At 69.4% G+C, this 57671-nt stretch carries 44 protein-coding genes and 4 tRNA genes (1 of these 48 cut by a window edge); 23 read left to right on the top strand and 25 right to left on the bottom strand.

Annotated features, from left to right (window positions below):
- Nucleotides 1-87: 87 nt before the first annotated feature.
- The 3 genes from DY262_RS01835 to DY262_RS01825 are packed head-to-tail and all read right to left on the bottom strand — an operon-like array spanning nucleotide 88 to nucleotide 2925.
- On the bottom strand, nucleotides 88-1389 hold the full coding sequence (locus DY262_RS01835; protein WP_116957271.1) for a TRAP transporter large permease: 1302 nt from the start codon (nucleotides 1387-1389) through the stop codon (nucleotides 88-90).
- Entirely contained in the window at nucleotides 1379-1885 is a 507-nt protein-coding gene (locus DY262_RS01830; protein ID WP_116957270.1) for a TRAP transporter small permease, read from the bottom strand. Before DY262_RS01830 ends, DY262_RS01835 begins: the two co-directional genes overlap by 11 nt.
- Complete coding sequence (locus DY262_RS01825) at nucleotides 1885-2925, bottom strand: TRAP transporter substrate-binding protein (protein WP_181936379.1); 1041 nt, start codon at nucleotides 2923-2925, stop codon at nucleotides 1885-1887. Before DY262_RS01825 ends, DY262_RS01830 begins: the two co-directional genes overlap by 1 nt.
- Before the next feature lie 230 nt (nucleotides 2926-3155).
- On the opposite strand from DY262_RS01825, the gene DY262_RS01820 reads away from it, so the two are divergent.
- Nucleotides 3156-4073, top strand: coding sequence for a LysR family transcriptional regulator (locus DY262_RS01820; protein WP_116957269.1), 918 nt, complete (start codon nucleotides 3156-3158; stop codon nucleotides 4071-4073).
- 47 nt (nucleotides 4074-4120) lie between these two features.
- Here DY262_RS01820 and DY262_RS01815 read toward each other — a convergent pair whose 3' ends face one another.
- Nucleotides 4121-4756 (bottom strand): TetR/AcrR family transcriptional regulator, encoded by a 636-nt coding sequence (locus tag DY262_RS01815; protein WP_116957268.1) that lies wholly within the window; start codon nucleotides 4754-4756, stop codon nucleotides 4121-4123.
- A 132-nt stretch (nucleotides 4757-4888) separates the two neighbouring features.
- Here DY262_RS01815 and DY262_RS01810 point away from each other — a divergent pair, with 132 nt between their 5' ends.
- The 10 genes from DY262_RS01810 to DY262_RS21525 all read left to right on the top strand — a co-directional run bounded on the left by DY262_RS01810 (nucleotide 4889) and on the right by DY262_RS21525 (nucleotide 16458).
- Nucleotides 4889-6709 (top strand): feruloyl-CoA synthase, encoded by a 1821-nt coding sequence (locus DY262_RS01810; RefSeq protein WP_116957267.1) that lies wholly within the window; start codon nucleotides 4889-4891, stop codon nucleotides 6707-6709.
- Nucleotides 6706-7953, top strand: coding sequence for a thiolase family protein (locus tag DY262_RS01805; protein ID WP_116957266.1), 1248 nt, complete (start codon nucleotides 6706-6708; stop codon nucleotides 7951-7953). The genes DY262_RS01810 and DY262_RS01805 overlap by 4 nt, the downstream gene beginning before the upstream one ends.
- Before the next feature lie 62 nt (nucleotides 7954-8015).
- Nucleotides 8016-9155, top strand: coding sequence for an ABC transporter substrate-binding protein (locus DY262_RS01800; protein ID WP_116957265.1), 1140 nt, complete (start codon nucleotides 8016-8018; stop codon nucleotides 9153-9155).
- 151 nt (nucleotides 9156-9306) lie between these two features.
- Complete coding sequence (locus DY262_RS01795; protein ID WP_116957264.1) at nucleotides 9307-10344, top strand: branched-chain amino acid ABC transporter permease; 1038 nt, start codon at nucleotides 9307-9309, stop codon at nucleotides 10342-10344.
- 1 nt (nucleotide 10345) lies between these two features.
- Nucleotides 10346-12127 carry a branched-chain amino acid ABC transporter ATP-binding protein/permease gene (locus DY262_RS01790; protein WP_116957263.1) on the top strand — a complete coding sequence of 594 codons (1782 nt, stop codon included), beginning with the start codon at nucleotides 10346-10348 and terminating at the stop codon, nucleotides 12125-12127.
- A gap of 1 nt (nucleotide 12128) precedes the next feature.
- Nucleotides 12129-12857, top strand: coding sequence for an ABC transporter ATP-binding protein (locus DY262_RS01785; RefSeq protein ID WP_116957262.1), 729 nt, complete (start codon nucleotides 12129-12131; stop codon nucleotides 12855-12857).
- Between the two features lie 59 nt (nucleotides 12858-12916).
- Nucleotides 12917-14593 (top strand): acyl-CoA dehydrogenase family protein, encoded by a 1677-nt coding sequence (locus tag DY262_RS01780; RefSeq protein ID WP_116957261.1) that lies wholly within the window; start codon nucleotides 12917-12919, stop codon nucleotides 14591-14593.
- A 494-nt stretch (nucleotides 14594-15087) separates the two neighbouring features.
- Entirely contained in the window at nucleotides 15088-15477 is a 390-nt protein-coding gene (locus DY262_RS21740; RefSeq protein WP_181936378.1) for a hypothetical protein, read from the top strand.
- The gene (locus DY262_RS01775; protein ID WP_181936377.1) at nucleotides 15467-16060 is read left to right on the top strand and encodes a helix-turn-helix domain-containing protein; all 594 of its coding nucleotides are present in this window, start codon (nucleotides 15467-15469) and stop codon (nucleotides 16058-16060) included. The genes DY262_RS21740 and DY262_RS01775 overlap by 11 nt, the downstream gene beginning before the upstream one ends.
- Nucleotides 16057-16458 carry a hypothetical protein gene (locus tag DY262_RS21525; RefSeq protein ID WP_147326155.1) on the top strand — a complete coding sequence of 134 codons (402 nt, stop codon included), beginning with the start codon at nucleotides 16057-16059 and terminating at the stop codon, nucleotides 16456-16458. The genes DY262_RS01775 and DY262_RS21525 overlap by 4 nt, the downstream gene beginning before the upstream one ends.
- A 232-nt stretch (nucleotides 16459-16690) precedes the next feature.
- Here DY262_RS21525 and DY262_RS01770 read toward each other — a convergent pair.
- The 11 genes from DY262_RS01770 to DY262_RS01720 form a co-directional block, all read right to left on the bottom strand.
- Nucleotides 16691-16764, bottom strand: a tRNA-Cys gene (locus DY262_RS01770).
- 49 nt (nucleotides 16765-16813) lie between these two features.
- Nucleotides 16814-16889 (bottom strand) — tRNA-Gly (locus DY262_RS01765).
- An 82-nt stretch (nucleotides 16890-16971) separates the two neighbouring features.
- Nucleotides 16972-19404: an endopeptidase La gene (gene lon / locus DY262_RS01760; RefSeq protein WP_116957259.1), complete on the bottom strand. Its 2433-nt coding sequence runs from the start codon at nucleotides 19402-19404 to the stop codon at nucleotides 16972-16974.
- Nucleotides 19405-19503: 99 nt separating this feature from the next.
- Nucleotides 19504-20769: an ATP-dependent Clp protease ATP-binding subunit ClpX gene (clpX, locus tag DY262_RS01755; RefSeq protein ID WP_116957258.1), complete on the bottom strand. Its 1266-nt coding sequence runs from the start codon at nucleotides 20767-20769 to the stop codon at nucleotides 19504-19506.
- 110 nt (nucleotides 20770-20879) lie between these two features.
- The gene (clpP, locus tag DY262_RS01750) at nucleotides 20880-21497 is read right to left on the bottom strand and encodes an ATP-dependent Clp endopeptidase proteolytic subunit ClpP (protein ID WP_070398339.1); all 618 of its coding nucleotides are present in this window, start codon (nucleotides 21495-21497) and stop codon (nucleotides 20880-20882) included.
- 187 nt (nucleotides 21498-21684) lie between these two features.
- On the bottom strand, nucleotides 21685-22995 hold the full coding sequence (tig, locus tag DY262_RS01745) for a trigger factor (protein ID WP_116957257.1): 1311 nt from the start codon (nucleotides 22993-22995) through the stop codon (nucleotides 21685-21687).
- Nucleotides 22996-23059: 64 nt separating this feature from the next.
- Nucleotides 23060-23146: transfer RNA gene (locus DY262_RS01740), tRNA-Leu, on the bottom strand.
- A gap of 106 nt (nucleotides 23147-23252) precedes the next feature.
- Nucleotides 23253-23915 (bottom strand): aspartate/glutamate racemase family protein, encoded by a 663-nt coding sequence (locus DY262_RS01735; RefSeq protein ID WP_116957256.1) that lies wholly within the window; start codon nucleotides 23913-23915, stop codon nucleotides 23253-23255.
- Nucleotides 23912-26506 (bottom strand): TRAP transporter permease, encoded by a 2595-nt coding sequence (locus DY262_RS01730; RefSeq protein ID WP_116957255.1) that lies wholly within the window; start codon nucleotides 26504-26506, stop codon nucleotides 23912-23914. The genes DY262_RS01735 and DY262_RS01730 overlap by 4 nt, the downstream gene beginning before the upstream one ends.
- Before the next feature lie 94 nt (nucleotides 26507-26600).
- On the bottom strand, nucleotides 26601-27578 hold the full coding sequence (locus tag DY262_RS01725; protein ID WP_070398335.1) for a TAXI family TRAP transporter solute-binding subunit: 978 nt from the start codon (nucleotides 27576-27578) through the stop codon (nucleotides 26601-26603).
- Nucleotides 27579-27732: 154 nt separating this feature from the next.
- A complete protein-coding gene (locus tag DY262_RS01720; RefSeq protein ID WP_116957254.1) occupies nucleotides 27733-29085 on the bottom strand; it encodes an aspartate aminotransferase family protein in 1353 nt (450 codons plus the stop codon).
- 190 nt (nucleotides 29086-29275) lie between these two features.
- Here DY262_RS01720 and DY262_RS01715 point away from each other — a divergent pair, with 190 nt between their 5' ends.
- Nucleotides 29276-30601 (top strand): D-amino acid dehydrogenase, encoded by a 1326-nt coding sequence (locus tag DY262_RS01715; RefSeq protein ID WP_181936376.1) that lies wholly within the window; start codon nucleotides 29276-29278, stop codon nucleotides 30599-30601.
- Here DY262_RS01715 and DY262_RS01710 read toward each other — a convergent pair.
- From DY262_RS01710 to def, 5 genes are all read right to left on the bottom strand, one after another.
- Entirely contained in the window at nucleotides 30561-31460 is a 900-nt protein-coding gene (locus DY262_RS01710; protein ID WP_070398332.1) for a LysR family transcriptional regulator, read from the bottom strand. The genes DY262_RS01715 and DY262_RS01710 overlap by 41 nt on opposite strands.
- Nucleotides 31461-31506: 46 nt before the next feature.
- Nucleotides 31507-34695: an efflux RND transporter permease subunit gene (locus tag DY262_RS01705; protein WP_116957253.1), complete on the bottom strand. Its 3189-nt coding sequence runs from the start codon at nucleotides 34693-34695 to the stop codon at nucleotides 31507-31509.
- Between the two features lies 1 nt (nucleotide 34696).
- Nucleotides 34697-35845: an efflux RND transporter periplasmic adaptor subunit gene (locus DY262_RS01700; protein WP_116957252.1), complete on the bottom strand. Its 1149-nt coding sequence runs from the start codon at nucleotides 35843-35845 to the stop codon at nucleotides 34697-34699.
- A complete protein-coding gene (locus tag DY262_RS01695) occupies nucleotides 35842-37302 on the bottom strand; it encodes an efflux transporter outer membrane subunit (RefSeq protein ID WP_116957251.1) in 1461 nt (486 codons plus the stop codon). The genes DY262_RS01700 and DY262_RS01695 overlap by 4 nt, the downstream gene beginning before the upstream one ends.
- Nucleotides 37303-37443: 141 nt before the next feature.
- On the bottom strand, nucleotides 37444-37983 hold the full coding sequence (def, locus tag DY262_RS01690; RefSeq protein WP_116957536.1) for a peptide deformylase: 540 nt from the start codon (nucleotides 37981-37983) through the stop codon (nucleotides 37444-37446).
- Between the two features lie 501 nt (nucleotides 37984-38484).
- Between def and DY262_RS01685 the strand changes: the two genes are divergently transcribed.
- The 3 genes from DY262_RS01685 (at nucleotide 38485) to DY262_RS01675 (ending at nucleotide 41865) form a co-directional block, all read left to right on the top strand.
- A complete protein-coding gene (locus DY262_RS01685) occupies nucleotides 38485-39762 on the top strand; it encodes a collagen-like triple helix repeat-containing protein (RefSeq protein ID WP_181936375.1) in 1278 nt (425 codons plus the stop codon).
- Between the two features lie 12 nt (nucleotides 39763-39774).
- Complete coding sequence (locus DY262_RS01680) at nucleotides 39775-41469, top strand: ShlB/FhaC/HecB family hemolysin secretion/activation protein (RefSeq protein ID WP_116957249.1); 1695 nt, start codon at nucleotides 39775-39777, stop codon at nucleotides 41467-41469.
- 78 nt (nucleotides 41470-41547) lie between these two features.
- Complete coding sequence (locus DY262_RS01675) at nucleotides 41548-41865, top strand: hypothetical protein (RefSeq protein ID WP_116957248.1); 318 nt, start codon at nucleotides 41548-41550, stop codon at nucleotides 41863-41865.
- Here the strand turns inward: DY262_RS01675 and ligA are convergent.
- Genes ligA through smc form a run of 3 tightly spaced genes read right to left on the bottom strand, consistent with a single transcriptional unit; the run spans nucleotide 41855 to nucleotide 48643 of the window.
- A complete protein-coding gene (ligA, locus tag DY262_RS01670; protein WP_116957247.1) occupies nucleotides 41855-43954 on the bottom strand; it encodes an NAD-dependent DNA ligase LigA in 2100 nt (699 codons plus the stop codon). The genes DY262_RS01675 and ligA overlap by 11 nt on opposite strands.
- A 5-nt stretch (nucleotides 43955-43959) precedes the next feature.
- Nucleotides 43960-45111 (bottom strand): cell division protein ZipA C-terminal FtsZ-binding domain-containing protein, encoded by a 1152-nt coding sequence (locus DY262_RS01665; RefSeq protein WP_116957246.1) that lies wholly within the window; start codon nucleotides 45109-45111, stop codon nucleotides 43960-43962.
- 13 nt (nucleotides 45112-45124) lie between these two features.
- Nucleotides 45125-48643: a chromosome segregation protein SMC gene (gene smc, locus DY262_RS01660; protein WP_116957245.1), complete on the bottom strand. Its 3519-nt coding sequence runs from the start codon at nucleotides 48641-48643 to the stop codon at nucleotides 45125-45127.
- 233 nt (nucleotides 48644-48876) lie between these two features.
- On the opposite strand from smc, the gene DY262_RS01655 reads away from it, so the two are divergent.
- From DY262_RS01655 to DY262_RS01620, 8 genes are all read left to right on the top strand, one after another.
- Nucleotides 48877-49638 carry an MHYT domain-containing protein gene (locus tag DY262_RS01655; protein ID WP_116957244.1) on the top strand — a complete coding sequence of 254 codons (762 nt, stop codon included), beginning with the start codon at nucleotides 48877-48879 and terminating at the stop codon, nucleotides 49636-49638.
- A 51-nt stretch (nucleotides 49639-49689) separates the two neighbouring features.
- Complete coding sequence (gene dapC / locus DY262_RS01650; RefSeq protein WP_116957243.1) at nucleotides 49690-50910, top strand: succinyldiaminopimelate transaminase; 1221 nt, start codon at nucleotides 49690-49692, stop codon at nucleotides 50908-50910.
- Between the two features lie 59 nt (nucleotides 50911-50969).
- Nucleotides 50970-51803, top strand: coding sequence for a 2,3,4,5-tetrahydropyridine-2,6-dicarboxylate N-succinyltransferase (gene dapD, locus DY262_RS01645; RefSeq protein WP_116957242.1), 834 nt, complete (start codon nucleotides 50970-50972; stop codon nucleotides 51801-51803).
- 35 nt (nucleotides 51804-51838) lie between these two features.
- Nucleotides 51839-52999, top strand: coding sequence for a PilT/PilU family type 4a pilus ATPase (locus DY262_RS01640; RefSeq protein ID WP_116957241.1), 1161 nt, complete (start codon nucleotides 51839-51841; stop codon nucleotides 52997-52999).
- Nucleotides 52999-54171, top strand: a complete 1173-nt coding sequence (dapE, locus tag DY262_RS01635) for a succinyl-diaminopimelate desuccinylase (protein WP_116957240.1) — start codon at nucleotides 52999-53001, stop codon at nucleotides 54169-54171. The genes DY262_RS01640 and dapE overlap by 1 nt, the downstream gene beginning before the upstream one ends.
- A gap of 8 nt (nucleotides 54172-54179) precedes the next feature.
- A complete protein-coding gene (gene prmB / locus DY262_RS01630; protein WP_116957239.1) occupies nucleotides 54180-55049 on the top strand; it encodes a 50S ribosomal protein L3 N(5)-glutamine methyltransferase in 870 nt (289 codons plus the stop codon).
- Nucleotides 55046-57004, top strand: a complete 1959-nt coding sequence (locus DY262_RS01625) for an ABC-F family ATP-binding cassette domain-containing protein (protein WP_116957238.1) — start codon at nucleotides 55046-55048, stop codon at nucleotides 57002-57004. The genes prmB and DY262_RS01625 overlap by 4 nt, the downstream gene beginning before the upstream one ends.
- 82 nt (nucleotides 57005-57086) lie before the next feature.
- Nucleotides 57087-57332 carry a GlsB/YeaQ/YmgE family stress response membrane protein gene (locus tag DY262_RS01620; protein WP_070398319.1) on the top strand — a complete coding sequence of 82 codons (246 nt, stop codon included), beginning with the start codon at nucleotides 57087-57089 and terminating at the stop codon, nucleotides 57330-57332.
- Nucleotides 57333-57426: 94 nt separating this feature from the next.
- Here DY262_RS01620 and DY262_RS01615 read toward each other — a convergent pair.
- Both DY262_RS01615 and DY262_RS01610 read right to left on the bottom strand, forming a co-directional pair.
- Nucleotides 57427-57502, bottom strand: a tRNA-Lys gene (locus DY262_RS01615).
- Between the two features lie 38 nt (nucleotides 57503-57540).
- A protein-coding gene (locus DY262_RS01610) for a tRNA threonylcarbamoyladenosine dehydratase (RefSeq protein ID WP_116957237.1) crosses the window boundary here: on the bottom strand, nucleotides 57541-57671 show its final stretch. The gene runs 691 nt beyond the window's last position; only the last 131 of its 822 coding nucleotides appear in the window; the start codon falls outside the window, past its right edge; the stop codon is at nucleotides 57541-57543.

Genomic DNA, 57671 nt, shown 5'->3' with positions numbered 1-57671 from the left:
GGCCAGGGGCGCGATTGTCGCAGGTGAACGCGAACGGCCCCACCGGCCGTGGGGCCGGGGGGGCGCCGGATCGCGGGAAGGCCCCGCCTAGGCCAGCAGGCCGGGCAGCCAGAGCGAGAGCGAGGGGAAGGCGCAGAGGATGAACAGCCGGACCACGTCCGCCGCGATGAACGGCATGGTGCCCCGGTAGATGTGTCCCAGCGACAGGTCGCGCGCAATGGAATTGATGACGAACACGTTCATGCCCACGGGCGGGCAGATCATGCCGAAGGTCACCGCCATCACCACGATCACGCCGAACCAGACCGGGTCGAAGCCCAGGTGCACCATCGCGGGAAACACGATGGGCACCGTGAGCAGCAGCATGGCCAGTTCGTCCATCACCGCGCCCAGGACCAGGTAGCCCAGCATGATGAGCGCCAGCACGCCATAGGGCCCGATCGGCAGGTTCACCAGGAATTCCACCGCGTTCTGGGTGAACTGGGTGATGGTGAGGAAGTAGCCGAACAGGTAGGCGCCGACGACGATGGTCATGATGGCCGAGGACACGCGCAGCGCGCTGATCAGCGCCTCCTTGATCTGCGGCCAGCGCAGGCGCCCGCGCGCCATGCCGATCACCAGCGTGCCCGTGGCGCCCACGCCCGCCGCCTCCTGCACCGTGAACAGGCCGCCGTAGATGCCGCCGAGCACGAACACGAAGAGCACGACCACGGCCCACAGCGGCCTGAGGCTGGCGAATCGCTCGGCCCAGCCGTGGCGCTCGCCCCGCGGCATCCACTCGGGCTTCACGCGGGCGATGATGGCCACCACCAGCGAGTAGAAGATCACCGCCATCAGGCCCGGTATCACCCCGGCCGCGAACAGCGCGGTGATGTCCACCTCGGTCATGATGCCGTAGAGCACCAGGATCACCGAGGGCGGGATCATGATGCCCAGCGTGCCGCCGGCCGCGATGAGGCCGGCCGAAATGCCGGGCTCGTAGCCGGCGCGGCGCATCTCGGGCAGCGCCACCTGCGTCATCGTGGCGGCCGTGGCCACCGACGAACCATTGATGGCCGAGAAGCCGCCACAGGCCGCCACCGAGGCCAGCGCCAGGCCACCGCGGCGGTGGTGCAGCCAGGCGCGGCCGGCCGCGAACAGCTCGGCGCTCATGCCCGAATGCGAGGCGAAGGCCCCCATCAGGATGAACATCGGGATGACGATGAGGTTGTAGTCGGTCAGCACCGACAGCGGCACATTGGCCAGCAGGTTCAGGCCGGGCGTGAGGCCGCTGAGCGCGGCGAAGCCCGCCACGCCCGCAATGCCCATGGCCACGCCGATGGGCACGCGCAGCGCCATCAGCGCGAACATGCCGACGAAGCCCAGCAGGGCCACCAGGTCACGATCCATGAACGCCCTCTGCGGTGATCTCGTCAACGGCCTCGGCGTGCGCCTCGCGGCCAAAGGGCAGCAGCCCCAGGCGCACCGCGGCCAGCACGGCGGCCACGGTGGCGCCCACAGCGGCCGCGCTGTAGAACCACTTGAGCGGCAGACGCAGGTCCATGGTGCCCTGGCTGCCCGTGCCGCCCACCTTGACCCAGACCATCCAGGCCAGCGGCACCAGGAACGCCAGGGTCACGGCGGTGGCCAGCACGTCGATGACGCGCTTGCCGCGCGGGCCCAGGGCCTCCCACAGCAGGTCGACCGCGATGTGGTTGCCGTACCAGGTGGCCAGCGCGATGCCCCAGAACATCGCGATGCCCAGCAGCATCTGCGTGCCGTCGAACCAGTCGGGAACCTGCCAGCCGAAGGTGTAGCGCACGAGCACGTTGCCCGCCGTCAGCAGCGCGATGACGAGCAGCGAGAGCGCGGCCAGCGTCTCGACCACCGACAGCAGCCGCTTCATCAGTTCGCGCCCCCGCGGGCGGCCAGCTCCTTGCGCAGCTCATCGAGCGCGGCCTGGCCGTTGACGCCGGTGGCGCTGGCGGCCTTCACCCAATCGGCGTAGATCGGCTGCACGGCCTTCTTCCAGGCATCCATCTGCGCGGGCGAGATCTTCACCAGCGTGTGGCCGGCGGTCTTCTCGAGCTTCTCTCGGCCGCTGTCCTCTTCGTCGCCCCAGCTGGCGCCGACCTTGCCGGCCCATTCGTTGTTGCAGTGGTCATCGATGACCTTCTTCTGGCCGGCGGCCAGGCCGTCGTACCAGGGCTTGTTCATCACCCAGACGAAGTCGGAGGCGTAGAAGCGCATGTCGCTGTGGTACTTCACCGCCTTGTCGATGCCGAAGGAAATGATGGAACCCCAGGGGAAGGTGATGGCGTCGGCCAGGCCTTTCTGGATCGCGTCGCGCGACTCGGGCGCCGAGACCTGCACGTTGGTGGCACCCAGCAGGCTCATGGTCTGCGCCACGGTGCCGTTGGCCGAGCGGATCTTCAGGCCCTTGAGCTGGCCAGGTTCGGTGATGGGGTTCTTGGAGTGGAAGGTTCCCACGTGCACGTGCGCGAAGCAGAACTTCACGTCCTTCATTTCCTTGTCCGAGTACTTGCGGTACCACTGGTCCAGCGCGGCCGAGGCCGGGCCGGGCTTGCCGAGCAGGAAGGGCAGTTCGCCGGCCGCGATGAGCGGGAAGCGGCCGGCCTGGTAGCCGGGGTTCACCCAGGTCATCTGCGCGATGCCGTCGCGCGCCATGTCGTAGTGGTCAGCGGCCTTGCCCAGCTGCTGCGCGGGGAACAGCATCACCTTGATCGAGCCTTTGGAGGCCGCTTCCACCGACTTGGCCCAGGGTTCGAAGCCGAGCTTGGACAGCGGGTGCGTGCCCGGCAGCCAGTGCGCGAACTTGAGTTCGACGGGCTTGTCCTGGGCCTGCGCACTCAGGGCGCCGAGGGCGCCGCACACCAGCGCCGACAGCGCGGCCACGCGAAGGACGGTCTTGCGGGGGGATTTCATCGTTTGTCTCCTTGGTATGGAAATCGGGCTATGAAAGCGGGGCGCGCATCGGACGGGAGCGCACGCGCGCGGCGGCGGACCGTGGGATCCGGCGTTGGGGCGGGAATGTAGGCGCGCGGGCCCCATCTGTCCAACCGAATTTGTCGATGGTGTCTATCCATGCCGTGGATATCATCCCGGTCGTGCGCCGTTGCGCGGCCACGCACCGCCCAACCACCCGACCCGGGACCATGAACTTCCGCCAGCTCGACCTGAACCTGCTTCGTGTGCTCGCCGCCATCCACCGCACCGGTTCGGTCACGGCGGCGGGCAAGGCGCTGTCGCTGTCGCAGTCCGCCACCAGCAGCGCCCTCGCCCGCCTGCGCGGCCACCTCGGCGACGAGCTCTTCGTGCGCACCCCCGGCGGCCTGAAACCCACGCGCGTGTGCGAGCGCATCGCCCCCGAGGTCACCGAACTGCTCCAGCGCCTCGAATCGACCATGAGCGTGCACGAGGCCTTCGACCCGGCGCGCAGCGAGGTGCACTGGAAGACCTCCTTGTCCGACCTGGGCGAGATGATGTTCATGCCTCCGCTGGCCGCCGCGCTGCGCGAGCAGGCGCCGCGCGCCCGACTGTCCAACGTCGCCGTGGCCGCCGAAGACCTGGCCGGCGCGCTGGAGGCACGCGAGATCGACTTCGCCATCGGTATCCTGAACCCGCGCCACCGCGGCATCCGCGCCGACCTGCTGTTTCGCGAACACTACGTGGCCATGAGCTCCGGCGGCTGGCGCCCGTCCGCGGGTCGCGCCAGCGGGCGGCTCACGCCCGAACAGCTGGCCAGCGCCCCGCTGGTGGTGGCCTCGCCCACGGCCACCTTCCATGGCAGCGTGGAGAAGATGCTGGTGCGACTGAACCTGTCGGACCGCATCGTGCTGCGCGCGCGCCACTTCGGCGCCCTGCCCGATCTGGCGCTCAGCACCGATCTGCTCACCATCGTGCCGCAGATGTACGCCGACAACCTGAGCCGGCGCCACGACATGCGCGTGTGGGAGTTGCCGCACGACAGCTCGCCCGACTACGAAGTGCGCCTGGTGTGGCACAGCAGCACGGCCAACGACCCGGCGCAGATGTGGATACGGGAGCAGGTGCACCGGCTGTTCCGGCGCTAGGCCGGCAACCGCCGGGGCCGAGGCGCGGGCCTGCTGGCCGGCGGACATCAGCCCGCTGCGCCCAGCTTCTGCGTGAACAGGCGTTCGGCGAAGCGGCGCCGGTCGTCTTTCTGCGCCGGGGTGCTCAGCGAAGGCATCAGCGACTCCGACACCACGTAGCTGTACAGCAGGAAGGCCCGCGAGCGCGCCTCCACCACAGGAAAACCCAGGGCCGAGAACAGCTGTGCGATGTAGCCGATGCGGCTCGAATCCGCCTCGTCGACCGCGAAGCGCGCCATCTGGTCGCGCCGGGCCCAGGCGCGGATTGCCAGCTCGATGCGCGCGGCACGCGCCGCCGCCCGGCCCCGGAACGGCAGCGACAGCACACCGCGCAACTGCTCCATCGGGTCTTCGTTCGCCGACTCCAGGCGCACCGTGAGGTTCTCGGTGGCCGTTTCGCGCCAGGCCTGCAGCACACGGCGCAGCAGGTCCTCACGGTCTTTGAAATGCCAGTAGAAGCTGCCGCGCGTGACGCCCAGGTGCTGCGCCAGCAGGTCCACCCGCACGTGGTCGATGCCCTGGTCCACCAGCACCCCGGTGGCGGCCTCGATCCAGGTGTCGGGCGTGAGCGGGGCGCGCGCGGCCTCGCTCGCCCCACGGGACTTGCGCGCGGGGCTGGCGGAAGAAGCGGCACCGGAACTCACGCGGAAATTCTATCGGGGACGCCCCGGGAATCTTCCATACAGAAATGTATGGAGATAGGGATAAACCCTGTACCGACCCAGTAGAAACCCTCGCTAGGATTCGTTATGAAACATACATATCTGTATGGAGACATGAACAATCCTCTCGACTGGCTGAACGACCCGGCGTGGCTGGCCCCACCCGCCGCCACGGTGGAGCACCGGGCCGACGGCAGCTTCGTCCTGCGCTCGCCCGAACCCCTGGGGGACTACGCGCGCTGCATCGGCGAATGGCTGGAAGACTGGGCCGCGCGCACGCCCGACGCGCCCGCGCTGGCCGAACGCACCCCCACCGGCTGGCGCCGCCTGAGCTGGGCCGAACTGCGCGCCCAGGTGGGCCGCGTGGCCCAGGCCCTGCTGGACATGGACCTGGCCCCCGACGCGCCCGTGGTGGTGCTGTCGGACAACGCCATCGACCACCTGCTGCTGGTGCTGGCCACGCAGCACATCGGCCGCGCCAGCTGCACCGTCTCCAGCGCCTACTGCCGCCTCACCAAGGACCACGACAAGGTGCACGGCATCCTGCGCACGCTGCAGCCGGCCCTGGTCTATGCCTCGGATGCCGCGGTCTATGGCCCGGCCATCGCCAGCAGCGGCCTGGACGTGCCCGTGGTGCTGAGCCATGGCGCCGACGCCCTGCCCGGCGCCATCGCCTTCGAGCGCCTGCTGACCACGCCCGAAACGCCCGCGGTGCGCGCGGCCTTCGAGGCCATCACGCCCGACACCACGGCCAAGTACCTGCTGACCTCGGGCTCCACCGGCACGCCCAAGGTGGTCATCAACACCCACCGCATGCTGTGCGCCAACCAGCGCATGATTGCGCAGGCCTGGCGCTTCCTGGAGCGCGAGAAACCCGTGCTGGTGGACTGGCTGCCCTGGAGCCACACCTTCGGCGGCAACCACAACCTGCACATGGTGATGTGCCACGGCGGCACCCTGGTCATCGACGAGGGCCGGCCCGCGCCCGGCCTGGTGGACAAGACCGTGGCCAACCTGGCCGAGGTGCAGCCCACCATCTGGTTCAACGTGCCGCGCGGCTTCGACATGGCCATGCCCCTGCTGGAGGCCGACGAGGCGCTGGCGCGGCGCGTGCTGGAACGCCTGCGCGTGGTCTTCTACGCCGGCGCCGCGCTGCCGCAAGCCAGCTGGGAACGGCTGCAGGCCCTGGCGAAGCGCGTGCTGGGCCGCGAGATCTGGCTCACCACCTCCTGGGGCTCCACCGAGACCGCGCCGGCGGTGACCAGCGCGCACTGGCGCATGGAGCGCGCGGGCGTCATCGGCGGCGTGCTGCCCGGCGTGTCGCTCAAATTCGTGCCCAACGGCGAGAAGCTGGAACTGCGCATCCACGGCGTGAACATCTTCCCCGGCTACCGCCACGCGCCCGAGCTGAGCGCCCAGGCCTTCGACGAAGAGGGCTACTACCGCATCGGCGACGCCGGTTTCCTGGCCGACGCCCAGCGTCCCGAACAGGGCGTGGTCTTCAATGGCCGCGTGGCCGAGGACTTCAAGCTCACCACCGGCACCTGGGTCTCGGTGGGCACGCTGCGCCTGCGCGTGGTCTCGGCCCTGGCGCCGCACGCGCAGGACGTGGTCATCACCGGCCACGACCGCGACGAGATCGGCGTCCTGGTGTTCCCCACCGCCGCCGCGATGCAGTTGCCGCGCGAGACGCTGCACGGGCACATCGCCCAGGGCCTGGCGGCGCTGCGCGCCGAAGGCGGCGGCTCCTCGCAATCGCCCGCGCGCGCCGCGGTGCTCGACGAGCCGCCCAACGCCGACGCCGGCGAGATCACCGACAAGGGCTACCTCAACCAGCGCGCGGTGTTGCAGCGCCGCGCCGAGCGCGTGGCGGCCCTGTACGCCGATGCCCCGGGCGTCATTCGCCCAGCCCCTTCCTCGAAAGTTTCCCGATGAGCCGCGGACAGAGCCAGCTTTTCAACGACGTCTACATCCTCGATGGCGTGCGCACGCCCATGGTGGACTACCAGGGCGCCTTCGCCGACGCCAACCCCATCGACCTGGGCATCAAGGTCGCGCGCGAGGTGCTCAGGCGCACCGGCGTGTCGCCCGAGTCCATCGACTCCGTGCTCGCGGGCAACATGGCACCGGGCGGCTTCGACCAGTTCTACGTGCCGCGCCACATCGGCCTGTACGCCGGCGTGCCGGTGGAGGTGCCCGCGCTCATGGCGCAGCGCATCTGCGGCACCGGTTTCGAGCTGTTTCGCCAGGCCGGTGAGCAGATCGGCGCCGGCATCGCGCAGAACGTGCTGCTGGTGGGCACCGAGTCGATGACGCGCAACCCCATCGCCGCCTTCGACCACCGCGGCGGTTTCCGCCTGGGCGCGCCCATCGGTTTCAAGGACTACATGTGGGAGGCCCTCACCGACCCGGCGGCCGACATCAGCATGATCCGCACGGCCGAGAACCTGGCGCAGCGCTACGGCATCACCCGCGAGGCGGTGGACGCCTTCGCCTCGCGCTCCTTCGAGCGCGCCGTGGCCGCGCAGGCCGCCGGCTGGTTCGACGGCGAGATCGTGCCCGTGGGCCATGAGAGCTTCGAGCGCGAGGGCTACCGCCCGCGCGGCATCCGCCTCTCGGGCAAGGCCAGCGTCGCCGACCGCGACACGCACCCGCGCCCCACCCCGCCCGAGGTGCTGGCCAAGCTGCGCACCGTGTTCAAGGACGGCGTGCAGACCGGCGGCAACAGCTCGGCCCTGACCGACGCGGCCGCGGCCGCCGTGGTCACCAACGGCGCGGGCCTGAAAGCCCATGGCAAGCCCGCGCTGGCGCGCTTGGCCGCCGCCGCCGTGGTGGGCGTGCCGCCCGAGATCATGGGCATCGGTCCCGCGCCCGCCATCCGCCTGCTGCTGGAGCGCGCGGGTCTGTCGCTCAACGACGTGGCGCGCTTCGAGATCAACGAGGCGCAGGGCGCGCAGACCGTGGCGGTGTCGCGCGAGCTCGGCCTCGACGAGGACAAACTCAACGTACACGGCGGCGCCATCGCGCTGGGCCACCCGCTGGCGGCCACCGGCGTGCGCCTCACCATCACCTGCGCGCGCCAGCTGCGCGACATCGGCGCGCGCTGGGGCGTGGCCTCGGCCTGCATCGGCGGCGGCCAGGGCATCGCCCTGCTGATCGAGAACCCCTCGGCCACCTGAACCCCTTTCAAGCCCTCGCGGGTGCGGGCCACGAGCACACGCAACACCAACGGAGACAACGCATGAAACAACTGCTGAAGACCACCCTGGCCACGGCCGTGGCCGCCACCCTGGCCAGCGCCGCCTGGGCCGACCTCACCGTCGGCGTGAGCGTGCCGCTCACCGGACCGGCCTCGGGCCTGGGCATTCCCATGGCCAACGGCGTGAAGATGTGGCCGGCCACCGTCGGCGGCGAGAAGGTCAACGTCATCATCCTGGACGACGCCACCGACCCCACCAAGGGCGTGCAGAACGCGCGCCGCTTCGTCAACCAGGACAAGGTGGACGTGATCGTGGGTTCCGGTGCCACGCCGGTGGCCATCCCCATGGCCGACGTGGCCACCGAATCGGGCACGCCGCACCTGGCGCTCTCGCCCATCGGCCTGCCGCCCGGCAAGGACGCCTGGAGCTTCCGCATGCCGCAGAGCAACGGCGTGATGGCCGAGGCCATGGTCGAGCACATGAAGAAGCAAGGCGTCAAGAGCGTGGGCTTCCTGGGCTACACCGACGCCTACGGCGAGCAATGGCTGCAGGCCCTGACGCCGCTGCTGGAGAAGGCCGGCATCAAGCTCTCCGGCGTCGAGCGCTTCGCGCGCTCCGACACCACCGTGACCGGTCAGGCGCTCAAGCTCGCCTCGGCCAACCCCGACGCCATGGTGGTCGTGGCCTCGGGCAGCGGCGCCGCCATGCCGCAGCTGGGCCTGATCGAGCGCGGCTACAAGGGCAAGTTCTACCAGACGCACGCGGCCGCCACGCGCGACCTCATGCGCGTCGGCGGCAAGGCCGTCGAAGGCACCTTCGTCACCACCGGCCCGGTGGTGGTGGCCGAACAGCTCCCTGACAGCCACCCCAGCAAGGCGCTGGGCGTGAAGTTCAACGCCGAGTACGAAAAGATCTACGGCGCCGGCACCCGCAACCAGTTCGGCGCGCACTCGTACGACGCCTACCTGCTGCTGGACAAGCTGGTGCCCGTGGCGGCCAAGAAGGGCAAGCCGGGCACGCCCGAGTTCCGCGCCGCGCTCAAGGCCGCGCTGGAAGACGCGCCCGCCATGCCCGTCACGCACGGCATCATCGACTTCACCGCCACCGACCACTGGGGCTTCAAGACCGGATCGGGCGTGGTGATGAAGGTCGTCAACGGCGATTGGAAACTCGAACAATAAGGTCCACCCCGCCGCGCTTCGCGCGACCCTTCAAGGGGCGGTGCCTGCGGCCCGGCCAAGCCGGTTCCGCGGCACCCTGGGTTGCGTGCTCACACGCGCAGCCGGCGGGCGTTTAAAGACAAGAGATGAACATGACGGGAGACCGCAACCCATGGACCTGAGCATTGCTGCGATCCTCGGCGTCGACGGCGTCATCAACGGTGCGATCTACGCGCTGGTGGCGATCGCCCTCGTCCTGGTGTTCGCGGTCACCCGCATCGTCTTCATTCCGCAGGGCGAGTTCGTCGCCTTCGCGGCGCTGACCATGGCGCTGTTCCAGACCGGCGCCCTGCCCGGCACGGTCTGGCTGCTGCTGCTCATGGTGGCGCTGGTGCTCGTGCTGGACGCCGTGCGCGCCTGGCGCGAGGCCTGGCCGCTGGCGCGCTGGGCGCGCCTGGCCCTGCGCAGCGCGGCGCTGCCACTGGTGGCCTGCGCCCTCACCGCCTGGCTGGTGCCGAAACAGCCCCCCATGATCGTGCAGGCCCTGCTCACGCTGGCCCTGGTCACGCCCATGGGCCCGCTGGTGTACCGACTGGCCTACCGCTCGCTGGCCAGCGCCAGCGTGCTGGTGCTGCTCATCGTCTCGGTCGGAGTGCACTTCGCGCTCACCGGTCTGGGCCTGGTGTTCTTCGGTGCCGAAGGCTTCCGCAACCCGCCGTTCTGGGACGAGCGCCTGAGCCTCGGACCGGTCACGCTCAGCGGGCAGGCCATCATCATTCTCGGCGCCTCGGTCGCGCTCATCGTCGCGCTGTTCGTGCTGTTCGATCGCACGCTCACCGGCAAGGCGCTGCGCGCCACCTCCGTCAACCAAACGGGCGCGCGGCTCATGGGCATCTCCACCGACGCCGCCGGCTCGCTGAGCTTCACGCTGGCGGCCTTCATCGGCGCGCTTTCGGGACTGCTCATCGGCCCCACCACCACCGTGTTCTTCGACAGCGGCTTCCTCATCGGCCTCAAGGGCTTCGTGGCCGCCGTCTTCGCCGGTCTCACGAGCTTCCCGCTCGCGCTCGCGGGCGCGCTCGGCGTGGGCCTGGTCGAGGCCTTCGGCTCCTTCTGGGCCAGTGCATTCAAGGAAGTGATCGTGTTCACCGCCATCCTGCCGGTGCTGCTGTGGCGCTCCTTCGTCGACCCGCATGACGAGGAGCATTGAGATGGACATCCGTCGCTACGGCCTGCTGGCCTTCACCGTGATCATGGTCGCCGTGCCTTTCCTGCCGGTGCCCGACTACTGGATCACCAAGCTCAACTACGTGGGCCTGTTCGGGCTCGTCGCGCTCGGCCTGGTGCTGCTCACCGGCATCGGCGGCCTCACCTCCTTCGGCCAGGCGGCCTTCGCCGGCCTGGGGGCCTACGCCAGCGCCTACCTCAGCGTGAAGCTGGGCCTGTCGCCCTGGCTCGGCCTGCTCGCGGGCCTGGCCGTCACCGTGGCCGTGGCCCTGGTGCTGGGTTGGGTCACGCTGCGCATGTCGGGCCACTACCTGCCGCTGGCCACCATCTGCTGGAGCCTGGCCCTGTTCTACACCATGGGCAACCTCGACGCCCTGGGCAAATACGACGGCCTGCTGGGCGTGCCCGCCATCCAGTTCTTCGGCATCAGCCTGCAGGAAGAGCGGCGCATCTACCTCCTGATCTGGCTCGTGGCCATCGCCGCGGCCATCGCCATCACCCGACTGCTCGACTCGCGCCCCGGTCGCATCATGCGCGCGCTCGACGTGCACCGCGGCGGCGGCAAGACCATGCCCGAGGCCATGGGCGCCTCCACCTTCCGCCACAAGCTGCTGATGTTCGTGATCGCCGCCATCCTGGCCTCGATCTCCGGCTGGCTGTTCGCGCACATGCAGCGCAGCGTCAACCCCTCGCCCTTCGGCATCAAGTTCGGCATCGAGTACCTCTTCATGGCCGTGCTCGGTGGCGTGGGCCATGTGTGGGGCGCCTTCACGGGCGCGGCCCTGGTCAAGCTGGCCGAAGACCAGCTGCAGACCTGGCTGCCGGCGCTGCTCGGTACCTCGGGCAGCTACGAGATCATCGTCTTCGGCGTGGTGCTGGTGCTGGTGCTCAAGTTCGCGCCCAACGGCCTGTGGCCGTCGATCGAGCGCCTGCTGCCGGCGCGGCGGCGCCGCGCCATTCCGGCGGACGCACCCGAGCCGCTGCCCGCGCGCGACAAGCCCACCGCCGGCAGCGTGCTGCTTGAGGTGAAGGACGCGCGCCGCACCTTCGGCGGCCTGGTCGCCGTCAACGGCGTCGGCTTCACACTGCGTGCCGGCGAAATCTTCGGCCTCATCGGCCCGAACGGCGCGGGCAAGTCCACCACCTTCAACCTGGTCTCGGGCGTGCTGCCGCTCACCAGCGGCGAGGTCTGGCTGCGCGGCGAACGCGTGGACGGCAAGGGTGCGCGCGAGATCGCGCGCCGCGGCCTGTCGCGCACCTTCCAGCACGTCAAGCTGGTGCCCGACATGACCGTGCTGGAGAACGTGGCCCTGGGCACCTATCTGCGCACGGGCAGCGGCACCCTGGCCGCCATGCTGCGCACCGACCGCGCCGAGGAAGCGCGCGCCCTCGCCGAGGCCGAGCGCCAGCTGCGCCGCGTGGGCCTGGGCGACCACCTGCACGAACTCGCCGGCAACCTCGCCCTGGGCCCCCAGCGGCTGGTGGAGATCGCGCGAGCCCTGGCCAGCGACCCCGCCCTGCTGCTGCTCGACGAGCCCGCCGCCGGCCTGCGCCACCGCGAGAAACAGGCCCTGGCCGAGGTGCTGCGCCAGCTCAAGGCCGAGGGCCTGAGCCTGCTGCTGGTGGAGCACGACATGGACTTCGTGATGAACCTGACCGACCGCATCCTGGTGATGGAATTCGGCACGCCGCTGCTGGAAGGCACGCCGGCCGAGATCCAGGCCAGCGAAAAGGTGCGCGCGGCCTACCTCGGAACGGAGCATTGACATGGCGCAGCTGCTGCTTGAAGTGAAAGACCTGCACGCGGGCTACGGCAAGGCCGAGGTGCTGCACGGCATCCACCTGCCGGTGCGCGCGGGCCAGGTGGTCACGGTGATCGGGCCCAACGGCGCCGGCAAGTCCACGCTGTTGGGCGCCCTGATGGGCCTGCTGCCGCTGCGCGGCGCGGTGCGCTTCGCGGGCCAGGACATCACGCGCCTGACGCTGGAAGAACGCGTGATGGCCGGCCTGGCCCTGGTGCCCGAGCGGCGCGAGCTGTTCGGCACCATGAGCGTGGAAGACAACCTCGTGCTCGGCGGCTGGCGCCCGATGAAGCAGCGCCTGCCGCGCTGGCGCGATGGCCTGGAGCAGGTCTACGAGCTGTTCCCGCGCATGAAGGAACGCCGCGCACAGGCGGCCGGCACGCTGTCGGGGGGGGAGCGCCAGATGCTGGCCATCGGCCGCGCGCTCATGGGCCAGCCCAAGCTGCTGATGCTCGACGAGCCCAGCCTGGGCCTGGCACCCCTGATCGTGCGCGACATCTTCCGCATCATCGAGACGCTGCGCGAGCGCGGCGTGAGCATCCTGCTGGTCGAGCAGAACGCGCGCGCGGCCCTGAACGTGGCCGACGAAGGCCACGTGCTGGAAACCGGCGACGTGGTGCTCGCGGGCCCGGCCGCGCAGCTCGCGGTGGACCCGCGCGTCATCGACACCTACCTCGGCGCGAAGAAGCAGTAACCCCCGCCCGGCCGCCCCCCCGAGGGCACCGGCCGTGGCGCGCCCCCCGGAGTTTGCGAATGAGCTGGACCTACGAAGCCCCCCTGGACCACATGCGCTTCGTGCTTGAGCACGTGCTCGACGCGCCCACCCACTGGAAGGCCTGCGCGGCCTTCGCCGACCTCGACCTCGACACCGCCGACGCCGTGCTGCAGGAGGCTGCGCGCTTCGCGAGCGAGGTGCTGCAGCCGCTCAACGCCGTCGGCGACGTCGAAGGCTGCGTGCGCGACACCGAGGGCCGCGTGCGCACGCCCCAAGGGTTTCCCGCGGCCTACCAGGCCTTCGTGGCGGGCGGCTGGCCGGCCCTGCCCTGCACGCCCGAATGGGGCGGCCAGGGCCTGCCGCTGCTGCTGGACGCCGCGCTGCGCGAGATGCTCGACGCCTGCAACCACGGCTGGAACATGTACCCGGACCTGCTGCACGGCGCCTACGAGACGATCAAGGCCCACGCCAGCGAGGCCTTGAAGGCCCGTTACCTGCCCAGGATCGTCAGCGGCGAATGGCTCGCGGCCATGGCGCTCACCGAGCCCCAGGCCGGCAGCGACCTGGGCCTGCTGCGCACGCGCGCCGAACCGCAAGCCGACGGCAGCCTGCGCATCAGCGGCAACAAGATCTTCATCAGCGGCGGCGAACACGACCTCACCGACAACATCGTGCACCTGGTGCTGTGCCGCCTGCCCGATGCGCCGGCGGGCACCAAGGGCCTGTCGCTCGCCCTGGTGCCCAAGGTGCTGCCCGACGGTTCGCGCAACACGCTGTTCTGCGACGGCGTGGAAAAGAAGATGGGCATCAAGGCCAGCGCCACCTGCGCCATGCGCTACGAAGGCGCCACCGGCTGGCTCATCGGCGAACCGCACCGCGGTCTGGCCGCGATGTTCCTGATGATGAATTCGGCGCGCCTGCACGTGGGCCTGCAAGGCCTGGGGCACCAGGAAATGGCCGCCCAGAACGCGCGCCGCTACGCCGCGGAACGGGTGCAGATGGGACGCGCCATCGCCGAGCACCCGGCGGTTCGCCTGCTGCTCGACCGCCTGGAGGTGATGGCGCAGTCCCAGCGCGTGCTCGCCTACCGCGCCGCGCTGGCCCTGGACCTGGCCGAACACCACGGCGACGGTGCCGTGCGCGAGCGCGAGAAGCGCTTCGCGGCCCTGCTCACCCCCATCGTCAAGGCCTTCTGTACGCACCAAGGCTTCCATGGTCCGGCCGCCGCGCTGGGCGTGTGGGGCGGCTACGGCTACGTGCACGAATACGGCATCGAACAAACCGTGCGCGATGCGCGCATTGCCATGATCTACGAGGGCACCAACGAGATCCAGGCGATCGACCTCGCGCAGCGCAAGCTGCTGGCCGATGGCGGCACCACCGCCTTCGAACTGCTCGACGCCCTGAGCGCCGAGCTGGCCAGCGGCGATCCGCTGCGCGACTTCGTCGATGCGTCGCGCACGCACCTTCGGGACTGGCTGGAACACGCCAGGCAAGACAGCGCGCGGCTGCTGGACAGTGCCGACGATCTGTTGCATGGCATGGCCCACACCCTGCTGGCCTGGGCGGTGGGCCGCATGGCCAGCGCGGCCCACAGGCTGCCGGACGCCGCGGCCGCACGGCAGCGCGCCCTCACGGGCGCATTCGTTCGCCAAGCGGTTCCCATGGGCCGCCTGCACTGGGAGCGCGCGCTGGCTGCCGCGGCGCCGGCCTAAGGCCCCCTAAGGCCCTGTAAGGCCCTGTAAGGCCCTGTAAGGCCACTCAGTCCACGGCGCACGGCAGAGCCAACACAAAGGCGCTGTTACCCATCTGCGGCGGTGACAGCGCCAACAAAAAAGCACCTGGCAGAAACCTGCACAGGTGCTTTTTTCATCGAATCGTCTGGAGGCGCGTGGCGGAGTCGAACCGCCCTAGACGGATTTGCAATCCAACACATCCCAGCTAAGTTGTTGTCAGAAAACGAATTTTCCGGACAATTTTGTCCGCTACTCGTTGCGCTACCCGCATTCCATAATGCAAAACACGCAGATCGGAGATGGCTGACAGATATATTTGGCGACGCAATGAGCCTTCATAGAGTTGATGCACGGCAACGAGCATCAGCGCACACGCTTCGTAGACCACATGGCTCATAGCTGACGCCACGTATCCACTCCTACAATCTGGTCATCGCAAATTTGATATGCTGCTTTGGCGGTTCGATGTGTACGTGTCCCCCAGTGGCCGCAACGATGTCCAGGCTGAGGTCAACAGCTACGACGACTACGCTCGCGAGGCGTTTTCGAGGGCTGTAGCTCATCTGGCAGTAACCGAACGAGAGCAATGGCAGTCACCACAAGCCAAGAAGCTTGTGAACGAGGATCCGATATATGAAATCCGCTACAAGGCGAACAACCGCGCAACCCGCGCCCTTGGCTACTTTGCGGAAGGTGGAGAGAGCTTCGTCATCGTCCTTATCTGCTATCACAAAGGGCGGGTCTACTCTCCCGCAGGTGCGTTCAAGTCTGCGCACAAAAGGATTGCGCAAGTTAAAGACGGAAGCGCATCAACAGTATCTCTCCAAGTCCTTGGAGAAGACTTTCCTTCGAATGAAGACTAGTCGCGCCGCACGCGATGCCTATGTCCGAGCGGAGGTCACTACCGCAGTGGCTCACCAGATCAGAGCACTACGTGTGCAACGAGGTTGGTCCCAAAAAGAACTGGCCGATCAACTGAACACGTCGCAAGCAGTTGTCTCGAGACTTGAAGATCCTAGCTATGGGCGCCTGTCGCTCAACACCCTGTTCGATCTCAGTCATGCTTTTGACACTGGCCTTAGCGTCTGCTTCGAGTCGCTTGTGACCATGCTGCAGAAGACGTACAGGCCATCCGCTGAGCACCGCTTGGTTCCCCGCTTCGACGAGGAGTCTTCGAGTGTTTCGTTTTTCAGCGAGAACCTCCCTTCGCATCTAGTGGTCGAGTTTGCATCTGCGCACCCCGTCCCCGAGACATTGGAAGTGACTTCCTCGCATTGGGAATCGATATTCCGTCCAGCGGCGACACTGCACTTCAACGCCACGCTTAGCGAGGGAAGCCGCCCCTTTGCTGGAATCTCACTCGACAACGAGTTCGTAGACAACAGCGGCTTCATCACACGCACCAAGACACCTGAGTGCGTTGCTCACATCGAGAAAGACTTATGAGTACGAAGACAAAGATAGGCGAGACAACACAGGCAGCCGCGCCGAGCAATCCCCAAAGACCAGTGAAGATAGTGCGGACCGCCTCCACCCCCGCGATCTTTGCAGAGGGCATCTCTCAGCTCGCAGTTGGTTTTCCCATGTCGCGAGTGGTGTTCCACAAGGCAGTCGAACTCGATGCGAATACGACTCCGCCCACAGAAGTGCACCAAGTGGCATGCGAGTTGGTGATCCCGACGCCAGCGTTAGTCGAGGCCGCCATGACGATCCTGCGTCATATGACGAACGCGAAAGGACTGGTGAACTCCAGTCGAGCTGAGTGGACACAGCGAGTAGACACCATCCTGCAACAACTCGATCAGACGCAAGGCATGGCATCGGACACGGACACCCAACCATAACGTCATTCTGAGAACGTCATTGAAGCTACCGCTTGCGCTTCCCTCGCCGGTGGCAAAGCGGCCCGCACGGACTGGTAGTCCGTCTAGCCGAGTCACTCAGCTAGACGACCAAACCAGTCCGTCTATGGGTCGCGTGCTACTCAAATCGGGGTGGCAAAGCGTCCAAAACACCCCAAAAAGCAAAAAGAAAGGGCCATGAAGGCCCTGTAACTTATTGATTTATAAGGATTTTTGGAGGCGCGTGGCGGAGTCGAACCGCCCTAGACGGATTTGCAATCCGTTGCATAACCGCTTTGCTAACGCGCCGGAGCGGGCCCGATAAAAAAGGGAAGCCGAGCTTCCCTTTTTGCGAATCTGGAGCGGGAAACGAGGTTCGAACTCGCGACCTCAACCTTGGCAAGGTTGCGCTCTACCAACTGAGCTATTCCCGCATTTTCTAGCAGTTCTTGCGTTCTGCAGAAGCTAGAAGTATAGCGCAAAAATCGAGGTCCCTTCAAGGGGCCTCGATTTTTTTCAGTGTTTCACCGCGTCGGTTTCGCCCGTGGCCGCGCGCACCGAGGCCGCCGCGAGTTGGGCCGCGACTTCTTCGTCCGTCAGCGGCACGGGCTGGCGTTCCAACGCGATGGACAGCACCTTGTCGATCCATTTCACCGGAACGATCTTCAGGCCTTCCTTCACGTTGTCGGGAATCTCGGCGAGGTCCTTCACGTTCTCTTCCGGAATCACCACGGTCTTGATGCCGCCACGCAGCGCGGCCAGCAGCTTTTCCTTCAGGCCGCCGATGGCCGTGACCTCGCCGCGCAGCGTGATCTCGCCCGTCATCGCCACGTCGGCGCGCACAGGAATGCCGGTGAGCGCCGACACCAGCGCGGTGGTCATCGCCGCACCCGCGCTCGGGCCGTCCTTGGGCGTGGCGCCGTCGGGCACGTGGATGTGGATGTCGCGCTTGTCGAACATCTCATCCTTGATGCCCAGCACGCGGGCGCGGCTGCGCACCACGGTGCGCGCGGCCTCCACGGACTCCTTCATCACGTCGCCCAGCGAGCCGGTGCGCGTGGTGGCGCCCTTGCCGGGCATGATGGCCACTTCGATGGTGAGCAGATCGCCACCAACTTCCGTCCAGGCCAGACCCACGACCTGGCCGACCTGGTTCTGCTGCTCGGCGCGGCCGTAGGTGTACTTGCGCACGCCCAGGAACTCACTGAGGTTATCGGCCGTGACCATCACCGTGGGCGTGAACTTCTTGAGCAGGAGGCCCTTGACCACCTTGCGGCAGATCTTGGAGAGCTCGCGCTCCAGCGAACGCACGCCGGCCTCGCGGGTGTAGTAGCGAACGATGTCGCGCACCGCGTCCTCGCGCACCTCGACCTCGCCGTCCTTGATGCCGTTGTTCTTGATCTGCTTGGGCAGCAGATAACGCATGGCGATGTTGGTCTTCTCGTCCTCGGTGTAGCCCGAGAGGCGGATGACCTCCATGCGGTCCAGCAGCGCCGGCGGGATGTTCATCGAGTTGGAGGTCGCCACGAACATCACGTCGGACAGGTCGTAGTCGACCTCGACGTAGTGGTCGCCGAAGGTGTGGTTCTGCTCGGGGTCGAGGACCTCCAGCAGCGCGCTGGACGGGTCGCCACGGAAGTCGGTGCCGAGCTTGTCGATCTCGTCGAGCAGGAACAGCGGGTTGCGCGTGCCGACCTTGGTGAGGCTTTGCAGCACCTTGCCCGGCATGGCGCCGATGTAGGTGCGGCGGTGGCCTCGGATCTCGGCCTCGTCGCGCATGCCACCCAGGGCCATGCGCACGTACTTGCGGCCGGTGGCCTTGGCCACCGACTGCCCCAGCGAGGTCTTGCCCACGCCCGGCGGGCCCACGAGGCACAGGATGGGCGCCTTGACCTTGTCGACGCGCTGCTGCACCGCGAGGTACTCGAGGATGCGGTCCTTCACCCGCTCCAGGCCGTAGTGGTCTTCGTTGAGCACGGCCTCGGCGTGCGCCAGGTCGTGCCTGATCTTGGTCTTCTTGCTCCAGGGCAGGCCGACCAGCACGTCGATGTAGTTGCGCACCACGGTGGCCTCGGCCGACATGGGCGACATGAGCTTGAGCTTCTTCAGCTCGCCCTCGGCCTTCTTGCGTGCCTCGGCGGGCATGCGGGCGGCCTTGATCTTCTTCTCGATCTCCTCGATGTCGGCGCCCTCTTCGCCTTCGCCGAGTTCCTTCTGGATCGCCTTGACCTGCTCGTTGAGGTAGAAGTCGCGCTGGTTCTTCTCCATCTGGCGCTTGACGCGCCCGCGGATCTTCTTGTCGACGTTGAGGATGTCGACCTCGCGCTCGAGTTGCTCGAACAGGTTCTCCAGGCGCTTGATGACCGGATCCAGATCCAGCACCACCTGCTTGGACTCCAGCTTGAGCGGCAGGTGGGCCGCGATGGTGTCGGCCAGGCGGCCGGGGTCATCGATGCTGGAAATGGACGTGAGGATTTCCGACGGGATCTTCTTGTTCAGCTTGACGTACTGGTCGAACTGCTGCATCACCGCGCGGCGCAGCGCCTCCAGTTCGTTGGCCGCCGCCTCGGCGCGCTCGTTCGCCGGGTCGATGGGCGACACGTTGGCCATGAAGTGCGTCTCGCCGTCGTTGATGGACAGCACCTTGGCGCGCTGCACGCCCTCCACCAGCACCTTCACGGTGCCGTCGGGCAGCTTGAGCATCTGCAGGATGGTGGCGACGCAGCCCATCTCGAACATGTCCTCGGGCGAGGGCTCGTCCTTGGCCGCGGCCTTCTGGGCCACCAGCATGATGCGGCGCTCGGCCTCCATCGCCGCTTCCAGGGCTTTGATGCTCTTGGGTCGGCCGACGAACAGCGGGATCACCATGTGGGGGAACACCACCACGTCGCGCAGGGGCAGCAGCGGGAGTTCCACGGGGGTGCTGGGCAGAGGGGTTTGTCCGGACATCTGAACCTCGGTGACTCAGTGGTTGGGGCTCTGGTGGGCGGTGTCAACCGCGGCCCGGGCGGTCATGCGGAGCCAGGTGGGGCTTCGCATGCCTGTCGTTCACGCCTGCTTGGCGGCCTCGCGGTACACCAGCAGCGGCGGCTTGTTCTCGTCGATGGTGGATTCGTCCACCACGACCTTTTCCACGTTGCTCAGGCCAGGGAGCTCGAACATGGTGTCGATCAAGGCGTTTTCAAGGATGGAGCGCAGGCCCCGCGCGCCGGTTTTGCGCGCCAGCGCCTTGCGGGCGATGGCCTTGAGCGCGGCGGGCCGCACCTCCAGTTCGGCGCCCTCCATCGACAGCAGCTTGGAAAACTGCTTGACGACGGCGTTGCGCGGCTGGGTGAGGATGTCCACCAGCGCGTCCTCGCTCAACTCGGCCAGGGCGGCGATGACGGGCACGCGGCCCACCAACTCGGGAATGAGGCCGAACTTGATCAGGTCTTCCGGCTCGACTTCCTTGAACACCTCGGTGAGGCTGCGCTGCTTCTTGCTGCGCACGGCGGCAGAGAAACCGATGCCCGAGGCCTCGGTGCGGTTCTCGATGATCTTCTCCAGGCCCGCGAACGCACCACCGCAGATGAACAGGATGTTGGTGGTGTCGACCTGCAGGAAGTCCTGGTTGGGGTGCTTGCGCCCGCCTTGCGGCGGCACGCTGGCCATGGTGCCTTCGATGAGCTTGAGCAGGGCCTGCTGCACGCCCTCGCCCGACACGTCGCGGGTGATGGACGGGTTGTCGGACTTGCGCGTGATCTTGTCGATCTCGTCGATGTAGACGATGCCCTGCTGGGCGCGCTCGATGTCGTAGTTGCAGCTCTGCAGCAGCTTGGCGACGATGTTCTCGACGTCCTCGCCCACATAGCCGGCTTCGGTCAAGGTGGTGGCGTCGGCCATGACGAAGGGCACGTTGAGCATGCGGGCCATGGTCTGGGCCAGCAGGGTCTTGCCCGAGCCCGTGGGGCCGATGAGCAGGATGTTGCTCTTGGCCAGCTCCACCTCGTCCTTGCGCGAGCCCTGCTTGTGGCGCAGGCGCTTGTAGTGGTTGTAGACGGCCACGGCCAGCGCGCGCTTGGCAGCGTCCTGGCCGATCACGTAGTTGTCGAGGTTGCTCTTGAGCTGGGCCGGCGTGGGCAGGTCGTCCGAGGACGCCTTCACCGATTCGATGCCCGGCAACTCGTCACGGATGATGTCGTTGCAGAGGTCGATGCACTCGTCGCAGATGAACACCGAGGGCCCGGCGATCAGCTTCTTCACCTCGTGCTGGCTCTTGCCACAGAACGAGCAGTACAGCGCTTTTTCGCTGGAGGCGGCTTTCTTGTCGGCCATGGTTCGGTGTCAGGGAAAAACGGTGTTCAATGATAGTGGATGGTCCGACGGGGCCAAATCCGGAAAAAGGGCCGCAAAAACCGTGTTTGGCCGCCCTTCTCCCGGCGGCGTCAGCCCGCCGTGGGACGCTTTTCGATGACCTTGTCGATCAGGCCGTAGTCGGCCGACTCGGCGGCCGAGAGGAAGTAGTCGCGCTCGGTGTCGCGCTCGATCTTCTCCAGCGGCTGGCCGGTGCGCTCGGCCAGGATGCGGTTGAGCTGCTCGCGGGTCTTGAGGATTTCGCGCGCGTGGATCTCGATCTCGGTGGCCTGGCCCTGGGCGCCGCCCAGCGGCTGGTGGATCATGATCTTGGAATTGGGCAGGCTGAAGCGCTTGCCCTTGGTGCCAGCGGCCAGCAGGAAGGCGCCCATGCTCGCGGCCATGCCCACGCACAGTGTCGACACGTCGGGCTTGATGAAATTCATGGTGTCGAAGATCGCCATGCCGGCGCTGACCGAGCCTCCGGGCGAGTTGATGTAGAACGAGATGTCCTTGTCCGGGTTCTCGCTCTCCAGGAACAGCAGCTGGGCCACGATGAGGTTGGCCGACTGGTCGTTGACCGGACCGACGAGGAACACCACGCGCTCCTTGAGCAGGCGCGAGTAGATGTCGTAGGCGCGTTCGCCGCGGCCCGATTGTTCGATGACCATGGGCACCATGCCCAGGCCTTGGATATCCATAGCGCTCATGAGGGTCTCCGAGTGAGTCCGTACAGGTTCAAAGCAATGGCCCAACTGTAACCAACCCGGCCACCCCACTTCAGGCGGTAGGGCCATGGTTCGTTCGAGGGGGACGCAAGGGCTCAGATGGGGGGTTCAGCGGCAAAAAAAAGGGGCGGATCGCTCCGCCCTCTTCCGTGCGCCAGAGTGCCGGCGATCAGGCCTGGGCCATCAGCTCGTCAAAGCTCACGGTCTTGTCGCTGACCTGGGCCTTGGCGAGCACGAAGTCGGTGACGTTGTTCTCGATCACGATGGCTTCGACCTCGGCCAGGCGGCGGTTGTCGCCCTGGTACCAGCGCACCACGTCGGCGGGCTTTTCGTAGGAAGCGGCCAGCTCGTCGATGTGGGCCTTGATCTGCTCGGGCTTGGCGTGCAGCTCGTTGACCTTCACCAGCTCGGCCACCACCAGGCCCAGGCGCACGCGGCGCTCGGCCTGCGGGCGGAACAGCTCGTCGGGGATGGGGGCCTTGTCGGCGTCCTTGATGCCGCGCTGCTTGAGGTCGGCGCGGGCGCCCTCGACCAGGCGGTCGAGCTCGGCCTGCACCACGGACTTGGGCAGGTCCAGCTCGGCCACGCCCACCAGGGCGTCCATCACGGCGGCCTTGTTGCGGGCCTGCAGGCGGAACTTGACCTCACGCTCCAGGTTCTTGCGGATGTCGGCGCGCAGGCCCTCGACGCTGCCGTCGGCCACGCCCAGCGACTTGGCCAGGGCCTCGTCGACCGCGGGCAGGTTCGCCTGCTCGATCTTCTTCACCGTGACCAGGAAGTCGGCCGTCTTGCCGGCCACGTCCTTGCCGTGGTAGTCCTCGGGGAAGGCCAGCGGGAAGGTCTTGCTCTCGCCGCTCTTCATGCCGCGCACGGCGTCTTCGAATTCCTTGAGCATCTGGCCGTCGCCGACGATGAACTGGAAGGCCTCGGCCTTGCCGCCCTCGAAGGGTTCGCCGTCGATCTTGCCTTCGAAGTCGATGGTGACGCGGTCGCTGTCCTGGGCGGCCTGGTCCTGCGCGCGCTGCGCGAAGGTGCGGCGCTGCTTGCGCAGGATGTCCAGGGTGCGGTCGATGGCGGCATCGTCCACCTCGGCGGCCAGCTTCTCGACCTTGGCGCCGGCCAGGTCGCCGATCTTCACCTCGGGGTAGACCTCGAACACCGCGTCGAAGGCCAGCTGGCCCTCGGGCGCGCCTTCCTTCTCAGTGATGCGGGGCTGGCCGGCCACGCGCAGCTGCGCTTCGTTGGCGGCGCTGGCGAAAGCCTCGCCCACCTTGTCGTTCATGACCTCGTAGTGCACCGAGTAGCCATAGCGCTGGGCCACGACGTTCATCGGCACCTTGCCGGGGCGAAAGCCGTCCATCTTGACGTCGCGGGCGATGCGCTTGAGGCGCGCGGCGACTTCGTTCTGGATGACGTCGGCGGGCAGCGTGAGCGTGATCTTGCGCTCGAGCTTCTCCAGGGTTTCAACGTTCACGGTCATGGTGTTCTCCAAGGGAAGGCCGGCCGTTCGGGCCGACGCGGGGCATAGCGGGGTTCCGTGGGGCTGGTGCGCGGGGGGGGACTCGAACCCCCACACCATTGCTGGCGTCAGGACCTAAACCTGGTGCGTCTACCAATTTCGCCACCCGCGCGCCGGGAGGGTGTCTGGCGCCGCCGGATTGAGGCCCGGCGGGGCGGGTAGCCCACTCACGGAAACCCGCGATTGTAGCTGTTGGACGGGCCTCGACCGACCGCGGATCAGGCCGCCAGGCGCCGGCGCAGCGCCCGGATGGCACTGCCCGGGGTGGTGAGCACCGGCAGCCCGGTGGCCGCCTGCACCGCCGGCGCCGAGCGGGCCAGGCTGAACTGGGCCAGCGCGATGAGCGCGCAGCCCTCGGCCTGCAGCCGCTTCGCCGCTTCGACCGCGAGCGCGTCGTGGCGGGCGGTGTCGCCCGCGTTCAGCGCCTGCAGCGCGCCCTCGGCCAGCGCGGTGCGCAGCGGCACGCCGGCCGGGAACTCCGGCGGCATGGACTGCAGCGTGGGGCCGAAGGTGGCCAGCAGGCCGATGGGTCCCCCCAGCCGCGCGGCCTCGGCCACGGCCTCATCGACCATGGCCTCGTTGGGCTTGAGCACCGGCAGGTGCGGCCGGCGCGCGGCCGCCGCCTCGATGCAGGGGCCGAAGGCCGAGCAGGTGAACAGGATGCCATGCGCGCCCGTGGACTCGGCGTAGGCCGTGAGCGTCTCGAAGCGCGTGTGCATGGCGGCGTCCAGCCCCCTGCCCTCGCGCGCCAGGTCGGCCGAGAGGCTGTCGTCGAGCAGGTTCATGCGAATGGCCTCGGGCCAGTCGCGCGCCATCGCTTCGTTGATGGGCGCGACCGAATGGGCCAGCGCATGGATCAGAGCAATGCGGGGCGCGCTCATGCCGAGGCTGCGGCCACGCCGGCTTTCTCGCGCCGCAGGCGCCCCATCTGCAGCCACATGACCAAGGCCAGCAGCGCCAGCGCCGGGACATACAGCCACTCTTTCGCCGGGCGGGCAGCGGGCACTTCCAGGGAGGTGATGTGAAAGCTCTGTTCGATGCCGAGTTTTTCGGCCGGGCTGCCGAACTTGACAGCGGCCACCATCAAGCCGTTGGCATCGGCCATCACCGTCAGTCCGGCGCTGGCCAGCCGCTCCTTGGCCGTGCCCGCGGGGCCCAAGGGGAGCAGCACGCCCTTGCGCACCTCGTCGCCATTGAGGTTCAGGCCTTCCACCCACACGCGCTTGCCGGTGTTGGGCGGCGCCTGTTCAATGGCCGCGGTCATGGCCTCGCCTTTGATTTCGTCGAAGGGCGGATGGACAAGGTCCATCCAGAAGCCCGGGCGGAACAGCGTGAAGCACACCAGCAACAGGGCCAAGGTCTCGTACCACCGCGTCTTGGTCAGGAAGTAGCCCTGCGTCGCTGCCGCGAACACCAGCATCGCCACGATGGCGACGGCGATGGTCAAGATCAAATGAAACGGCCCGTCCAGACCGATCAGCAGCAATTGCGTGTTGAAGATGAACAGGAACGGCAGGATCGCCGTGCGCATGCTGTAGTAGAAGGCCGTGATGCCCACCTTGATGGGGTCGTACTTGGCGATGGCGGCGGCCGCGAACGAGGCCAAACCCACCGGGGGTGTGACGTCCGCCATGAGGCCAAAGTAGAAAACGAACAGGTGAACGGCGATCAGGGGCACGATCAGCCCGCTTTGGGCGCCCAGTTCGACGATCACGGGCGCCATCAGCGTGGAGACCACGATGTAGTTGGCCGTGGTCGGCAGGCCCATGCCAAGGATCAGGCTGATCACGGCCACCAGAACCAGCATCAGCATGAGGTTGCCGCCGGACAGGATCTCGACGATTTCCGTCATCACCAGGCCCACGCCCGTGAGCGAGACGGTGCCGACGATGATGCCGGCCGCGGCCGTGGCCACGCCGATGCCGATCATGTTCCGCGCGCCCGTGGCCAGACCGTCGACCAGATCGTTCACGCCGGCCTTCACATGCGACAGGGGGTTTCCCTCTCCCCGCATCAGGCCCAGCAGGGGCTTTTGCGTGAGCATGACGAAGACCATGAACATGGTGGCCCAGAACGCCGACAGCGCCGGCGAGAGCTGCTCCACCATCAGGCACCACACCAGCACCACGACGGCCAGCAGATAGTGCAGGCCTGAGCGCACGGTGGGGCCTGTTTCCGGCAGTTCGAACACCGGCGCATTGGGGTCGTCGATCGCCAGTTCGGGCTGGCGCGAGCTCACCCACAGCAGGCCCAGGTAGGCCAGCAACAGCCCGACACCGATCACGGGCACGGCGGCCGCTCCGAGCATCGACTTGATGAAACCGATGACGTAGTACGTGACGCCCGCGATCACGATGAACCCGGTGACCGTCATCAGGAAAGACAGCAACCGCTGGGACGCCGAGGCCTGTGTCCGGCGCGGCAGGCCTTGCATGCCGGCCTTCAGCGCCTCGAGGTGAACGATATAGAAGAGCGCGATGTAGGAAATGATCGCCGGCAGGAAGGCGTGCTTCATGACCTGTACGTAGGGAATGCCCACGTACTCCACCATCAGGAAAGCGGCCGCCCCCATCACGGGCGGCATGATCTGGCCGTTCACGGAACTCGACACTTCCACGGCGCCAGCCTGATCGCCTCGGTAGCCCACGCGCTTCATCAGCGGAATCGTGAAGGTGCCGGTGGTCACGACGTTGGCGATGGACGAGCCGGAGATGAGGCCCGTGGCCGCCGACGAGACGACGGCCGCCTTGGCCGGACCGCCGCGCATGTGGCCCAGCAGGGCAAACGCGCTCTTGATGAAGTAGTTGCCCGCCCCGGCTTTGTCGAGCAGCGAGCCGAACAGCACAAACAAAAAGATGAAGCCGCTGGAGACGCCCAGCGCCACCCCGAACACGCCTTCGGTGGTGAGCCAGAAATGCGATGCCGCGCGGTCCAGCGAAGCGCCGCGGTGCGCCAGCATGTCCGGCATGTACGGACCGGCAAAGGTGTAGACCAGGAACACGACGGCCACCACCACCATGGGAAGGCCCAGCACGCGGCGCGTGGCCTCCAGCAGCAGCAGCACGCCGATCACCGATGACCAGACATCGAGCGTGTTCGGCTGGCCCGGACGACCGGCCAACTCGCGGTAGAAGAGAAACAGGTAGCCCGCACAAAACGCGGCCACCAACGCGAACACCCAATCGCCGACGGGCACGCGATCGCGCGGCGAACGCTTGGACGCGGGGTAGGCCAGGTAGGCCAGGAACACCGCGAACGCCAGGTGGATGGCCCGGCTCTCGGTGTCGTTGAGCAGAAAGACGCCCAGGCTGAAGGGCAGCGGCGAGGCGATCCAGAGTTGGAACAGCGACCAGGCCACGGCCACGACCAGGATCAGGCGGTTGACCAGAGGCCCCGCGTCTCGGCCTCCGGCGTCGTTGTCCTTCACCAGCTGGTTGACGTCCACGTCGGCGATGTTGTCGGCTTTATTCATGATGGATGAGGTGGATGCTCAGGGGCCCTCAATGCAGAACACCCCATGAGCGGCGGGCCGCACATGGGGTGCTCAGCGGCAACGGATCAGCAGATTACTTGATCCAGCCCTTTTCCTTGTAGTACTTGGCGGCACCGGGGTGCAGCGGCGCACTCAGGCCATCCTTGACCATGTTCTCGGCCTTCAGGTTGGCAAAGGCCGGGTGCAGCTTCTTGAACTCGTCGAAGTTGTCGAACACCGCCTTCACCAGGGTGTAGACCTGATCGTCCGAGGCCTTGGCCGAGGTCACGAAGGTCGCCAACACACCGTAGGTGTTGGTGTCCTGGTCATTGCCCTTGTACAGGCCGCCGGGGATCACGGCCTTGGCGTAGAACGGGAACTCGGCCACCAGCTTGTCCACGGCCGGGCCGGAGATGTTCACCAGCTTGGCGCCACAGGTGGTCACCGGGTCCTGGATGTTGGCGCTCGGGTGGCCTACGCCGTAGAAGAAGGCGTCGATTTTGTTGTCGCACAGCGCGGCGCCGTGCTCGTCGGCCTTGAGCTCGGCCGCCAGACCGAAGTCGCTGAGCTTCCAGTTCATGGCCGTCAGCAGCTGCTCCATGGACGCGCGGGTGCCGGAACCGGGGTTGCCCACGTTCACGCGTTTGCCCTTGAGTTCGCTGAAGTTCTTGACGTTGGCGTCGGCGCGGGCGAGCACGGTGAAGGGCTCGGGGTGCAGCGAGAAGACGGAGCGCAGATCGCTGAAAGCGCCGTCCTTCTGGAACGTGCTGGTGCCCTTGTAGGCGTGGTGGTTCCAGTCGGACTGCGCCACGCCGAAGTCGAGGTCACCGGCCTTGATGGTGTTGATGTTGGCGACGGAGCCACCCGTGGATTCCACCGTGCAGCGGAAGCCGTGCTTGGCGCGGTCCTTGTTCACCAGGCGGCAGATGGCGCCGCCCGCGGCGTAGTACACGCCGGTCACGCCACCGGTGCCGATGGTCATGAACTTCTGTTGGGCGAAGGCGGGGGCGGCGGGCGCCATCATCGCGGCCGATGCGGCCACGGCGCTGAGACAGGCGGTGAGTTTCTTCATGGTGGTTCTCCTGCGGGTCACTGGTTGTGGAAAGGCGTGATGCTCTTGTGGAACGGTCGCGCGCAGGCCGGGAATGCTAATGCAATCGCCCGGCCCGCCCCCGCCGCGACGTCACGGGGTTTACCCCGTGACGCCATGCAGAGCGGGCATGGCGTCAGGCGGTGGCCAGCTTGGGCACCCCGGCCAGCGTCTTGTCGATCGCCGTGCGCAGGCGATGCACGATCTGGGCCAGCTCGTCGGGGGTGCTGATGAAAGGGGGCGCCAGCAGGATGTGGTCGCCGCAGCGGCCGTCCACCGAGCCGCCGGCCGGATAGACCATCAGGCCCTCGGCCATGGCGGCGCGCTTGAGGCGCGCGTGCAGCTTGAGTTCGGGGTCGAACCATTGCTTGCTGGCGCGGTCGGCCACCAGCTCCACGCCCCAGAACAGGCCGCGGCCGCGCACGTCGCCCACGTGCGGGTGCTCGCCGAAGGCGTCCTGGAACAGCGCCTGCAGCTGCGCGCCGCGCTCGCGCACCTGGGCCAGCAGGCCGTCGCGCTGGATCACGCGCTGCACCGCCAGCGCGGCCGCGCAGGCCACGGCATGCCCCAGGTAGGTGTGGCCGTGCTGGAACAGGCCGCTGCCCTTGCGGAAGGTCTCGACGATGCGGTTTTGCGCCAGCACCGCGCCGATGGGCTGGTACCCCCCGCCCAGGCCCTTGGCGATGGTGAGCAGATCGGGCACCACGCCTTCCTGCTCGCACGCGTGCAGCGTGCCGGTGCGGCCCATGCCGCACATCACCTCGTCCAGGATGAGCAGGATGCCGTGGCGGTCGCACAGCTCGCGCACGCCCTTGAAGTAGCCCGGCACCGGCGTGAGCACACCGGCCGTGGCGCCGCCCACCGTCTCGGCCACGAAGGCGATGACCTTGTCGCCACCCAGGCGTTCGATGGCGGCCTCCAGCTCGGCCACCAGGCGCTGGCCGTACTGCTCGGCGGTCTCGTCGGCGCGCTTGTCGCGGTACTCGTAGCAGGGCGAGACGTGCTCGACCTCGATCAGCAGCGGCTTGAACTGCTCGCGGCGCCAGGCGTTGCCACCCACGGCCAGCGCGCCCAGGGTGTTGCCGTGGTAGCTCTGACGGCGCGCGATGAAGTGCTCGCGCTGCGGCTGGCCGATCTCCACGAAGTACTGGCGCGCCATCTTGAGCGCGGCCTCCACGGCCTCGGAGCCGCCGCTCACGAAGTACACGTTGCTCATGCCCTGGGGCGCGGTGTCGATCAGGGTATCGGCCAGTTCCTCGGCCACGGCCGTGGTGAAGAAGCTGGTGTGCGCGTAGGCCAGCTGGTCGAGTTGCGCGTGCATGGCCGCGATCACGTCCGGGTGGCCATGGCCGAGGCAGGAGACGGCCGCGCCGCCGGAGGCGTCGAGGTAGGTTTTGCCCTGGCTGTCGGTGAGCGTGATGCCTTTGCCACTGACGGCGACGGGCATGTCCTGGAGCAGCTGGCGGTGGAAAACGTGGCTGGATTGCATGGGCGGCTGGGGGAGCGGTGGGGGGAATGCGCCAGTCTAGGCAAGCGTCCGCCGCTGTCCACATGCTTTTATCGGCCCGGGCCATGCCTTCAGGTTATGCCTCGCCGCCCTGTCCATGAGTTCCGGTCATGGGCGATGCCTCGGTCTGCATTTCACAGGCGCCAGGCGCCTGCCTACAGTGCGGCCCACCATGCACAACCCCCCTGCCCTGTCCCTGAACCCGCCCGCCGCGCGCCGCGTGGCCGTGCTGGGCGCCGGCATCGTCGGCCTGGCCACCGCCTGGCAATTGCAGCGCGACGGCTTCGACGTCACCGTCATCGACGCGCATCGCCCCGGTCAAGGCGCCAGCTTCGGCAACGGCGCGCAGCTGAGCTACGCCTACGTGCAGCCGCTGGCCGATCCCTCGATCTGGGCGCAGCTGCCCAAGCTGCTGCTCTCGCGCGAATCGCCCTTCTCGCTGCGCCTGCGCCTGGACCCGGCGCAGTGGGCCTGGGGCCTGCGCTTCCTGGCCGCCTGCCGCGCGGAGGTGTCCGCCCGCAGCACCGGCACGCTGCTGGCCCTGGCGGAGGAAAGCCGCGAGGTCCTGCAGCAGCTGCTGGCCGACACGCAGGCCCACTGCGACTTCACCACCAGCGGCAAGCTGGTGATGTACGGCAGCGAGGCCTCGTTCGCGGCGGCGCGCCACCAGCTCGATCTGCAGCGCGCCCTGGGCGGCGCCGAGCAGCACGCGCTGTCGCTCGCCGACTGCCTGCGCGTCGAACCGGCACTGGCCGGCAGCGCGGCGCGCTACGTGGGCGGCATCCACACGCCGGGCGAATGCGCGGCCGACTGCGCCCGCCTGTGCGACGCCCTGCACGGCGCCCTGCAGGCGCGCGGCGTGCGCTTCGTGCTCGGCGCGCCCCTGGGTGCGCTGCGGCGCGAGGGCGATCGCCTGGTCGCGGTGCAGGCGGGCAACGACTGGATCGAGGCCGACGGCTTCGTTGCCGCTCTGGGCACCGGCGTGACCGCGTTCGCGCGCCGGCTCGGGGTGAGCCTGCCGGTCTACCCGCTCAAGGGCTACAGCCTCACGCTGGACGCGCCGGTCGGCAGCGGCCTGGCACCGAACGTGAGCGTGACCGACGCGCAGCGCAAACTGGTGTTCGCGCGACTGGGCCAGCGCCTGCGCGTGGCCGGGCTGGCCGAGCTGGCCGGCCACGACACGCGCATCGAGACCCGCCGCGTCGAGCAGCTGCGGCGTGCCGCGCGCGAGGTCTTCCCGCTGGCCTGCGCCGGCACCGAGACCCGCCCCTGGGCCGGCCTGCGCCCCGCCACGCCCACGGGCGTCCCCATCGTGGGCCGGGTGGGCGGCGCGCCCGCCAATGTGCTGTTCAACGCCGGACATGGCGCCCTGGGCTTCACCCTGGCCGCCGGCAGCGCGCGGCGGCTGTCGCGCCAGCTGCAAGGTGTGGCGGAGCGGCCGCGCACGGCCGCCGCGCTCATCCGATCTGCTGCAAGGCCTGCTGAAAACAGCGCGTGAAGGCGCGCGCCACCACCGAATGCGGCCGCGCGGTGGGCCGCAGCATGTGCACGGCGGTGAGCATGGCCGGCTCGAAGGGCAGCACATCCACGCGCGTGCGATCGGCCGAGGTCGCCGTGCAGCCCTCCACCAGGGCCACGCCCACGCCGTGCTGGGCCAGCGCCAGCGCCACGTGGTAGGTCTGCACGGTCATGATCGGGCGCAGGTCCACGCCGTGGTCGCGCATGGCGTGCGAGAGCTGCACACCCAGCGGGTCCTGGCCGTCCAGGGCGATCACGGGCAGCCGCGCCAGCTGCGACCAGCCGATGCCGCCGGCCTTGAGCACGCGCGGCGGCAGCAGGCCCTTGGGCGCCACCACCATCACGCGCCGCTCGCCCAGGCGCTCCTGCACCAGGGCCGGGTGCGAGCCGGGGTTGAACACGTAGCCCACGTCGGCCTCCTGCAGGGCCAGGGCGGAGACGATCTGCACCGAGTGCAGGGCCTGGTGGTGCACCAGCACGTCGGGGTGCCGTTCGCGGAACAGGCGCATGGCGCGCGGCAGCACCTCGTAGCTCAGACCCAGCACGGTGAGCACGCGCAGCTCGCCGTGGGTGCGGCCGGCCTTCAGGCTGGTGGCCAGGCGCTGCACCTCGTCGAGCTGGGCGAACAGGCGCTCGATGTGCGGGTACAGCGTCTGGGCCTCGGTGGTGGGCACCAGGCGCCCGCCGGCGCGCTGGAACAGCGGAAAGCCGAGCTGCAGTTCGGCGTGCTGCAGCGTGCGGCTCACCGCCGGCTGGGTGACGTTGATCATGCGGGCCGCCGCGCTCACGCTGCCGGTGAGCATGACGGCGTTGAAGACCTCGATGTGGCGCAGGCGCATGGGCGCCTATTGTGCTCGGCCCATGCCCCGCCCGCGCCAGGCGCCTTCAGGACCCCGGGTGCTCCGCCGCCGGCGGGTGGGCCGCGCCGGGCGGCGTGGCCGGCGGCATCGACGCGTCGCGCCGGTGGAACAGCTTCGCGAACCACAGCGCCACGTCGTCGACGATGGTGAACACCGCCGGGATCACCAGCAGGCTCAGGAAGGTCGAGGTGATGAGTCCGCCGATCACCGCCACCGCCATCGGCGAGCGGAAGCTGCCGTCCGCCTCGCCCCAGCCGACCGCGATGGGCAGCATGCCCGCGCCCATGGCGATCGTGGTCATCACGATCGGCCGAGCGCGCTTGTGGCAGGCGTCCAGGATGGCGTCCAGCCGCGACAGGCCGTGCGCGCGCCGCGCCTCGATGGCGTATTCCACCAGCAGGATGGAGTTCTTCGTCGCCACGCCCATCAGCATGATCAGGCCGATCAGCGAGGGCATGGAGAAGCTCTTGTTGGCGATCAGCAGCGCCACGAAGGCCCCGCCCAGCGACAGCGGCAGCGCCGCCAGGATGGTCATGGGGTGCAGGAAGGCCTTGAACAGCAGCACCAGCACGATGTAGATGCACAGCACACCGGTGAGCATGGCCAGGCCGAAGCTGGCGAACAGCTCGCCCTGCACCTCGGCGTCGCCCACCTCCAGCACCGACACCCCCGGCGGCAGGTTGCGCAGGCTGGGCAGCTTGTCCACCGCCGCCTTCATGTCGCCCAGCGCGATGCCCGCGAGCTCGACCTCGAAGTTGATGTTGCGCGAGCGGTCGTAGCGGTCGATCACCGCCGGGCCGCCGCCGAACTCGAGCGAGGCCACCTGGCCCAGCATCACCGGCCCCTTGGCGCCGGGCACGGCCAGGCGGCGCAGCACGTCCAGGTCGTGGCGCGCGCCGACGTCGAGCTTGACCACGATGGGGATCTGCCGCTGCGGCAGGTTCATCTTGGGCAGCAGGTTGTCGTAGTCGCCCACCGTGGCGATGCGCAGCGTCTCGGCGATGGCCGAGCTGGTCACGCCGAGCTCGGCGGCGCGCGCCAGGTCGGGCGTGACGATGATCTCGGTGCGCACCAGCGCGGCGGTGGACTGGATGCTGCCCACGCCGCGCACGGTGCGCAGGTCGCGCTCGACCGCCCGCGCGGCGGTGGTCATGGCGTGCGCGTCGCTGCCGGTCAGGGTCAGAACGTACTTCTCGCCCGAGCCCCCCAGGCCCACCTTGCTGCGCACGCCGGGCAGGTTGGACATGGCGTCGCGGATCTGGTTTTCGATGCCCTGCTTGCGCGGGCGCTGGCCACGCGGATCGAGCTGGATGGTGAGCGCGGCCTTGCGCGACTCCGCCGCGCCCTGCGGCGCGAACGGATCGGTGCCGGCCGTGCCCGAGCCGATGGTGGTGTAGACCGAGCGCACGTGCGGCACCGCCGCCACCAGCTGACGCGCGCGCTCGGCCGTGGCCACGGTCTGCTCCAGCGTGGCGCCGGGCGGCAGCTCCAGGAAGACCTGGGTCTGCGAGTTGTCGTCGGGCGGCACGAAGCCCTGCGGCAACAGCGGGATCAGCATCAGCGAGCCGATGAAGAACAGACCGGCACCCAGGCTGGTGAGCCAGCGGTGGCGGATGCACCAGCGCGCCCAGTTCTGGTAGGTGTCCACCCAGGCCGGCTCGTCCTGGTTGTGCGCCCAGCGCCAGAGGCCGCGCGTGAGGGCGTTGGAGGCCGCCCAGCGCGGCATCTCCTTGGCCATCACCACGGGCTTGAGCAGGTAGGCCGCCATCATGGGCGTGAGCGCGCGCGCGACCACCAGCGAGGCGAACACCGCCAGCGCGGCGGTCCAGCCGAACTGCTTGAAGAACTTGCCCGGGATGCCCGCCATGAAGGCCGTGGGCAGGAACACCGCGATCAGCGTGAAGGTGGTGGCGATGACGGCCAGGCCGATCTCGTCGGCCGCCTCCATGGCGGCCTGGTAGGGCGTCTTGCCCATGCGCATGTGGCGCACGATGTTCTCGACCTCCACGATGGCGTCGTCCACGAGGATGCCGATCACCAGCGACATGGCGAGCAGCGTCACCACGTTGATGGTGAAGCCCATGGCGTACATGCCGATGAAGGCCGGGATGGCCGACAGCGGCAGCGCCACGGCCGACACCACGGTGGCGCGGAAATCGCGCAGGAACAGCCAGACCACCAGCACCGCCAGCAGGGCGCCTTCGTACAGCAGGGTCATGGAGGCGTCGAACTCCTCTTTCACCGGCGTGACGAAGTCGAAGGACTCGGTGATGTGCAGGTCGGGCCGGGCGGCGCGCAGCTGCTCCAGCTTGGCGCGCACGCCGTCGCCCACCTCGATCTCGCCGGCGCCGCGGCTGCGCGCCACTTCGAAGCCCACCACGGGCTTGCCGTCCAGGAAGGCGGCGGCCGTGGGGTCGGCCACGGTGTCGCGCACCTCGGCGATCTGGTCCAGGCGGATGTAGCGGCCGTCGCTCAGCGCCACCTGCATGCCGGCCAGTGCTTCGGCCGAGGCCAGTTGCGACAGCGTGCGCAGCGGCTGTTGGCTGCCGCCCAGGTCCACGCGGCCGCCCGCGCTTTCGATCTGCACGCGCGCCAGCTGGCGCGACACGTCGGTGGCCGTGGTGCCGAGCGCCTGCAGCTTGAGCGGGTCCAGCAGCACCTGCACCTCGCGGTCCACGCCGCCCACGCGGTTGACCGCGCCCACGCCTGGCACCGACAGCAGGAGCTTGGAGACGTCGTTGTCGACGAACCAGGACAAGGCCTCGGCGTCCATCTTGTCGGACGCGACCGTGAAGGCCAGCACCGCCCCGCCGGCCAGCTCCACCTTGTTGACGATGGGGTCGCGCAGGTCGGTGGGCAGTTCGCTGCGCACCTTGGCCACGGCCGAGCGCACGTCGTCCAGCGCCTGCTGCGTGTCCTTCTCGATGCGGAACTCCACGGTGAGCGAGACCGTGCCGTCCTGCACCTTGGTGTAGATGTGCTTGAGTCCTTGCAGCGAGGCCAGGCTGTTTTCGATGATGCGCGCGACGTCGTTCTCGAGCTGGTTGGGCGAAGCGCCCGGCAGGGCCGCCACCACGGTGATGGTGGGCAGGTCCAGGTCCGGGAAGTTCTGCACCTTCATCTGCTTGAAGGAGAACAGGCCCGCCAGCGTCAGCATGACGAACAGCATCGCCGCCGGAATGGGGTTGCGGATGGACCAGGCGGAGACATTCATGTCACTGCACCACTTTCACCAGATCACCTTCGTTGAGGAAGCCCGCGCCCTGCACCGCCACGGATGCCTCGGCCTGCAGGCCTTCGAGCACTTCCACGCGCTCGCCCACGCGGCGGCCGGTGCGCACCTTGAGCTGGCTGGCGCGGCTCTGCGCGTCGATGGCAAAGACGTAGTTGCTGCCGTCGCGCACCACCACCGACTGGCTGGGCACCGTCAACGCCTCGCTCTGCCCCAGGTCGAAGGCACCGTGCGCGAAGGTGCCGGCCTTGAGCTCGGCATGGCGCGGCAGGTCGACGAAGACCAGGATGTTGCGCGTCTGCGGGTCGGCGCTGGGCGCGATGGCGCGCACCTTGCCCTGCACCTCGCGGCCGGTGGCGGCCGTCACCGCCACGGACTGGCCGATCTTCACGCGGTCCACCTCGCTGGGCGTGACCTCGCCGCGCCACTCCAGGCGGCCCTGGCGCACCAGGCGGAACAGCTCCTGGCCCGCGCCCACCACGGCGCCCACGGTGGCCGCGCGGGCGGAGATCACGCCGTCGTCGGGCGCCAGCACGCGGGTGTTGCCCAGGCGCACCTCGGTGGCGCCGAGCGCGGCCTTGGCGGCCTCCCATTGCGCCAACGCCACCTTCTCCTGCGTGAGGTACTGCGCCACCTGCGACTTCGACAGCGCGCCGGTGTTCTCGATGGCGCGCGCGCGCTCGGCGTCGGCCTTGGCGTTCTGGTAACTGGCCTCGGCCTGCATCAGGCTGGCGCGCGCCTGCAGGGTGTCGGCCTGGGTGGTCTCGCGCACGAACTCGGCCAGCACCTGGCCCTTGCGCACGGCGTCGCCCACGTTCACGTTCACCGTGGACAGGCGCAGGCCGTTCACCTCGGCGCCCACGCTGGCCTCCTGCCAGGCGGCGATGTTGCCGTTGGCCTGCAGGCGGATGGGCATCGACTCGCGCTGCGGCTGGGCCACCGTGACGGTGAGCGCGGGCCGGGGCTGGTCGCCCGCGGCCGGTGCGCTGGCGCCGCCGGCGCCCTGCGGGCTGGCGGCCGGGGCATCGGCGGATGGGCGCAGCAACAGCCAGGCGGCCAGTGCGAGGATGAGCAGGGCCAGCGCGGCCAGGGGCCAGAACCAGCGGCGCCGGGGGGTGGAGGTGGCGTTCATCGGGCGTCGTTCGAAGCGTTGGGATTCAGGGCATCACCGGGGTAGGTGGCGGGGATCGCGGCGGGATCGAAGCCGCCCCCCAGGGCGACGTAGAGCTGCAGCCAGGCGTCCAGGCGCTCCTGCTGCAGGGCCACGGCGCTGCTGTCGGCGTTGAGCTTGAGGCGGCGCGCCTCTTCCAGCTCGTTGAGGTTGGCGAAGCCCACGCGGTAGCGCGCTTCGGTGGCTTCGAAGGAGCGGCTGTAGCCGGCCACCGCGGTTTCGGTGGCGGCCAGGCGCTCGCTCAGGCCCGAGAGCGTGACCAGCGACTGCTCCACCTCGGCCACGGCCTGGCGCAGCGTGCGCGCGTAGGCCATGGCGGCGGCCTCGTAGCGGGCCTGGGCGCTGTCCGCGCTGGCGTGCAGGGCGCCGCGCCCCAGCAGCGGCAGGCTCAGGGTGATGGGGCCGATGGACCAGGAATTGGCGGTGAAGTCCAGGCCGCCGCCCGAGAAGTGGTTGCGCAGCACGCTGCCCTGCAGCGTGAGGCCCGGGCGCAGCGCGGCGCGGGCCACGCCCACGTCCTCGCTGGCGGCCACCAGCTCACGCTGGGCGCGGTACACGTCGGGGCGCTGGCGCAGCACGTCGGCCGGCACGGCGTTCACGCCCAGCAGCCGCTCGACCCGGCCGGAGGCGAGCCAGGCCTTGAGGTCGGGCGCGCCGCCGAGCTGGGCGCGCACGTCCGCTTCGGGCTGGGCGGTGATGGCGGCGATGGACTTCACCTGGCGCTCGCACAGGGCCTCCTGGCTGCGCCAGCGCGCCACGCCCTCGGCGGCGCTGGCGCGCGCCAGCGCCGCCACGGCGGGCGCGGTGAGGCCGGCGCGCTCGGTCACGTCGTTGCTGTCGGCCGTGACGCGGCGCGAGTCGCGGTCGTTCAGCGCCACGGCCAGTTGTTCGCGGCACAGGCGCTGGCCGAAATAGAGCTGCGCCACCTCGGACGCCACCAGCACGCGGGCCTCGTGCCAGCGTGCGCCGGCGGCGTCCTGCTGGGCCTGCGCGCTGTCCACGCGCCCCTGGCCCTCGCCCCACAGGCCCACGGCCCAGGAGGCCTGTACCCCCCCGCTCAGCGTGGTGCCCAGCGGCGTGTTCACGTCGGTGCGGCCCCGGCTGGCGATGGCCACCGCATTCGCCTGGGGGCGGCCCTGCGCCTCGGCCCCGGCCAGCGCGGCGCGCGCCGCGAACACCTGGGCCCGGGCGGACGCGATGTCGGGGCTGTGGCGCTGGGCGCGCGCGATCCAGTCGCTGAGCACCGGGTCGTCGAAACGGGCCCACCAGTCGCCCAGGGCCTGGGCGCTGCCCTGGTGCGCCAGCGGCGGCGCCACCCAGCGCTCGGGCAGGTCGACGGGTACTTCGGTCGGTGGCCGGCTCACGCTGCACGCGCCCAGCAGGGCGCCAGCGACCAGCGCCACGAGCAGTCGCTTCATGGTGCGAAAGGGGATGCCCCCCTGAGTGTTGTTCTTGGCGCCGAGACTCTAGTCGAAGCTCAGGCCTGAACATTTCAAATCATTTCAATGGCGTAACAGCGTTTGCGCCGTGGGTGGCGCCTGCGCGCGCCCAGGCCGCCCTCAGTCGTCGTCGCTGGCGTCCAGCCCCGGGAACAGCACCTCGGTGAAGCCGAAGCGGCGGAAGTCGCGCACCCGCATGGGGTACAGCATGCCCCAGAGGTGGTCGCATTCGTGCTGCACCACGCGCGCATGAAAGCCCTCGGCCTCGCGCACGATCGCCTGCCCGAATTCGTCGAAGCCCTGGTAGCGGATGCGCCGCCAGCGCGGCACCACGCCGCGCAGCCCGGGCACCGACAGGCAGCCTTCCCAGCCCTCTTCCTGCTCGTCGCCCAGGGGCGTGATGACCGGATTGACCAGCGTGGTGCGCGGGACCACCGGCGCGTCCGGGTAGCGAGGGTTGGGCGCGCCGCTGCCGAAGATGACGACCTGCAGGTCGACGCCGATCTGCGGCGCCGCCAGGCCCGCGCCGTTGGCGGCGGCCATGGTGTCCTTCAGGTCGGCCACCAACCGGTGCAGTTCGGGCGTGTCGAAGGCGGTGACGGGCTGGGCGTGGCGCAGCAGGCGCGGATCGCCCATTTTCAGAATAGGGTGAATGCTCATGGCGATGGTGAACAAGCAACGAGGCCATTGGGCCGAGGCCCGCTGGGTGTGTGGAATTGCGCAATTCGTCGGCCTATCCGAATCAATGACCGGCAGCATGCCAATTATTTAAATCCAAGCCAACCATTGGAATTTCAGGACGGAAGGATTTCATTCTCAACAAGGAATCCAGTTTCCCCTGCACCGAAAGGTTTCGACAGCCCATATTTCATCATCAATTGGAGAAAAATCCCCCTCCAACGGCCCCCGTCCTTCTGGGCCGGGGCCCGGCTAGACTGCACCCCGGGAGTCGGCGATAGCGAAAGGCAGGTCTGACCGGGGTGCATTGAATTCCGCGAGACGCCAGCAATTAATTGAGCCGCAAGGGCCACCGATGAAGCCTTGGGACTCCCCGGGTTTTGGCCCGAGCCATGTGCAAGCGTTCCATTTCTTCTCCAGGAGGATTCCATGAGCAGGACTCAACAAGGTTCACGTTTCCCATCCCGCGCCGGGCTGACCGCATTGACCGTCGCATTGCTGGCCTTGGGGGGCTGTTCGGGCACCGGCTCGCTCAATTCGGCGGGCAGTGGCGGCGGCGTGGCCTCCGGCGGCGGGGGCTCGGGCGGCGGGTCGGACACCCCGGCCAGCGCCACCTCACCATTGGCCGGGGTGGTCCGCGAGCAAGGCAACACCATAACCGACGCCGGGCGGGCCGTCTCGGGCCTGGGCGGCCCGCTGTCCGGCGCGCTGGCGCCCGTGGTCGGCAATGCCTCCGCCCAAGGCGTCGATGGCGTGGTCGCCCACACCGGTGGCGCGGTGGGCGCGCTGGGCGGCGCCCTGTCCAATGGCCTCGGCCAGCTGGGCACCGTGGACAACCCGCTCGGCATCACGGCCGCGGGCGTCGGCGGTGCCGTGGGCCAGACGGGCCAAGCGGTGTCCAGCGCGGGCGACGCGGTGCGCGGCCTGGGCCAGAACCCAGCCACCGCCGCCCTGAGTCCCCTGAGCGACCCCGCGAGCCAGCAGGTGGACCGGGCGGGCCAGTTGGTGCGCCGCGCGGGCCAGGGCGTGGAAACGCAGACGACCCGTGGCTCAGCAGGTCAGTTGCTGGAGCGCACCACCCCCGCGCTGGAAGGCGCGGCGAACACCGCCGTGAGCGCCACCCAGGCCGTGGGCCAGGGCACGGGTCTGGGCGCGGCACTGGGCGATGGCGTGCTCAACCCGGCCACCCGCGTGCTGAGCGAACGGAACGCGCAACTGCCCTTGTCGCCGGAGGGAAACAGCATCCTCGGCAACACCACGCGCACCGCGGGCCACGTGGGCCAGGCGGTGGACGATCCTTCGGCGCCCGGCGACAACCCGGTCGAGCGGGTGGGCAGTGGCGTCAGCACACTCATCGTGCCCATCACCGCCGCCGCCAGCGGCCTGGCGGGCCGCGTGAACGACAGCACCGACCTCGACACGCCCATTGGCAACCTGGTGGTGGACGTGGGCGATGCGACGCAGTCACTCGGCACCGGTTTGCAGGGCGACGGCTCGCAGCCCCTGACGAACAGCCTGGGCCAGGTGGTCACCCCCACCGGCGATCTGGTGAGCGGCCTGGGCACGGCCCTGGGCGGCACCAGCGGCACAGGTGGCGTGCTGGCACCGGTGACGAACACGGTGACCACCCTCACAGGCGGAACCGGTGGTGTGCTGGCGCCGGTGACCAACACCGTGGGCAGCCTCACGGGCAGCACGGGAGGCACCGGCGGTGCGCTGGCGCCCGTGCTCAACACCGTGGGTGGCCTGCTCGGTCGCTGAGGCAGACGCCGCATGCCCCGGCCACACGCCCGACGGCTTCTGCTGGCCTGGCTGACGGGGTGGGCCGCCACGGGCGCGGGCGCGCAGAGCGCCGCGCCCCTGGGCAACCCCCTCGACAGCTTGCCGCGCCCGCAACGGCCCACGCCGCCGGACGCGGAGGTGCGGATCGACGTCAAGCCCCCGGCCCCGCCGGGCGCCGACATCCTGAACCGCGGACTGACGCCGCGCCGCTTCAGCATCGAAGGCGTCCGGTCCCTGCCCTTCGACGAGGTGGCCGCGCTTTTCGCGCCGCTGGCCGGGCAGCCCATCACCGTGGCGCAACTGATCGAAACCAGCCAACGCGCCACGGCCATTTATCAGCGGCGCGGCTACGCGCTGTCGTTCTTTTTCGTGCCGGCGCAGGACTTCCGCGACGGCGTGGTGCGCGTGGTGGCGGTGGAAGGCCACGTGCAGGACGTGCGCCTCGAAGGCGACGCGGGGCGCGCCGAGCCCAAGCTGCGCGAGATCGCCGAGCGGCTGCGCGCCGACAAGCCCCTGCGCCGCGAGACCTTCGAGCGCGTCACCGAGCTGCTGGGCCGCCTGCCCGGCATCACGCTGCAAGCCGAGGTGCGCCTGCCCACCAGCACCGACGGCGCGAGCACGCTCACGCTCAAGGTGCGGCGCAAGCCCTACGACCTGGCCGTGGGCCTGGAGGCGCGCCAACCGCACCCGCGCGCGGTGCTCACGGGCTCGGTGAACGACCTGCTGGCCCCGGGCAGCCAGATCGGTGCGTCCACGCTGGTGTCATCGGCCCGCCACGACCACTACAACGCCCTGCACTACCTGCAGTTCGTCGGCGGCCAGGGCTGGTCCCTCAAGGGCACGCTGTCGCGCTACCGCGGCGACCCGAACGAACAGCTCGGCATCGAAGGGCCCTTGCCGCGCGAGACCCGCGTGCGGCGCGCCGAGATCGGCGCGAGCTACCCGCTGCGGCTGTCGCGCAGTGCCAGCCTCACGATCGGCCTCGGCCTGTACGGCGTGGACACGCAGGACACCACGAGCAACCCCGCCAATGGGGCTTACCTCACCGACGATTCGCGCGTGCGCGTGCTGCAAGGGCAGATGGCCTATGCGAGCCAGCTGCCCGAGCGCAGCCGCCAGGCCAGCCTCACGCTGTCGCACGGCCTCAAGGGCCTGGGCGCGCGCGCCGGCCTGCTCAGCAACCTGCCCGGCCTGTCGGGCCCCAGCCCGATCGAGCTGGGCTTCACGCGGCTGCAGGCCGAGGCCTCGCAGGCCAACCGCTTCGCCAATGGCTTCGGCACGGTGGTGTCCCTGGCGCTGCAAGCCAGCGCGGACCCGCTGCCCAGCAGCGAAAAAACCTCGTTCGGCGGTGGCCGCTTCGGGCGCGGCTACGCCAGCGGCGAAGCGGTGGGCGATTCGGGCTGGGGCCTGGGCCTGGAGCTCAACAAGGCCTTCACCATGGACGGCGCCTGGCTACGGCAATGGCAGCCCTACCTGCTGTGGGAGGCCGCGCGCGTCTATGCCGACCAGGGCACGCCCCTGCCGCAGACGCTGCGTTCGGTGAGCCTGGGCCTGCGCCTGAGCGACCACCAGCGCTACAGCGTGGACATCAGCGCGTCCAAGCCCACGGGCGACACACCGCTGGACAACCCCCGCAAGCGCTGGCGCGCCGGCCTCACGCTGAGTTGGCGCCTGGCGGGCCCCTGAAGCGCCGAGGACCGCCGCGGCTTGACGCGGGCGGCGCCATGGGCGAAGGTCCGCCGATCGACCCCACGGAACGACGCCATGAAGTCCCTGCTCCCTGCCCTTGCCCTCGCGCTGCCGGCGCTCGCCCATGCCCAGGGCGCCGCCATCTTCAAAGACGCCGACCTCGCGCTGGGCGAAAAACTCCTGGCAGACAACCAATGCGCCCAATGCCATATGAAGCAGGTGGGCGGCGACGGCAGCGCCATCTACCGCCCCCAGGGCCGCATCAACAACGCCGCCCTGTTGCGCGGCATGGTGGAGAACTGCAGCACGCGGCTGAACCTGCAGCTGTTTCCCGAAGAGGTCACGGCCATCGCGGCGGTGCTCAACCGGGACCACTACCGGTTCAAGCCGTAGGCGGGTCCTGTGCCGGCGTGGCCAGCAGTGCCAGCATCGCCGCCTCGTCGATCACCGCCACGCCCAGCTCGCGGGCCTTGTCCAGCTTGCTGCCGGCTTCTTCGCCCGCCACCACATAGTCGGTCTTCTTGCTCACCGAGCCGGCCACCTTGGCGCCGGCCGCCTCGAGCATGGCCTTGGCGTCCTCGCGCTTGAGCGTGGGAAAGCTGCCCGTGAGCACGAAGGTTTTGCCCAGCAGGGGCTGCGGGGTGTTGCGCTCGCCCTCGTTCTCGGGCCAGTGCACGCCGGCCGCGCGCAGCTGTTCCACCACCTCGCGGTTGTGCGGCTGCTCGAAGAAGGTGCGGATGCTCTGCGCCACCACCGGGCCCACGTCGTTGACCTGCAGCAGCTCGTCCACGCTGGCGTCCATGATGCGGTCCAGCCCGCCGAAGTGGCGCGCGAGGTCCTTGGCCGTGGCCTCGCCCACGTGGCGGATGCCCAGGCCGAACAGCAGGCGCGGCAGCGTGGTCTCGCGGCGCTTGTTCAAGGCGTCCAGCACGTTCTGCGCCGACTTTTCGGCCATGCGCTCCAGGCCCGCGAGCGCGGCGAGGCCGAGTTTGTACAGGTCCGGCAGGGTCTTGATAAGCCCGCTGTCCACCAGTTGCTCGACCAGCTTGTCGCCCAGGCCCTCGATGTCGACCGCGCGGCGCTGCGCGTAGTGCAGGATGGCCTGCTTGCGCTGGGCGGCGCAGAACAGGCCGCCGGTGCAGCGGTGGTCGGCCTCGCCCTCCTCGCGCACGGCCAGGCTGCCGCAGACGGGGCAGTGGCTGGGCATGGTGAACACCGGCGGGTCGCCCTCGCGCTTGTCCAGCAGCACCGACACCACCTCGGGGATCACGTCGCCCGCACGGCGCACGATGACCGTGTCGCCCACGCGCACGTCCTTGCGACGCGCCTCCATTTCGTTGTGCAGGGTGGCGTTGGTGACGGTGACGCCGCCCACGAACACCGGCGCGAGCTTGGCCACGGGCGTGAGCTTGCCGGTGCGGCCCACCTGCACGTCGATGGCCTGCACCGTGGTGAGCTGCTCCTGCGCCGGGTACTTGTGCGCCACGGCCCAGCGCGGCTCGCGGGTCACGAAGCCCAGGCGCTTCTGCGTCTCCAGGCTGTTGACCTTGTAGACCACGCCATCGATGTCGTAGGGCAGCGCGTCGCGCTGCTCGCCGATGCGCCGGTGGAAAGCCACCAGCTCGTCGGCGCCGCGGCACACGGCCGTCTGCTCGGCCACGGGGAAGCCCCAGGCCTTCAGGCGCATGAGCCAGTCGTACTGGCTGGCGGGCGGGTGCCGATCGCCGAGCACCTCGCCCCAGGAATAGGCGAAGAAGCTCAGGGGCCGCTCGCGCGCGATGCGCGAGTCGAGCTGGCGCACGGCGCCGGCGGCGGCGTTGCGCGGGTTCACGAAGGTTTTTTCGCCCTTGGCACCCTGGGCGATCTTCTCGCGCTGGCGCTCGTTCAGGGCCTCGAACTGGTCGCGGCGCATGTAGACCTCGCCGCGCACCTCCAGCACCTCGGGCACGCCGTCGGGGAGCTTCAAGGGAATCTGCTTGATGGTGCGCACGTTGTGCGTCACGTCCTCGCCGGTCTCGCCGTCGCCGCGCGTGGCGGCGCGCACCAGCACGCCGCGCTCGTAGCGAAGGCTCATGGCCAGACCGTCGAACTTGAGTTCGGCCAGGTACTCCACGGGCGGATCGGACTCGGCCAGGCCCAGCTCGCGGCGCACGCGCGCGTCGAAGGCGGCGGCGCCGCTGGCCTCGGTGTCGGTCTCGGTGCGGATGCTGAGCATGGGCACCGCGTGGCGCACGGGCGCCAGTTCCTTCAGCACGGCACCGCCCACCCGCTGCGTGGGCGAGTCGGGCGTCAGCAGTTCGGGGTGCCGCGCCTCGATCGCCTGCAGCTCCTGAAACAGGCGGTCGTACTCGGCGTCGGGGATCTTGGGCGCGTCCAGCGTGTAGTAGAGGTGGGCGTGGTGGTGCAGCAGCGCGCGCAGCTCGGCGGCCCGCTCGGCGGCCGACGCGGGGGGCGTCGACTCGGCAAACATATCGGCGGTCATGGGGTCTATGAGAACAAGCGGCGCGCCTGCGGCGAGCCGGCGGCGAGGTCGCGTTCGTCGAGCGCGTCGTACAGGCCTTCCAGGTCCGAGCCGATCTGGTCCATGGCCTCGGCCGGCAGCGGCGCGCCGGTGTCGTCGGTGACCACGCCGTCCATGGCCTCGGCCAGGGCCTGGGCGGCCTGGCGCAGGCGCGCGAAGGGCAACTCGCCCCGCGCCACATGCGTGACCTCCAGCGAGAGCGTGATCTCGCGCAGCGCACTCTGCTCGGGGTCGTCGGCCATGGCGGCCTGGGAGTCGTAGGCCAGGGCCAGCAGCGGCGGCTGGCCCGGCTGGCTGGCCGGCAGCACCATGCGACCGGGCAGCGTGCCCGCCACGAAGCCCAGGCGCCCCGCGTGCTGCGAGACATAGCCCGGGCTCCAGGCCGCGCGGCGCGCGCGCAGGGTGAAGCCGAGCTGGGCGTCGTGGCCGCTGGCGAAGGCGTCGAGCTCGCGCGCGCGCGCCACCTCGGCCCGCATGTCGGGGAAGTCGGGGCTGGCGCCCACGGCGTCGGCGAAGGCCTGGGCCTTCACCACGAACTCGGAGAACTCGATGTCGTTGAGCGGGCCGGCGCGGTTGGCCAGCTGCACACCGGCCTGCAGCGCCCGGTAGCGCTGGTGCGGCCGCGCCACCTCCCATTCGCCACTCTGCGTATTGAGGCCTTCCACCGCGAAGGGCTTGCTGCCCACGCGCCGCGTGGCGGGCAGCGCCGCCAGCACGGCCTCGCCCGACACCTCATGCTCCAGCGCCAGCGGCGCGATGACGTCGATCAGCGCGTCCAGCGCGGGGCCGGGGCGGCGCTCGGGCAGCGGGGCCAGGGTGGGCTCGATCGGCCCCTCGTCACCGGTGCCGGCGGCCTCGCCGCCCAGGCCCTCGCGCGGCGCCTCGGTCGGCGCCGCCTCACGCTCGCCGTCCGGCACGGCGTCGCCGAAACCCGGCTCGCGCCGCTCCGCCAGCGGGTCGCCCTGGGGCCCCAGGGCGGGTTCGAGCGCCTCGCCCGGCGCCAGGCGCTCGCGCGCCGTGCGCGGCGCGCTCTGGCGCGTGATCCAGGCGTTGTAGGCCACCACCGCCGCCAGCACCAGGCCGCCGACGATGACCAGTCCGATCTGCAGGCTGCTCATGGCACGGGGCTCCTCAAGTGGCTTCCATCATCCCGGCGGCCGACTCCATGTCCACCGCCACGATGCGCGAGACACCCTGCTCCTGCATGGTCACGCCGATGAGCTGCTGGGCCATCTCCATCGCGATCTTGTTGTGGCTGATGAAGAGGAACTGCGTCTCCTTGGCCATGGCGCTCACCAGCTTGGCGTAGCGCTCGGTGTTGGCGTCGTCCAGCGGTGCGTCCACCTCGTCGAGCAGGCAGAACGGCGCGGGGTTGAGCTGGAAGATGGCGAACACCAGGGCAATGGCGGTGAGCGCTTTCTCGCCGCCGGACAGCAGGTGAATGGTCTGGTTCTTCTTGCCGGGCGGCTGGGCCATCACTTGCACGCCGGCGTCCAGGATCTCTTCGCCGGTCATCATGAGTTTGGCGTTGCCGCCGCCGAACAGCTCGGGGAACATGCGGCCGAAGTGCGCGTTGACGGTCTCGAAGGTGGAGCCCAGCAGTTCGCGCGTTTCGTTGTCGATCTTCTTGATCGCGTCTTCCAGCGTGGTGATGGCTTCGTTCAGGTCGGCGGTCTGCGCGTCCAGGAAGGTCTTGCGCTCGCGCGCGGCGGTGAGTTCGTCCAGCGCGGCCAGGTTGACCGCGCCCAGGGCCTGGATGTCGCGGTGCAAGCGGTCGATTTCGCCCTGCAGGCCGGCCAGGCGCACATTGCCTTCGGTGATGCTTTGCGCGATGGCCGCGCGGTCGGCCTCGGCCTCGTCGAGCATCTGGCTGTACTGCTCCACGCCCAGGCGCGCGGCCTGCTCCTTGAGCTGGAAGTCGGTGATGCGGCTGCGCAGCGGCTCCAGCTCGCGCTCCAACTGCAGGCGGCGCTCGTCGCTGGCGCGCAGCTTCATGGTGAGGTCGTCGTACTGGCTGCGCAGCGCGGCCAGGGCCTGTTCGCGCTCGGTCTTGGCGGCCAGCGCGGACTGCAGGCCGGCCTGCGCGGCGGCGTCGGTCAGGCGCGAGAGCTCGTCCTGCGCGCGCCGCTGCTCGTCGGCCAGCGACTGTTCCTGCTGGCCGGCGGTGTCGATGGAGCGCTGCAGCTCGGCCTGGCGCGCCTGCAGGCTGCGCAGCGAGAAGGTGGCCTCCTGCGCCTGGCGCTCCAGCGCGCGCTGCTGCTCGCGCGCGTGGCTGAGCTTGCGCTCGGCCTCGATCACGGCGTCGTCGAGCTGGGCGTGGCGCTCCTGGCTGTCGGCCAGTTGCATGTCCAGTTCCTCGAAGCGCGCCTCGGCGGTCACGCGGCGCTCCTGCAGGGCTTCGAGCTGGGCGTCGACCTCGGCGAGGTCGGCGTTGATCTGCTCGCTGCGCGCGCGCGTCTGCTCGGCCTGCTGGGTCAGGCGCATCGCCTCCACCTGCAGCTCGTGCGAGCGGCTCTGCGCCTCGGCGGCCTCGCGGCGCGCCACCACCAGGCGCTGCGAGGCGTCGGTGAAGGCGGCGTCGGCGCGCACCAGGGCCGAGCGCGCCTGCTCGGCGATCAGGGCCTGGGCCTTGAGCTGCTTGTCCAGGTTCTCGATCTCCTGCGCGCGCGCCAGCAGGCCGGCCTGCTCGTTGTCGGGCGCATAGAAGCTCACGCTGTGGGCGCTGACGGCGTGGCCGCTGGCGACATAGAGGGTCTCGCCGGGCTGCAACTGGCCGCGCAGGGCCAGGGCCTCGTCCAGCGTGGCGGCGCTGTAGCAGCCGCGCAGCCAGTCGCCCAGCAGCGCCTGCTGGGCGGCGTCGTTCAGGCGCAGCCAGCTGGCCAGGGGCTTGAGCGCGCCGTTGCCCTCGTTCGTGGCGCCGGCCGGCGGGGGCTGGTAGAAGGCCAGCCGGGTGGGCGGCGCGTCGCTGGCGAAGGCGCGCACCATCTCCAGGCGCGACACCTCCAGCGCGCCCAGGCGCTCGCGCAGGGCGGCCTCCAGGGCGTTCTCCCAGCCCGCCTCCACGTGGATGCGGCTCCACAGCCCCTGCAGGCCGTCGAGCCCGTGCTTGCTCAGCCAGGGCTTGAGCTTGCCGTCGGTGCGCACCTTTTCCTGCAAGGCCTTCAGGGCCTCCAGGCGCGCGCTCAGGTCGGCCTGTTTCGCGGATTCGGCGTTCACCGCCGCCTGCGCCTGGCGGCGCGCGTCGTCGAGCTGGGGCACGCTGTCCTGCAGCTCGTGCAGGCGGGCGTCGGTTTCCTCGGCCAGGACCTGGGCCGTGGCCATGGCCTGCTGGGCCGCGCTGACGCGCGCCTCGTCGGGCGCGGCCAGGGCGTTCCTGTCGGCGGCCAGGCGCTCGCGGCGCTGGCTCAAGCCGCGCGTCTGTTCTTCGATGCTGCGCTGCTCGGCCGCCAGCACCTGGATCTGCTGCTGCACCTGGTTGACCGCCGTGCGCTGCTCGGCGGAACGGGCCTGGGCGGCGCGCAGCGCGTCGTCCAGCGCGGGCAGCGCGCCGGCCTGCTCCTCGCCCTGGGCGGCCAGCACCACGGACTGCTCTTCGGCACCGACGATGTTCTCGGCCAGTTGCTCCAGCTCCACGGCGGCGTCCTGGCTGCGCGTGGACCAGGAGGCGATCTGCTCCTTCAGCTGCGCCAGGCGCTGCTCCACGCGCTGGCGGCCTTCCACCACGAAGCGGATCTCGGCCTCCAGCTTGCCGACCTCGGCACTGGCCTCGTAGAGCTTGCCCTGCGCCTGGTTCACCTGGTCGCCCGCCGCGTAGTGGGCCTGGCGAATGGTCTCCAGCTCGCTTTCCACGCGGCGCAGGTCGGCGGTGCGCGACTCCAGGTCGGTCGCGGCCTGGGCGGCGTCCTTCTGCACGCGGGCCTGCTCGGCCTCGGCGTCGGCGCGCTTGAGGAACCACAGCTGGTGCTGCTTGAGCGTGGCGCTGGCGTTCAGCGCGTGGTACTGGGCCGCCACCTCGGCCTGCTTCTCCAGCTTGTCGAGGTTGGCGTTGAGTTCGCGCAGGATGTCTTCCACCCGCGTCAGGTTCTCGCGCGTATCGGCCAGGCGGTGCGCGGTCTCGCGGCGGCGCTCCTTGTACTTGGAGACACCCGCGGCCTCCTCCAGGAACAGGCGCAGCTCCTCGGGCTTGCTCTCGATGATGCGGCTGATGGTGCCCTGGCCGATGATGGCGTAGGCGCGCGGACCCAGGCCCGTGCCCAGGAACACGTCCTGCACGTCGCGCCGGCGCACGGGCTGGTTGTTGATGTAGTAGCTGCTGGTGCCGTCGCGCGTCAGCACGCGCTTGACGGCGATCTCGGTGAACTGGCCCCATTGGCCGCCAGCGCGGTGGTCGCTGTTGTCGAACACCAGCTCCACGCTGGCGCGGCTGGCCTGCTTGCGGCTGGTGGTGCCGTTGAAGATCACGTCCTGCATGGACTCGCCACGCAGCTCGGAGGCCTTGGATTCGCCCAGCACCCAGCGCACCGCGTCCATGATGTTGGACTTGCCGCAGCCGTTGGGACCCACCACGCCCACGAGTTGGCCGGGCAGCATGAAGTTGGTGGGTTCGGCGAAGGACTTGAAGCCGGAAAGCTTGATGGAATTGAGGCGCACGGCGGTCCGGGTGAGGCGGCGTTGGCGGGAGGCGGCGGTCCGGCGGGCGGACCATCGCGGGATGATACCTGCGGGGCTATTGGGGCCCTGAACGGCGGCGGGGTGCGGTTTTTAACGGGACGTTTTAACGCCCTCCGCCTGGAGATCCGGGTAACAGCTTGTTTCACTGGAAGCATGCCAACAGAATCGTTGGCACCCTTTCTGAGAACCAAGTCATCACTTTTCGCCCGCCCATGAACACCATCGTCAACACCGCCTGGGACCCCAGCCTCATCGCCCTGTCGTTCGCCTTCGCCGTCATCGGCTCCTTCGTGGCCCTGAGCGCCGCCACGCGCCTGCGCGACCGCCGCGGCGCCCTGGACTGGAACAGCGTGTTCACCGTGGGCATCGCCCTGGGTGGCGTGGGCGTGTGGTCCATGCACTTCATCGGCATGCTGGCCCTGCAAATGGACGTGGGCAGCAGCTACTCCATGCTGGAAACCATCACCTCGCTGGTGGCCGCGGTCCTGGCCACGGCCGGCTCGGTGGCCTTCGCCGCGCGCCGGCCCGAGAGCTTCACGCGGCTGCTGAGCGCCGGTTTCCTGCTGGGCATGAGCGTGGTCGTCATGCACTACCTGGGCATGTTCGGCCTGAAGATCTACGGCTTTATTTCCTGGGACATGGCCCTGGTGGCCACGTCCATGCTGATCGCCGTGGTGGCCGCCACCGCCGCGCTCTGGCTGGCCTTCAACAGCAAGACCCTGGCGCGCCGCCTGGCGGCCTCGGTGGTGATGGGCATCGCCGTCTGCGCCATGCACTACACCGGCATGGCCGCCGCCGAGTTCGTCTGCACCACCAGCGAACGCGCCGCCATCCCGCAGGGCGCGGGCTTCATCTCGGCCTTTCGCCTGCCGCTGCTGGTGATCGCCACCACGGTGATGCTCACGGTGCTGCTGTCGCTGGACCAGATCTACCAGCACCTGCGCGGGCGCACCCTGCGCGCGCAGCGCGCCTGAGGGCCGGGGACGGCCCGGGGGTATGCCCCGCACCCCCGATAATCCCCGGCCATGAACCCCCTGCTCCAGCGGCTGCAGCCCTACCCCTTCGAGCGGCTGCGCCAGCTCTTCGCGGGCATCACGCCCTCGCCCGCCCACCGCCCCATCAGCCTGGGCATCGGCGAACCCAAGCACGCCGCCCCCGACTTCCTCAAGCGCGCCCTGGCCGACGCGCTGGACGAGGGCCTGTCCAACTACCCCGCCACCGCCGGCACCCCGGCGCTGCGCGAGGCCTGCGCCGGCTGGGTGCAGCGCCGCTATGGCGTGGCGCTGGACCCGGCCACACAGCTGCTGCCCGTCAACGGCTCGCGCGAGGCGCTGTTCGCCTTCGCCCAGGTGGTGGTCGACCCCACCCGGCCCGGCGCCACGGTGCTCTGCCCCAATCCCTTCTACCAAATCTACGAAGGCGCGACCCTGCTCGCGGGCGCGCAGCCGCACTACGTGCCCAGCGTGGCCGAGCGCAACTTCGCGGTGCACTGGGACAGCGTGCCCGATGAGGTCTGGGCCCGCACCCAGCTCATCTTCGTCTGCTCGCCCGGCAACCCGGCCGGCGCGGTCATGCCGCTGGACGAGTGGCGCCGCCTGTTCGAGCTCAGCGACCGCCATGGCTTCGTCATCGCCTCCGACGAGTGCTACAGCGAGATCTACTTCCGCGACGAGGCGCCGCTGGGCGGCCTGCAGGCCGCCGCGCAGCTGGGCCGCAGCGACTTCCGCCGCCTGATCGCCTTCACCAGCCTGTCCAAGCGCAGCAACGTGCCGGGGCTGCGCAGCGGCTTCGTGGCGGGCGACGCCGCGCTCATCAAGCCCTTCCTGCTCTACCGCACCTACCACGGTGGCGCCATGAGCCCGGTGGTGCAGGCCGCCAGCATCGCCGCCTGGAACGACGAGGCGCATGTGGTGGAGAACCGCCGCCTGTACCGTGAGAAGTTCGCCCAGGTCACCCCGCTGCTGGCCGAGGTGCTGGACGTGGCGCTGCCAGACGCGTCCTTCTACCTGTGGGCCGGGGTGCCCCAGCGCTTCGCCTCGCACACCCCGGGCCTGGGCGCCGACGAGGCCTTCGCCCGCGAGCTGCTCGCTCAATACAATGTGACCGCCCTGCCCGGCAGCTACCTCGCGCGCACCGTGCAAGGCGACAACCCCGGCGCCGGCCGGGTGCGCCTGGCCCTGGTGGCCGGCGTCGACGAATGCCTCGAGGCCGCGCAACGCATCGTCGCCTTTTGCCGCGGCGGCTGATGCCGCCGGCCCCGGCCCCCCGCTTTCCTTGAAACCCTGAACCTCAACGCAGCACTTCCATGAGCCAACAACTGCAAGCCATCATCGACACCGCCTGGGACAACCGCGCCACGCTCTCGCCGTCGGCCGCGCCAAAGGAGGTGAGCGATGCGGTCGAGCACGTGATCGCCGAACTCAACAAGGGCCGCCTGCGCGTGGCCACGCGCCAGGGCGTGGGCCAGTGGACGGTGAACCAGTGGATCAAGAAAGCCGTGCTGCTGTCCTTCCGCCTGAAGGACAACGAGATCATGCGCGCCGGCGACCTGGGCTTCTTCGACAAGGTGCAGACCAAGTTCGCCCACCTGAGCGAAGACGAAATGAAGGCCACCGGCGTGCGCGTGGTGCCACCGGCCGTGGCCCGCCGCGGCAGTTTCATCGCCAAGGGCGCGATCCTCATGCCCAGCTACGTGAACATCGGCGCCTATGTGGACGAAGGCACCATGGTCGACACCTGGGCCACCGTGGGCAGCTGCGCCCAGGTCGGCAAGAACGTGCACCTCTCCGGCGGCGTGGGCCTGGGCGGCGTGCTCGAGCCCCTGCAGGCCAACCCGACCATCATCGAGGACAACTGCTTCATCGGCGCGCGCTCCGAAGTCGTGGAAGGCGTCATCGTCGAAGAGAACTCGGTGCTGGGCATGGGCGTGTACATCGGCCAGAGCACGCCCATCTTCAAGCGCGACACCGGCGAAATCCTGTACGGCCGCGTGCCCGCCGGCAGCGTGGTCATCAGCGGCGGCCTGCCCAAGCAGACCGCCGACGGCAAGGCCTACACCACCTACGCGGCGGTCATCGTCAAGACGGTGGATGCGCAGACCCGCGCCAAGACCAGCCTGAACGACCTGTTGCGCGACTGAATTCGACCCACCCCACCACGAGCGAGGGAGACGGCATGAGCAGCGGAACGATGGAGCGCATCCTGCGCCTGATGGCCGAGAAACGCGCCTCCGACGTGTACCTCACGGCGCACGCGCCGGCGATGATCAAGATCAACGGCCAGGTCATCCCCATCAACAGCCAGGTGCTGCCGCCCGAGGCCCCGCGCAACCTGCTGGCCGAGATCGTCCCCGCCACGCGCATGGAAGAGCTGCTGGAGACCGGCGAGCTCAACATGGGCGTGCCGCTCGACGGCCTGGGCAACTTCCGCGTCAGCGCCCTGCGCCAGCGCGGCTCCATCGCGGTGGTGGTGCGCTTCGTGCCGGGCGACATTCCCGCGCTGGACACGCTCAACGTCGCGCCGGTGCTGGCCGACCTGGTCATGGAAAAGCGCGGCCTGATCCTGATGGTGGGCGCCACCGGCGCGGGCAAGAGCACCACGCTTGCCGCCATGATCGACCACCGCAACGAGCGCGTCAGCGGCCACATCCTCACGGTGGAAGACCCGATCGAGTACACCTACCGCAACCGCAAGTCGGTGGTGAACCAGCGCGAGATCGGGCCCGACACCGCCTCGCTGCAGGTGGCGCTGAAGAACGCGCTGCGCCAGGCGCCCGACGTCATCCTCATCGGAGAGATCCGCGACCGCGAGACCATGTCGGCCGCGCTGGCCTACGCGCAGTCGGGCCACCTGGTGCTGGCCACGCTGCACGCCAACAACAGCTACCAGGCGCTCAACCGCATCCTGAGCTTCTACCCCGTGGAGGTTCGCCCCACCATGCTGGGCGACCTGGCCGCCGCGTTGCGCGCCATCGTCTCGCAGCGCCTGCTGCGCACCCAGCAGGGCAACGCCCGCGTGCCGGCCATGGAGGTGCTGCTCAACACCGCGCTGATCGCCGACCTGATCCAGAAGGCCGACTTCTCGGGCGTGCGCGAGGCGATGGAGAAGTCGCTCGCCGAGGGCTCGCAGACCTTCGAGCAGGACCTGGCGCGCCTCATCCACGAAGGCCTCGTCACGCGAGAGGAAGGCCTGGCCCACGCCGACTCCCCCAACAACCTGCTCTGGCGCCTGCAGAACGATTTCGAACACAGCCGCGCCAGTGGCTACGAGGCGGCCGAAGAAGAAGCCAGCGACGCGCCGTCCTTCACCGAGTTCACGCTCGACGTCAAATTCTGATGACCGATACCCTGCGCCTCGCCGAGGCGCTCATCGCCCTGCCCTCCGTCACCCCGCGCGACGCGGGCTGCCTCGAGCTGATCGCGGCGCGCCTGCGCGCCATCGGCTTCCAGTGTGAGCGCCTGGACAGCGGCCCCGACGACTTCCGTGTCAGCAACCTCTGGGCACGGCGCGGCAGCGGCCAGCGGCCCACGCTGGTGTTCGCCGGCCACACCGACGTGGTGCCCACCGGACCGCTGGAGGCCTGGGCCAGCGACCCCTTCGTGCCCAGCCACCGCGACGGCGCGCTGTACGGCCGCGGCGCGAGCGACATGAAGACCTCGATCGCCGCCATGGTCGTGGCCTGCGAGCGCTTCCTCGCCGAGCGGCCCGACCCCGCCATCGACATCGCCTTCCTGCTCACCAGCGACGAGGAAGGCCCCGCGCTGGACGGCACGGTGGTGGTCTGCAATGCCGTGAAGGCGCGTGGCGAGCGCCTGGACTGGTGCATCGTGGGCGAGCCCACCTCGGTCCAGCGCACCGGCGACATGATCAAGAACGGCCGGCGCGGCACGCTCAGCGGCAAGCTCACGGTCAAGGGCATCCAGGGCCACATCGCCTACCCGCACCTGGCGAAGAACCCCATCCACATGGCCGCGCCCGCGCTGGCCGAGCTGGCCGCCACCGAATGGGACCGCGGCAATGACTTCTTCCCGCCCACCAGCTGGCAGATCAGCAACATCCATGGCGGCACCGGCGCAAGCAACGTCATCCCCGGCACGGTGGTGATCGACTTCAACTTCCGCTTCAGCACCGAGCGCACGCCCGAGTCGCTGCAGGCGCAGGTGGTCGACATTCTGGCGCGCCATGGCCTGCGCGCGGGCAGCGAACACGAGCTCGCCTGGACCCTGGGCGGGCGGCCCTTCCTCACCACCCCGGGCACGCTGGTCGACGCCGTGCGCACCGCCATCCGCGAGGAAACCGGCCTCGAGACCGAGCTCTCCACCACCGGCGGCACCAGCGACGGCCGCTTCATTGCGGCCGTGTGCCCGCAGGTGATCGAGCTCGGCCCACCCAACGCCACCATCCACAAGGTCAACGAGCACGTGAAGCTCGCCGACATCGAACCCCTCACCGCGATCTACGGCCGCACGCTGCAGCACCTGCACGCGCAGGCGCAGCAGACCGCCTGATACCCACCGTGAACCTGCAAGAACTGATGGCCCGGGCCGAAGCCCGCCTGGCCAGCGCCCCGCTGGCCTATGGCCAAGGCACCACCAACGTCCGCGACGAGGCCGCCTGGCTCGTGCTGTGGCGCCTGGGCCTGCCGCTCGACACCGACCTCGACGCGCACGCCGCCGACACCGTGGACGCCGACGCGGCCGCCGCCGTCGATGCCTTGATCGAGCGGCGCATCGCCACGCGCGAGCCCGCCGCCTACCTCACGCAAGAGGCCTGGCTGCAGGGCGTGCCCTTCTATGTGGACCGCCGCGCCATCGTGCCGCGCAGCTTCATCGCCGAACTCATCGCCGACGGCGGCATCGACCCCTGGCTGAGCGACGACACCGTGCGTGTGCTGGACCTGTGCACCGGCAACGGCAGCCTGGCCGTGCTGGCCGCCCTGGCCTGGCCCGAAGTGCGTGTGACCGGCGCCGACCTGTCGCCCGAGGCGCTGCAGGTCGCGCGCATCAACGTCGACCGGCATGGCCTGGCGGACCGCATCGCGCTCGTGGCGAGCGACGGCCTCGCGGCCTGCCCCGGCCCCTGGGACCTGATCCTCTGCAACCCGCCCTACGTGAACGCGCGCAGCATGGCCGAGCTGCCACCCGAGTTCCGCGCCGAGCCCGCGCTGGCGCTGGCCGGCGGCGCCGACGGCATGGACTTCGTGCGCGCGCTGCTGCGCGACGCGCCCGCGCGCCTGAGCCCGCACGGCGTGCTGGTGCTGGAGATCGGCCACGAACGCGCGCACTTCGAAGCCGCCTTCCCCGCGCTCAACCCGGTCTGGCTGAGCACCAGCGCGGGCGACGACCAGGTGCTGCTGCTCACCCGCGACGCACTGGAGGCCGCATGATCGTCGTCCGCGATGTGGTGCTGCGCCGCGGCACCAAGGTGCTGCTCGACCGCGCCTCGCTCACCATCAACCCCGGCGAAAAAGTGGGCCTGGTGGGCCGCAACGGCGCCGGCAAGTCCAGCCTGTTCCGACTGCTTGACGGCAACCTGCACGAAGACAAGGGCGAGTTCAGCGTGCCCGCGCAATGGCGCCTGGCCCAGGTCGCGCAGGACATGCCCGAGACCGAACTCGACGCCACGCGCTTCGTGGTCGAAGGCGACACCACCCTGCTCGCGGCCGAGCGCGAGGTGGCCGAGGCCGAGGCCAGCGGCGACGGCGAGCGCATGGCCCACGCCTACATGGCGCTCAACGACGCCGGCGCGCACGACGCCACCGCGCGCGCGCAGGCGCTCATCCTGGGGCTGGGCTTCCAGACCAACCAGCTCGATCGCCCGGTCAACAGCTTCTCTGGCGGCTGGCGCATGCGCCTGCAGCTGGCGCGCGCGCTCATGTGCCCGAGCGAGCTGCTGCTGCTCGACGAACCCACCAACCACCTGGACCTGGACGCCCTGGTCTGGCTGGAGGCCTGGCTGGCGCGCTACCCCGGCACGCTGCTCGTCATCAGCCACGACCGCGAGTTCCTCGACGCGGTGACCAACGTGACCGTGCACATCGAACACGCCCAGCTCAAGCGCTACGGCGGCAACTACAGCCGCTTCGAGGACATGCGCGCCGAGCAGATGGCCCTGCAGCAGGCCGCGTTCTCGCGCCAGCAGGACAAGATCGCGCACCTGCAGAAATTCATCGACCGCTTCAAGGCCAAGGCCAGCAAGGCCAAGCAGGCCCAAAGCCGCGTGAAGGCGCTGGAGCGCATGGAGCGCATCGCCCCGGTGCTGGCCGACGCCGAGTTCAGCTTCGAGTTCAGCGAGCCGGCCAGCCTGCCCAACCCCATGCTGGTGCTGGACGGCGTGGACGTGGGCTACCCCGGCGATGGCGGCGAGCCGATCACCATCGTGCGCGGCATCCAGCGCTCGGTGATGGCTGGCCAGCGCATTGGCATCCTGGGCGCCAACGGCCAGGGCAAGTCCACGGTGGTCAAGACCATCGCGCGCACGCTCGCCCCCCTCGCGGGCACGGTGACCGAAGGCAAGGGCCTCAACATCGGCTACTTCGCGCAGCAGGAACTGGACGTGCTGAGCCCGCGCGACAACCCGCTGGAGCACATGGTGCGGCTGGTGAAGGAGTGCAGCGCGCAAGGCCGCCTGAGCGGCCAGCCCACGCGCGAGCAGGACCTGCGCAACTTCCTCGGCATGTTCCAGTTCACCGGCGACCAGGTCTTCCAGGCCGTGGGCAGCATGAGCGGCGGCGAGAAGGCGCGGCTGGTGCTGTGCATGATCGTCTGGCAGCGCCCCAACCTGCTGCTGCTCGACGAACCCACCAACCACCTCGATCTCGCCACGCGCGAGGCCCTGTCCATCGCGCTCAACGAGTTCGAGGGCACGGTCATGCTGGTGAGCCACGACCGCGCCCTGCTGCGCGCCGTGTGCGACGAGTTCTGGCTGGTCTCGCGCGGTGCCCTACAGCCTTTCGACGGCGACCTCGACGACTACCAGCGCCACCTCATCGAGATGGCCCGGCAGGCGCGCGAGGCGCAACGCGCCGCCGCGCGCGCCGAGGCCCCCGCCCCGGCCCCCGTGGCCGCGCCGGCGGAGGACCGCCGCGCGGACGCGCAGCGGCAGAAAGCCCTCACCGAGCGGCTGCGTCCGATCAAGAAGGAACTGGCCCAGGTGGAACAGCGCATGGCCGCATTGGCCCAGGAGCGCGAGCGCCTGGAAGCCGAGCTGCTCGCCGCGCCCGAACCGGCGAAGCTGGCCGAACTGGGCAAGCGCCTGAAGGTGGTGGAAGCCGAGAACGGGACCGTCGAGGCGCGCTGGCTGGAGCTCAGCGAGGCCATCGAACAGGCGCAGCAGGCCTGAGCCGCGCGCAAGCGAAGCGCGCTACAGTGGGTGCGGGCCGTCGAGAGGCGGCCCATTCAACATCCCACAGGAGGCTCACACCATGATGTCCATTCTCGGCACCATCCTCATCGGTCTCGTCGCCGGCTTCGTGGCCCGCATGCTCAAGCCCGGCAATGACAGCATGGGCTGGATCATGACCGCCGTGCTCGGCATCGCCGGCTCCTTCCTGGCGAGCTACCTCGGCGCCGCCATGGGTTGGTACGCCCCGGGCCAGGCGGCGGGCTTCATCGCCTCCGTGGTCGGCGCGATCGTGATCCTGGTGATCTGGGGCATGTTCAAGAAGTGAGGCCCCGGCGCCGCGGCCCTCGCGGCACCACAGCAGGTCATCGCGCGACACAAAGAAAAAGGCCCTGGTCTCACGACCAGGGCCTTCCTGTTGGTGGTAGGACGTGGCAGGCTCGAACTGCCGACCAACGGATTAAAAGTCCGCTGCTCTACCAACTGAGCTAACGTCCCACTCTCTTCGCCGCTTGCGTATCGCTTGCTGCGAAGCCTCAGATTATAGCGTGGTTTCGATGGCTCTCTGAAGGCCGATCGCTTTTTTCTTGCGATGCGTTCGCCAGGGTCTCGAGCAGCCAGCCCGCGGCGCACAAGCCGAAGGTCGCGGTGACCGTGACCACCGAGC

It is taken from the genome of Hydrogenophaga borbori (genome assembly GCF_003417535.1).
Classification (GTDB): Bacteria; Pseudomonadota; Gammaproteobacteria; order Burkholderiales; family Burkholderiaceae_C; genus Hydrogenophaga; species Hydrogenophaga borbori.
This window is presented reverse-complemented; position numbering and strand designations above follow the sequence as displayed.

What these genes read in the sequence shown, in the direction of transcription:
- DY262_RS01835 (WP_116957271.1), bottom strand. Translation starts at nt 1,389, where the DNA reads ATGGATCGTGACCTGGTGGCCCTGCTGGGCTTCGTCGGCATGTTCGCG.
- DY262_RS01830 (WP_116957270.1), bottom strand. Translation starts at nt 1,885, where the DNA reads ATGAAGCGGCTGCTGTCGGTGGTCGAGACGCTGGCCGCGCTCTCGCTG.
- DY262_RS01825 (WP_181936379.1), bottom strand. Translation starts at nt 2,925, where the DNA reads ATGAAATCCCCCCGCAAGACCGTCCTTCGCGTGGCCGCGCTGTCGGCG.
- DY262_RS01820 (WP_116957269.1), top strand. Translation starts at nt 3,156, where the DNA reads ATGAACTTCCGCCAGCTCGACCTGAACCTGCTTCGTGTGCTCGCCGCC.
- DY262_RS01810 (WP_116957267.1), top strand. Translation starts at nt 4,889, where the DNA reads ATGAACAATCCTCTCGACTGGCTGAACGACCCGGCGTGGCTGGCCCCA.
- DY262_RS01805 (WP_116957266.1), top strand. Translation starts at nt 6,706, where the DNA reads ATGAGCCGCGGACAGAGCCAGCTTTTCAACGACGTCTACATCCTCGAT.
- DY262_RS01800 (WP_116957265.1), top strand. Translation starts at nt 8,016, where the DNA reads ATGAAACAACTGCTGAAGACCACCCTGGCCACGGCCGTGGCCGCCACC.
- DY262_RS01795 (WP_116957264.1), top strand. Translation starts at nt 9,307, where the DNA reads ATGGACCTGAGCATTGCTGCGATCCTCGGCGTCGACGGCGTCATCAAC.
- DY262_RS01790 (WP_116957263.1), top strand. Translation starts at nt 10,346, where the DNA reads ATGGACATCCGTCGCTACGGCCTGCTGGCCTTCACCGTGATCATGGTC.
- DY262_RS01785 (WP_116957262.1), top strand. Translation starts at nt 12,129, where the DNA reads ATGGCGCAGCTGCTGCTTGAAGTGAAAGACCTGCACGCGGGCTACGGC.
- DY262_RS01780 (WP_116957261.1), top strand. Translation starts at nt 12,917, where the DNA reads ATGAGCTGGACCTACGAAGCCCCCCTGGACCACATGCGCTTCGTGCTT.
- DY262_RS01775 (WP_181936377.1), top strand. Translation starts at nt 15,467, where the DNA reads ATGAAGACTAGTCGCGCCGCACGCGATGCCTATGTCCGAGCGGAGGTC.
- DY262_RS21525 (WP_147326155.1), top strand. Translation starts at nt 16,057, where the DNA reads ATGAGTACGAAGACAAAGATAGGCGAGACAACACAGGCAGCCGCGCCG.
- lon (WP_116957259.1), bottom strand. Translation starts at nt 19,404, where the DNA reads ATGTCCGGACAAACCCCTCTGCCCAGCACCCCCGTGGAACTCCCGCTG.
- clpX (WP_116957258.1), bottom strand. Translation starts at nt 20,769, where the DNA reads ATGGCCGACAAGAAAGCCGCCTCCAGCGAAAAAGCGCTGTACTGCTCG.
- clpP (WP_070398339.1), bottom strand. Translation starts at nt 21,497, where the DNA reads ATGAGCGCTATGGATATCCAAGGCCTGGGCATGGTGCCCATGGTCATC.
- tig (WP_116957257.1), bottom strand. Translation starts at nt 22,995, where the DNA reads ATGACCGTGAACGTTGAAACCCTGGAGAAGCTCGAGCGCAAGATCACG.
- DY262_RS01735 (WP_116957256.1), bottom strand. Translation starts at nt 23,915, where the DNA reads ATGAGCGCGCCCCGCATTGCTCTGATCCATGCGCTGGCCCATTCGGTC.
- DY262_RS01730 (WP_116957255.1), bottom strand. Translation starts at nt 26,506, where the DNA reads ATGAATAAAGCCGACAACATCGCCGACGTGGACGTCAACCAGCTGGTG.
- DY262_RS01725 (WP_070398335.1), bottom strand. Translation starts at nt 27,578, where the DNA reads ATGAAGAAACTCACCGCCTGTCTCAGCGCCGTGGCCGCATCGGCCGCG.
- DY262_RS01720 (WP_116957254.1), bottom strand. Translation starts at nt 29,085, where the DNA reads ATGCAATCCAGCCACGTTTTCCACCGCCAGCTGCTCCAGGACATGCCC.
- DY262_RS01715 (WP_181936376.1), top strand. Translation starts at nt 29,276, where the DNA reads ATGCACAACCCCCCTGCCCTGTCCCTGAACCCGCCCGCCGCGCGCCGC.
- DY262_RS01710 (WP_070398332.1), bottom strand. Translation starts at nt 31,460, where the DNA reads ATGCGCCTGCGCCACATCGAGGTCTTCAACGCCGTCATGCTCACCGGC.
- DY262_RS01705 (WP_116957253.1), bottom strand. Translation starts at nt 34,695, where the DNA reads ATGAATGTCTCCGCCTGGTCCATCCGCAACCCCATTCCGGCGGCGATG.
- DY262_RS01700 (WP_116957252.1), bottom strand. Translation starts at nt 35,845, where the DNA reads ATGAACGCCACCTCCACCCCCCGGCGCCGCTGGTTCTGGCCCCTGGCC.
- DY262_RS01695 (WP_116957251.1), bottom strand. Translation starts at nt 37,302, where the DNA reads ATGAAGCGACTGCTCGTGGCGCTGGTCGCTGGCGCCCTGCTGGGCGCG.
- def (WP_116957536.1), bottom strand. Translation starts at nt 37,983, where the DNA reads ATGAGCATTCACCCTATTCTGAAAATGGGCGATCCGCGCCTGCTGCGC.
- DY262_RS01680 (WP_116957249.1), top strand. Translation starts at nt 39,775, where the DNA reads ATGCCCCGGCCACACGCCCGACGGCTTCTGCTGGCCTGGCTGACGGGG.
- DY262_RS01675 (WP_116957248.1), top strand. Translation starts at nt 41,548, where the DNA reads ATGAAGTCCCTGCTCCCTGCCCTTGCCCTCGCGCTGCCGGCGCTCGCC.
- ligA (WP_116957247.1), bottom strand. Translation starts at nt 43,954, where the DNA reads ATGACCGCCGATATGTTTGCCGAGTCGACGCCCCCCGCGTCGGCCGCC.
- DY262_RS01665 (WP_116957246.1), bottom strand. Translation starts at nt 45,111, where the DNA reads ATGAGCAGCCTGCAGATCGGACTGGTCATCGTCGGCGGCCTGGTGCTG.
- DY262_RS01655 (WP_116957244.1), top strand. Translation starts at nt 48,877, where the DNA reads ATGAACACCATCGTCAACACCGCCTGGGACCCCAGCCTCATCGCCCTG.
- dapC (WP_116957243.1), top strand. Translation starts at nt 49,690, where the DNA reads ATGAACCCCCTGCTCCAGCGGCTGCAGCCCTACCCCTTCGAGCGGCTG.
- dapD (WP_116957242.1), top strand. Translation starts at nt 50,970, where the DNA reads ATGAGCCAACAACTGCAAGCCATCATCGACACCGCCTGGGACAACCGC.
- DY262_RS01640 (WP_116957241.1), top strand. Translation starts at nt 51,839, where the DNA reads ATGAGCAGCGGAACGATGGAGCGCATCCTGCGCCTGATGGCCGAGAAA.
- dapE (WP_116957240.1), top strand. Translation starts at nt 52,999, where the DNA reads ATGACCGATACCCTGCGCCTCGCCGAGGCGCTCATCGCCCTGCCCTCC.
- DY262_RS01625 (WP_116957238.1), top strand. Translation starts at nt 55,046, where the DNA reads ATGATCGTCGTCCGCGATGTGGTGCTGCGCCGCGGCACCAAGGTGCTG.
- DY262_RS01620 (WP_070398319.1), top strand. Translation starts at nt 57,087, where the DNA reads ATGATGTCCATTCTCGGCACCATCCTCATCGGTCTCGTCGCCGGCTTC.